The organism is Streptomyces ovatisporus, from assembly GCF_042653885.1.
Classification (GTDB): Bacteria; Actinomycetota; Actinomycetes; order Streptomycetales; family Streptomycetaceae; genus Streptomyces; species Streptomyces ovatisporus.
Map to the genome: position 1 here is coordinate 510,509 of NZ_JBHSFH010000005.1, position 57,191 is coordinate 567,699.

Genomic DNA, 57,191 nt, shown 5'->3' on the forward strand with positions numbered 1-57,191 from the left:
CCCGGGCAGGTCGTAGTGGCGGGCGAGACGACCTCGACGACTCTCTTCAACGCGCTGGTCGCCGCGTGCCGGCTGCGCGAGGACCGGCCCGTGCTGCTCATCGAGGCCGCCTCCTTCCCCACCGACCTCTACATCGCCGGCTCGGTGGCCCGGCTCCTGGGACGCCGGGTCGTCACCGCCTCCGCCGAGGACTTCGACTCCTTCCTGCGCGAGAACGGCGCACAGGTGGCGGCGGCCGTCGCCGCGCCCGTGGACTTCCGCACCGGGGAGCGGCGCGGGATCGGGCCGACCACCGCGCTGTGCCACGCCGCCGGGGCGATCGCGGTGTGGGACCTCAGCCACGCCACGGGCGTACTGCCGGTCGATCTCGACGCCCACGCCGTGGACCTCGCTGTCGGGTGCGGCTACAAGTACCTGGGGGGCGGCCCGGGAGCGCCGGCGTTCCTCTACGTCCCCTTCCGGCTCCAGCAGGCGGTGGACTTCCCGCTGTCCGGATGGCACGGGCACGCCCGGCCCTTCGCCATGGCGCCCGCCTTCGAGCCGGACAGCGGCATCGGCCGGGGCCGCACCGGCACTCCCCCGCTGCTCAGCCTGGTGGCCCTCGGCCACGCCCTCGACCCGCTGCTCGAAGTGGGCGTGCACGCCCTGTACAGCCGCAGCCAGGACCTCTCGGAGTTCTTCCTGGAGTGCCTGGAGCGCAGCCGTCCCGACGTACTGGAGCAGCTGGTCTCCCCCCGGGACCCGGACCGCCGCGGCGGACACCTCGCGCTGCGACTGCCCGACGCCGAGCGGATCGAGGAAGCGCTGGCCGCGCGCGGAGTGCTCGTCGACTCCCGGCCGCCGGACCTGATCCGCTTCGCCTTCGCTCCGTTGTACGTGACGCACGAGCAGGTGCGGCGCGCGGTCCACGAACTGGGCGACGTGGTGAAGGAGGCGCGATGACCCAGGCGCACGAGTACGTGACCTATGCCCGCATGGACGAACTCCACGAGTTGCAGCAACCGCGCAGCAACGCCCGGGGCGAGCTGAACTTTCTCCTGATCAGCCAAGTCCAGGAGCTGCTGTTCCGTGCCGTGTCCGACGACCTGGACCAGGCACGTCAGGCGCTCCACAAGGACGACCCCGCCGGCGCCCGAACGGCGCTGCGGCGCGCCACCCGCACCCAGCGGGTGCTCGTGACCTGCTGGGAGGTGATGAACGGCATGTCGGCCGACGAGTTCGTGGCCTTTCGGCACGTGCTCAACGACGCCTCGGGGGTGCAGTCCTTCGCCTACCGCGCCCTGGAGTTCGCCATGGGCAACCGGCCGCCCGGCCACGTGCAGTCGGCGTACGCGGACAGCTATCCGTCGCTGCGCGTCGAGCTGTCCAAGCCCTCGCTCTACGACGCCGCACTGGCGTACCTGGCCCGGCAGGGGTTCGCCGTCCCGGCCGACTGCGTGGAGAAGGTGCCCTGGCAGCAGCACGAGGCGGACCCCCTCGTCGAGGACGTCTGGCTGGAGATCTACCGCGACCCGCACACCTACCGCGAGGCGCACCGGCTGGCGGAGTCCCTGCTGGAGGTCGCGTACCAGTTCTCGCACTGGCGGGCCACGCACCTGCTCGTGGTGGAACGGATGCTCGGCGGCAAGAGCGGAACGGGAGGCAGCGACGGCGCCGCCTGGCTCCGGGAGATCAACGAGCACCGTTTCTTCCCCGAGCTGTGGACCTTCCGCACCCGGTTGTAGGGCGTGGCACTCGCAGCGTGGCCAGGCGCCGAGACCGGCACGACACCCCCGCCCGCGGCACAGGAGGCGAACACGAGTGCCGCAGGAGCACGTTGAAGGAATACGACACCACCCTGTTGGGAGCTGCGTGATGACGAAGCCGGTTGATCTCAGTCCGATCGTCCCGACGTTGTTCGGGTTCGCTGCCTTCCAGCAGCTGCGGGCCGCATCCGAACTGCAGCTGTTCGAGTATCTGACGCTCAACGGTCCTTCCAGCAGCGACGAGGTCGCCGCCGGACTGGGCCTGCCGTCGAAGAGCGCGCGCACGCTGCTGCTGGGCACCACGGCGCTCGGCCTCACCGAGCACAGCTGCGAGGGGTACACACCGAGCCCGACGCTGCGTGCCGCGATCGACGACGGCACCTGGCCGCACATCCGCAGCATCATCGACTTCCAGCAGCGGGTGTCCTACCTGCCCGCGCAGGAGTACGCCGAGTCCCTGCGCACCGGCAAGAACCTCGGCCTCAAACACCTGCCCGGCTCCGGACTCGACCTCTACACGCGCCTGGAGGAGAACCCGGAGCTGGGCAACCGCTTCTACCGCGGCATGCACGCCTGGTCGGAACTGTCCAACCCGGTGCTGCTGCACCAGGTGGACTACCGGTCGGTGACCCGTGTACTGGACGTCGGCGGCGGCGACGCGGTCAACGCGATCGCCCTGGCACGCGCCCACCCGCACCTGAAGGTGACGGTCTTCGACCTGGAAGGCGCCATCGAGGTGGCCCGCGACAACATCGATGCCGCCGGGCTCGGCGACCGGATCGAGGTCGTGGCCGGCGACATGTTCGCCGAGCCGATGCCTCACGGATACGACCTGGTGCTCTTCGCCCACCAGTTCGTCATCTGGTCGCCGGAGCAGAACGTCACGCTGCTCCAGCAGGCCTTCGAGGCGCTCTCCCCCGGTGGCCGGGTGGTCGTCTTCAACGCGTTCGCCGACGACGACGGAACCGGCCCGCTGTACACCGCGCTGGACAACGTGTACTTCACGGTGCTGCCGTTCGAGGAATCGACGATCTACCCCTGGCGTGACCACGAAGAGTGGCTCGCCACCGCCGGATTCGTGGACATCACGCGCACCTGCAACGACGGCTGGACGCCGCACGGCGTCGTCGAGGGGCGCAAACCCGATGCATGACTCCAGTCTCCTCGACCGGGAGTACTCGCCCAGTTCCCGCGCCCGGACCCCGGCCGCGTCGTTGCAGCAGTACCGGACGCGGAGCGACGCCGCGCGGGCGCAGCTGGAGGTGCGGGAGGCCGTGCCCTACGGCGCCGCCGCCGTCGAGCGCTGCCACATCTTCCCCCCTCCTCCGGCCGCCACGACGGCAGCCGGCGCCCCTGCCCTGGTCTTCGTGCACGGCGGGCACTGGCAGGAATCCGGCATCGAGGACGCCTGCTTCGCGGCCGGGCACGCCGTGGCGCACGGGTGCGCCTTCGCCGCGGTCTCCTACGGGCTCGCACCGGCCCGCACGCTCCCGGAGATGATCGCTTCGGTCCGGGCGGCCCTGACGTGGCTGGCCGATGCCGCACCGCGATACGGCATCGCCCCTGATCGCCTGCACGTGGCGGGCAGCAGCGCGGGGGCGCACCTCCTCGCGACGGCGCTCGCGCACCGTACGGCTCCACGGGTGCGCAGCGCCTGCCTGCTCAGCGGTCTCTACGACCTCGGCGAGATCCCGCGTACGTACGTCAACGACGCCCTCGGCCTCACACCCGAACTCGCCCGCGCCTGCAGCCCGCTGCACCTGCCCGCGCCGCGGTGCGACCAGGTCCTGCTCGCGGCCGGCGAGCACGAGACGGACACGTACCTGCGCCAGCACCAGCAGTACGCGGCGCATCTGGCCGCCCTCGGCGTCCCGGTGCGCACGCACACGGTGCCCGGCCGGGACCACTTCGACCTGCCGCTGGACCTGGCAGACGCGGCGACGCCGTTCGGCCGCATCAGCCTGCACCACCTGGGCCTGGCGGCATCCCACCTCGCATAAGGAGCGGTGACTCACGCGATGACACACCCAGCGACCACCACCCCACCGCCGGCCTCGACGACCGACGCCACCACCACGGCCGACGCCACCACCACGGAGACGATCGCCGAGGCCTTCACGCGCACAGCACGCGACAACGCGGCACACGAAGCGCTCTCCGACGGCGAAACGATCCTCACCTACGGCGAACTGGACGCCCGCAGCAACCGGATAGCGCGGGTGCTGCGCGAGCGGGGACTCACCCCGGGTGAGCACGTCGGGGTGCACTTCGACCGCGGCCCGGCGACCTACCAGGTCTTCCTCGGCATCCTCAAGGCCGGCCTCGTGGTGGTCCCGTTCAACCCCCGCCACCCCACCGAGCACACCGCGCGGATGTGGCACGTCGCCGCACCGTCCCTGACCGTGACGGGCGCCGGGGCGGCCGACGGTATCCCGCCCGGGTCGTGCGTCCCGCTCGACAGCCTGCTCCACGACGCGGCGGCGGCGTCCGACGCCCCTGTGCCGTGCGAGGTGGACACGCAGGCGCCGGCGTTCCTGCTGTTCTCCTCCGGCTCGACCGGCGAGCCCAAGGGCGTCGTCATCGCCCACCGGGGCATCGCACGCGTCTCCCGGCACCTGACCGGCTTCACGCCCGGCCCCGGAGACCGGTTCCTGCAACTCGCGCAGCCGACCTTCGCCGCCTCCACCACGGACATCTGGACCTGCCTGCTGCGCGGCGGCCGGCTCACCGTCGCGCCGCAGGACGTGCCCCAACTCGGCGACCTCGCACGGCTCGTGGAACGCGAGCGGATCTCGGTGCTCAACCTCTCCGTGGATCTGTTCAACCTCCTCGTCGAACACCACCCGCAGGTCGTCGCGCAGGTCCGGTCGGTGATCGTCAGCGGTGACTTCCCCTCGGCACGCCACATCGGGCAGGCGCTGGACGCACTCCAGGACGGTGATCTCTTCAACGCCTTCGGCTGCACGGAGAATTCGGCGCTGACCGCGGTGCACAAGGTCACCCAGGAGGACCTGTCCACTGCCGAGATCCCGGTCGGGCACCCCATGCCGGCCGTCGAGATGACGGTGCGCACGCAGACCCTCGAACCCTGCCCGCCCGGCGAGATCGGCGAGCTGTGCATCGCGGGCGACGGCGTCGCGCTGGGCTACCACGGTGATCCGCAGCTGACGGAGCGCAAGTTCGTCCACCACGAGGGCAGGCGCCTGCTGCGCACCGGCGACCTGGCCAAGCTGACCGGGGACGGCGAGATCGTACTGGCCGGCCGCACCGACCAGATGGTCAAGGTGCGCGGGTTCCGCGTCGAGCCGCGGCACGTCGAGATGGCCGCCGAGACCGTGCACGGCGTGGCCCAGGCCGTGGCCCAGGCCGTGCCCGGCGACGGCGCCGCCGACCGGCTCGCCCTGTGGTGCGTGCCGGCGCCCGGCCACGGCCTCGTCGAGCGTGACCTGCTGGAGGAGCTGCGCGGACGCCTGCCCGACTACATGGTCCCCTCGGCGGTGCTCGTCCTCGACGCCTTCCCGCTCAACGCCAACGGCAAGATCGACCGCAAGGAGCTGTCCGCGCGCCTCGCGGCATGCACCACCCGTCACTCCCGGGGCGGCACGAAGCAGGACACGCTGGCCACCGTCGTGGCCTCCACGCTGGCGGACGTGCGCGGGGGCGAGGAGATCGGCCTGGACGAGGGCCTGCTGGAGAGCGGACTCACCTCACTGGACCTGATGGCCCTCGGCGCCCGCCTGGAGGACGTGGCGGGAATCCCCCTGGCCCCCGGAGAGCTCGTCGAGGCCGGCACCGTGCGCGGCGTCGCCGACCTGATACGCACCAAGCGGGGGCGGGACTGAGATGACCCCTCCCAGCCAGCAACCACCCCTCGGCAACGAGCGTTTCCCGGCGTCCCCCGCCCAGTCCGGCATCTGGTTCGCGAGTGCGGCCGGGGCAGACCCCACGGCCTACAACCAGCCCCTGCTGGTGCGCCTGCGAAAGCCGCTGGACCACGCACTGCTACGCGAGGCACTGCGAGCGGTTCACCGGGCACACTCCGCGCTGCGCACCACCTTCGAGATGGAGGCCGGCGGCGACCTGGTCCAGATCGTGCACGGGGATCTCGACCCGCTCGTCGAGGTACGGGACCACTCCGGCCCGGAGGACCCCGAGGAGTGGGTGGCCCGGCAGGCGGCCCAGGTCGCGGCCACCGCCTTCGACCTGCACGCCGGGCCCCTCGTGCAGGTGAGGCACCTGCGCCTCGCCGCCCGGGGCCGCAGTGTGCTCGTGTTCAACGTCCACCACACCGTCTTCGACGGCATGTCCTTCCAGCCCTACCTCAGGCAGCTCGAAGCGGCCTACACGGCGCTCGCGCAGGGCCGCGAACCGGCCGTGCACGCTCCGCGCCAGGCCGTGGAGTCCTACACCCGCTGGGCCAAGCAGTGGACCAACGAGGGGGTACCGGACTACTGGCGCACCAAGCTCGCCGACGCCCCGTCCCCGGCGCTCATCGGCCTGCCGGGCGAGGGCCCGGCCCGGCACGTCACCCGGCAACTCGTCCTCGACGAGCGGCTGTCGGCCCAGGTGAGCGACCTGTGCCGCGCCCGGTCCCTCACCACCAGCATGTTCTTCGTCGCCCTCGCCTTCATCCTGCTGCACAGGCAGACCCGGCAGGACGACGCCCTCCTGGGCATCCCGGTCACCGTCCGGGACAGCGGCGACGCCGAGGTACTCGGGCACCTCACCAACACCGCCGTACTCCGGCACCACCTGGCCGCCGACGCCACCGTGCGGGACGTGCTGAGGGCGGTGAAGGGGGAAGTCCTCGACACCCTGCGGCACCGGCACACCCCGCTGGAGGCGGTGGTGAGCGAACTGCGCGCTTCCGGCGCCGAACTCGGCGGCGCCGGCGACCTGTTCAACACCATGATCACCGTAATGCCGTCCGGGTCACGCCGGCTCGGCCTTCGCGAATGGGGTGCGGAGACCTGGGAGCACGTGCCGGGAGGAGCCAAGTACGACCTGACGATCACGGTGGACGAGACGCCTCCCCACTACACACTGATCATCGGGCACACGACGACCGCCGACGACGGCGAGAGCTTCACCTCCTACCTCACGCAGCGCCTCCGCACGCTGGTCGAGGCCGCCCTGCACAGTCCCGACACGCCGGTGCGGGAGCTGAGCTGGACCAGCGACGAGGAAGAGGCGGCCATCGCGGGATTCTGCGCCCGGCGGGCCGACGCACCGCGGCTGGACACCGAGTTGACGGCTGATCTGTTCACCGCGGGCGCCGCGGCGGCACCCGCTGCTCCGGCGGTCGTGGCGGACGGCGCGAGGATGGACTACGCCGAGCTGGCACGGCGAGCCGACGCGGTGGCGGCGGGCCTTGCCGACCGGGGCATCCGCGACGGCGCGCCTGTCGCGGTGCTGATGCCCCCCGGCCCCGAACTCGTCGTCACGGTCATCGGCGTCCTCAGGGCCGGCGGCAGCTACGTCGTCCTGGATGCCGACCAGCCGGCGGAGCGGCTCGGCTTCGCCCTGCACGACTGCGGCGCGGGCATCCTGGTGCGCTCGGGCGGTATCGACGTGTCGGGCGTGGAGCTGCCGGAGAACCTGGAGGTCCTGGACGTGTCCGGCCTCGGCCGCCCGGGGGCGGCGCCCGAGCGGGGCCGCAAGTCCCCCGCGGACACGGCGTATATCGTCTACACCTCCGGCTCCACGGGCCGTCCCAAGGGCGTCACGCTGCCCGAGACCACGCTGGCCAACCTGGTCCACAACCAGGAGATCCTCTCCGGCGGCCGACGGATGACCACCCTGCAGTACATGCCGCCGGCCTTCGACGTGTTCACCCTGGAGGTCTTCGGGACGCTGTGCACCGGCGGCACACTCGTCATCCCTCCGGTCGGTGCCCGCACCGACTTCGAGGGACTGGCCGCGCTGATGGCCGAGCAGCGCGTCGAGCGGGCCTACCTCCCCTACGTCGCGCTCCGCGAACTCGCCGCCGCCCTGCGCGCATTCGCGGTCGACCTCCCTCACCTGCGGGAGGTGTACGTCACCGGCGAGCGGCTGGTGGTGACCGAGGATCTGCGCGAGATGTTCCGCCGCAACCCCGGGGCGCGCCTGATCAACGCCTACGGCCCGTCCGAGGCACACCTGTGCAGCCAGGAGCGGCTTCCCGCGAACCCCGACGCCTGGCCCGCTCTCCCCTCGATCGGCTGGGTGGTCGCCGGTGTCGACGCGTACGTGCTCAGCGACGCCGAAGCCGCGCAGCGCGCTCCGTTCGGTGTCGAGGGGGAGCTGTGCGTGGCCGGGCCGGTCGTCTCGCCCGGGTACATCGGCCTGCCGGAGAAGACGAGCCGGGCCATGGTGCCCGACCCGTTCGTTCCGGGGCAGCTGATGTACCGCACCGGCGACCTGGTCGTGCTGGCGGCGGACGGGCGTCTGCACTACCGCGGCCGGGAGGACGACCAGGTCAAGATCCGCGGGTACCGGGTCGAGCCGGGCGAGGTCGAGGCAGCGCTGGAGCGGGAGTTGGAGGTGGACGCGGCGGCCGTGCTCGTCGTCCCGGCGGGCGCGGACCGCGTCCTGCACGCGTTCGCGCAGAGCGACGCGCCGCTGCCTCCCGACTGGCGCGGGCGGCTCGCCGCCGTACTGCCGGAGTACATGATCCCCCGGCAGATCACCCGCGTCGCGTCCTTCCCCCTGACACCGAACGGCAAGACCGACCGCCGGGCGCTGGAGGCGATGCTGCCCGCCTGCCCCCAGCCGGACGACGGAGACCGCGAGGGCGTACCGGAGGCCGAGTGGACCGACGCCGAGCAGACGATGGCCGATCTGTGGACGCAGGTCCTCGGGCGGCGGCCGACCGCACCGGATGCGGACTTCTTCGAGCAGGGCGGGCACTCCCTGCTGGCCGCCCGGCTGCACCGACTGGCCAAGGAGCGCCTCGGCACCGGCGTCGGACTGGCCACGCTGCTGAGCACACCGACGGTACGCGGCATGGCGGCGAGCCTCGGCGGTGACGCGGACACCAGCCTGCCGGACCTGCGCCGCGAAGCCCGTCTGCCGCACCTCGCCGTGGCAGACCGGCGCCCGCCGGCGGAAGGGCGGGTGCTGCTCACCGGCGCGACCGGCTTCCTCGGCAGCCACCTCCTGGACGAGCTGCTGCGCTCCGGGCACCGCGTCTCCTGCCTGGTCCGCGCCGACAACGCGGAGGAGGGACGCAGCCGCCTGCGCGCGACGTTCGGCAAATTCGCGCTCGACGCCTCCCGTATCGACGAGGTCGAGATCTGCCCCGGTGACCTCGCCCGGCCGTACTTCGGACTCGGGGAGGAGCAGTACGAGGCTTGGGCGCACGGGGTGAGCGAGGTCTACCACGCGGCGGCGCACATCAACTTCGTCCTCCCGTACCACACCGTGAAGCACACCAACGTCGACGGCCTGCGGCGGCTGCTGGAGTTCTGCGGCGTCAACCGCACACCGCTGCGCGTCGTCTCGACCCTCGGCGTCATCCCGCCGGACTCCACGACCGGCCTGGTCGAGGAGGATTCGGTGCCGGGCGATCCCGCCTCGCTGGGCATCGGCTACTCGCAGAGCAAGTGGGTCGCCGAGCACCTGGCGCGGCAGGCGCGGGACTTCGGCCTGCCGGTGACGGTGCATCGCGTGGGCCGCGTGGCCGGGCACAGCCGCACCGGAGCCTGCCGGCACGACGACTTCTTCTGGCTGCAGATGAAGGGGTTCGCGGCGCTCGGCCGCTACCCGCAGGACATCGCCGGGACGCCGGCCGTCGATCTGCTCCCCGTGGACTACGTGGCGAAGGCGATCGTCCGGCTCTCCGAGGACAAACCGGAGAACGAGGACTGGCATCTCTTCCACGCCCGCGGCCTCACCTGGGACGAGATCATCCAGGCGATCCGCGCGGAGGGCTACCCCGTCGGCCCGGTCCCGCCGGCCGACTGGATGACCGCCCTGGAACGGCAGGTCGAGGCCGGCGACCAGGGATGGGGGCTGGGGCCTCTGGTCCCCCTGATGCGGGAGGGCGCGATGCGCCTGGGCGACCTCTCGTTCGCCAACGCCAAGTCCGCGTCCGCCCTCGCCGACGTGGGATGCCCCATACCGCCGGCGGACACCGGCTGGATCCATCAGATGTTCGCGTACTTCCGCGGCCTCGGCGCGGTTCCGCCGCCGGGCGCTGCATCTTCTAAGGAGCACAATGCCTGAGCTCGCCGAACGCTCAGTAGTGATCATCGGTGCCGGACCGGTCGGCTGCGCGCTGGCCACACTGCTGCGGCGCCAAGGCCTGGAGGTCGACATCTTCGAACGGGAGGAGGCCGCCGAATCCGGATCGGGCAACTCCTTCAACCTCACGCTCACCTCCCGGGGGCTCGACCGTCTGCCCCGGCCCGTCAAACGCCGCCTGTACCTGCAAGGTTCGGTGCTCGTCAAACGGATCATTCACCACAGCGACGGTGCGATCTCCACGCAGCCGTACGGCACCGCGGACACCCACCACCTGCTGTCCATCCCACGAGGCGTCCTGCAAGTCATCCTGCGCGACCACGCGCTGCGGGCGGGCTCCCGCATCCACTACGGACACAAGTGCGTCGACGTGGACACCGCGCGTCCGGCCGCGCTGCTGCAGCGGCGCGACGGAACCACCGCCTGGGTCCGGGCCGACCTGCTGGTCGGTTGCGACGGGGCGAACAGCGCGGTGCGGGAGGCGATCTCCCGCGCGCATCCCGAGGACATGTGGGTCACCCGGGACACCATCGACCACGGATACGCCGAGATCACCATGGAGTACCGGGACGCCGATCCGGCCGGCATGCATCTGTGGCCGCGAGGCGACCACTTCCTCCAGGCCCAGCCGAACCGCGACCAGACCTTCACCACCAGCCTGTTCAAACCCCTGGCACACGACACTCCGCGGCGGCAGTTCGCGGGCCTGTCCACACCCGGCGCCATCCGCGACTACTGCGCCACCGAGTTCCCCGACGTCTTCGACCGGATGCCGGAGGTCGGCCAGGAGCTGATGTCGCGCACGCCCGGCAGGCTCCGCATCGTCAGCTGCGCCCCGCACCACCACCAGCGCGCGGTGCTCATCGGGGACGCGGCACACGCCGTCGTCCCGTTCCTCGGACAGGGCATCAACTGCAGCTTCGAGGACGCCGCCACGCTCTCGGGGCTGCTGGAGAGCACCGGGTTCGGGGCCGGCGACGTCGATGCCGTGGTGGAGAACGTCGTCGAGAAATACAGCGGCATGCGGGTCGCGGCCGGGCATGCGCTGGCGGAGCTGTCGCTGAACAATCTCCAGGAACTCTCGGCGCATGTCACCAGCCCGTCGTTCCTCGAACGCCGGGCGCTGGAGCGGCGGTTGCACGAGCTCTACCCGGAGGTGTACACCCCGCTCTACCAGTTGGTGGCCTTCACCAGGATTCCCTACGACGTCGCGCAGCAGAGGCACCGCAAACTCAGTTCGGCGCTCGACTCGTTCTGCCTCGGCCGGGACCTGCGCAGGGACCAGGACACCATCATCGCCGAATTCGTCGACAAGTACGGCGACGAACTCCTGCGTGACCGGGAGCGCACGGGGTGAACTCCGCATCGGCGCGCGGCCGGTGACCGCGCGACCCGCCGTGCCGCCGAGCACCCTCTCCGCGGCCATCCGGCAGTCCGACGGTGCCGATCACTGACACGCCACCGGTGCGGCAAGAGCACCCCCGATACCGATCCCCCGTGAAGGGAGCGAGCGAGCATGCAGATCGCCGTCACCACACCGACCGGCAATGTGGGTTCACGAGTCACCCGGCTGCTGATCCAGGCAGGCGTCCGGCCGACGCTGCTGCTCCGGGATCCCTCCAGGCTCGGCCCCGAAATCCTGGAGAAGTCACGCGCCGTGCAGTGCGATCAGCGCGACACCGACGCAGTCACCGAGGCCACTCAGGGCGTCGACGCACTGTTCTGGGTCGATCCGCCCACCTCCGACCCGGACCCCGTCGCCTCCCATGCCGCCATGGGCGCCAACGTCGCACAGGCCGTCGAGCACAACGGCATCCGCCGGACGGTCTTCCAGAGCAGTGTGGGCGCCGAGAAACGCCACGGCGTCGGTGAGATCGACGGGCTCGCCCGGACCGAGGAGCAGCTCGACCGGCTCAGGGCCTCGGTCCTCCACCTGCGGTGCGGCTACTTCTTCTCGAACCTGCTGCTCAGCCTCGACCAGCTCAGACAGGGTCTGCTGCCCACCACCTTCCCGCTGGACAGCCCGATTCCGTGGGTCGACCCGCGCGACATCGGAGACGTCGCGGCGGCCCGGCTCCTCCATGACGGTTGGTCAGGCCGGCAGGTACAGGCGGTCCATGGGCCGTACGACCTCACGTTCGCGGAGGCAGCACGGATCATCTCGGAGGCGACCGGGAAGCAGGTCGAGGCCGTTGCGATCAGTGACGCCGAACTCCGGCAGGCGCTCGCGGACCAGGAGTTCACCACCGAGCAGACCGAGGCGATGGTCGGCATGCCCGCCGGCCTCCGGAAGGACTTCGCCCCCGAGAACGAGCGGTCCGCCGTGACCACGACCCCGACCGGCCTCGGTGCCTGGGCGCACAGCGTGCTGCGCCCGCTGCTCTCGTAAGACCGCCCGCCTGCCCGTTCCCGGAGAACGCCGGTGCCCCGCGGAGGCGCGTCGTCCCACGGGCACCACCAGAACCGCATGTCGCTCAACGATCAGACACCCGACCGAGTCCGGGCGTCACCCGCTCTCAGCGCGACGCCCTTCACTCGATCCCTGCGGTGGCGACACGGCAGGGAGGTCCAGGAGGTACCGCATGATGCTCGACGTCCGGCCGGCACAGCACTCCGCACCGACGTCCACCCTGACCGAGCAGGCCCGCGCCGACGGCATCGAATTCCTGCTGGCCCTGTTCGTCGATCTCACCGGCAAACCGTGCGCCAAGCTGGTCCCGATCTCCTCGTGCGAGGAATTCGAGCGCAACGGCGTCGGGTTCGCCGGCTACGCGGTGGGCGCGCTCGGGCAGCAGCCGCACGATCCGGACGTGGTCGTCCTGCCCGACGCGGCCTCCTACACACCGATGCCGTTCGTACGCCAGGGATTGGCTCTTGTGCACTGCGACCCGCATGTGGAGGGGCGGCCCTGGCCCTACGCCCCGCGGATCGTGCTGCGCACCCTGCTGGCGGAGGCCGCCGCACGCTCGCTGGAACTGCGGGCCGGCGCGGAGGTCGAATACTTCCTGGTCACCCGGGAGGACGGCGAGCGGCTGCGTGTCGCCGACGTCCGCGACGACGCCGCACGCCCCTGCTACGACGCCCGCGGCCTGACCCGGATGTACGACCACCTCACCGAGGTCTCGGCGGCGATGAACACCCTGGGCTGGGGCAACTACGCCAACGACCACGAGGACGCCAACGGGCAGTTCGAGCAGAACTTCGCCTTCGCCGACGCCCTGACCACAGCCGACCGGGTCATCACGGCCCGGTACCTGATCTCGACGCTTGCCGAGGCCCGTGGCATGACCGCGACCTTCATGCCCAAGCCCTTCGCCGACCGCACCGGCTCCGGGATGCACCTGCACCTGTCGCTGTGGGACGACGACCGTCCGCTCTTCCCCGCGGGCGGCGACGGCTCCGATGTCCGCGGCCTGGGGCTGTCCGACGTGGCCTACCGCTTCGTGGCCGGAGTGCTCACCCACGCCCCCGGGCTGCAAGCCGTGCTGGCACCCACCGTCAACTCCTACAAACGCACGCACGCGACGTCCACACGGTCCGGGGCCACCTGGTCACCGCGTCGGGCGACCTACGGCGGGAACGACCGCACCCACTACGTACGCGTGCCCGACAGCGACCGGATCGAGCTGCGCGGCGCGGACGGGGCGGCCAACCCGTACCTGGCACTGGCGGCGGCGCTCGCCGCGGGTCTCGACGGCCTCGACCGCGAACGCGACCCCGGCACGCCGGGCGTCCCCGGGGCGCCGCCCCGAACCGACTGCCCCGAGCTGCCGCCGACGCTGCTCCACGCAGTGGACGCGATGTGCGCGGACCCGGTCGTCACCGGTGCGCTGGACGTCGCGGGCGCCGGGGTGAGCGAGTATTTCGCCGGACTCAAGCGCGAGGAGTTCTTCGACTGGCACACCGGGGTCGGCGACTGGGAGATCGACCGCTACCTCACAGCCTTCTGACACGCGCCGCCCCGGGTGCCTCCGGGGGCGCAGCGGGGGCGGCCGGCCGCCCGCCGACTGCTCGGCGAGGGGGTACGGCACCTGTCCGGGCCGCTGCTCCCCCAGCCGAACGGCCTCCGCACTACACAGGGTTCCGGGGACGCCGGGACACCAGCGAGTTCCAACTGCTCACCGAACACGAGGAGTTCACCATGGCCACCACCACCGTCCCGCGCGTCGGCCATCTCATCGGCGGCGAGCTGACCGTGCCCGGAACCACGCGGCCCGTGCACGACCCCGGACAGCTCGACGAGGTCGTCGCCGAGGTCGCCGTCGGCACCTACGACGACGTGGACCACGCCGTACGCCGCGCCCACGAGGCGTTCCTGACCTGGCGGCACGTCCCGGCGGCCGAGCGTGTGCGGCGGTTGCTGACCGCGGCCGACGCCCTCGCGGCATCGGCCGACGAACTCGCCCCGCAACTCGTCCGCGAGCACGGCGGCCTCGCGTCGGAGGCGCAGAGCGACTTCACGCTCGGAGCCGGCTTCGTGCAGCACACCGCCTCGCTGACCGAGGAGTTCCTCAGGCCCCTCCAGTTCGACGACGAGGAGGGCTTCATCAGCGTCGAGAAGGTCCCGCGCGGTGTGGCGGCGGCGATCGTGCCGTGGAACCTGCCCGTCGTGCTGGCCATGATGAAGCTGGCGCCGGCGCTGGCGACGGGCAACACCCTGGTGCTCAAGCCCTCACCGTCCGCCCCGGCGGCGCTCGCCCTCGCGCTGAGCCGCATGGCCGCGCACCTGCCGCCGGGAGTCCTCGGCGTGGTGCAGGGTGGAGCCGACGTCGGGGCCGCCCTGTGCTCCCACCCCCTGGTCCGCAAGGTCGGCTTCACCGGCGGCACGGAGACCGGGCGGAAGGTCCTCGGCGCGACCGGCGGGGCCGTCAAGAACGTCACCCTCGAACTCGGCGGCAACGACCCGGCGATCGTGCTCGACGACGTCGATATCGATGCCGCACTCGACCGGATGCTCAAAGGCGTCTACACGCGGGGCGGCCAGATCTGCTTCGCGGTCAAGCGCATCTACGTGCCGCGCCGGACATACCGCCGCTTCGCCGACGCCTTCTGCGAGCGGGTCGACGAGTACGCGGTCGGCCACGGACTCGACCCCGGCGCCGACTTCGGGCCGCTCAACAACGAGGCGCAGTACAAGAAGGTCCTCGGACTGCTGGAGCAGACCCGCGACTCCGCGGCGCACCTGGTCCAGCTCGGCCGCAAGCTCGACCCGGGCGGCTGGGACAACGGCTACTACGTCCTGCCGCACGTCGTGCGCGACGCCGAGCACACCGCCCCGGTCTCCCGTGAGGAGCAGTTCGGCCCCGTCGTGCCGCTCATCGCCTACGACGACGAACGGCAGGCGCTGGAGTGGGCCAACGACAGTGAGTACGGCCTGGGTTCGTCGGTGTGGACCAGCGACCCCGACCGCGGGCTCGCCCTCGCCCGCCGCATCGAGGCCGGCTGCACGTTCGTCAACACCCACTCGTCGGAATCCCTCGACCTGCGCATGCCCTTCGGCGGCATCAAACAGAGCGGGATCGGGCGCGAGTTCGGAATCAGCGGTCTTTCGGCCTACGTCGAAGACCACAGCATCCGCCGCCTGAAGTGACCGGGAGCGGCATCCCCTGGCCGCGTCGGACGTCCTGTGACGAACCGTCGGCGTCGCTAGGAGGGCCAGTCCACAAGGCCCCAGAAGAGTGCGGAGAAGAAGGGGAGGCAGAAGAACGCGGCGACGGCCAGCACGACACGGCGCTCGGCGTACCGCTGCCGCCACGGCAACACCCAGCTGAGAAGCAGAAGTACGGCGGAGACCGCCAGGCCGCAGAGGAAGATGACGAACGAGGGCCCGAAGGTGGCGTCGAAGCGACTCTGATCGGCTTCGCTGCACGAGTCGCAGGCCATCGGGGAGAGCATCACGAACACGAGCGCGAAAAAGCCCGCCGGAAGGGTCAGCACCGTAGCGACCAGCGGGGCGATCCACGCCCGCGGTGCACGGGCATGGGGATCGGTCTCAGCCTCTCTCATGCCACCTATGCAACTGCGGTGCGGGCGCCCGCACATCCGCACCCGTACTCAGGGGCCCTACTCAACCGCCTCGCTCCGGCCGCCGGCTCGTCGATGCAGGGGCGTCGGTCCGGATCCCATTCCGCCCTCAGCCGTACTTCGCTGCTGTACAGCCCTCCGGCCGGCCATCTCACGAGGCGGATCCGGTCACGTGGTGATGGGGAACTCCCGGGCCCCACGCCGTGCCTGAGCACGCATCTCGGTGAGAAGGGGGTGGAAGGCGTTGTGCCGGTTCTGATCGAGATTCAGGGGAAGGTCCAGGCGGCCGATCAGGTCTGCCTCGACGGTCCACGGCTCCGGATGCTCCCACCAGCACACCCGCGCGTGCTCGGCCATCCACTCGCTCAAAGCTGCCTCGCCGGCCTTGGTGAACGTCATGCGCTTGCCGCTGCCGACGCGGCGGAGCTCCAGGCAGCAGGCACCCCAGGGTGAGCCGCAGCGTGGAGCCGTACGCGTTGCCCCGGAAGTGATACCGCACGCGCTTCCGCAGGTTCTGCGTGCTCGTCCTGGTCGCCATGTGCCCGGCGCGATACCCACGTAGGGAGCCGGCTTGAACGCAGGCTCGGGTGTGGCGGCTCGTCGAAGTGCCAGCCGTATACACCTGCCACGCCAGGGACCGGCCCGGGACGAGCCAAACCGTCACGCCGCCAGGCTTACCTATCAATACTGAATCGCTTCATAGCGATAGTCGATTGCCGAATCCTTTTCGTGAAGTCCGCACTCCGAGCTACTCGGTCGATCCCTTGACTGCTATTTCCCCTCAATGATCCCCGATACTCCCGGTCCAGAAGTCGGGCCATATCTTCTAGCAGACCATCAGAGAGGTGCCCGATCTTGATGTTCAGCAGGTCTCGATGTGAGGGCCGGCGTAGACGTGTGAGGGTAAATGACGCCATATAAGCCAGGTGATAGCGCCAATTCTCTGTTGTATCCCCAAGCAGCTCTTGCACCTCAGTATATGACGCCAGAAACTCGCCAATCCTGACGTGAACATCCACGACCAGCGAATAGAGGTCCAAGTCATAATCCGTGGAGAAGATCTTGTAGTAATGATCATCCTCCAGGAGTTGTGAATCTGAGAACCTCAGAGCAGTATGCGGCTCACCAGTGACGAAAGCAGTGAACTCCCGCGCTAGTCGCGACACACTCACCACCTGGTCCAGCGTATAGCCTAGGTTCCTGTAATAATTCGCGCGCCGCTCATAGCAATATCCATCTCGCTTAAGCGCCTCCTCCACATCCTTTTGAATCTTTTCTGTAGCCCGCAGAGCACCGGGCGGAAGTTCCGTCTGACTGTTCGTAGCCCTGATAACGCCGTCGCGCGATCGACCGGTTTGAGGCGGAACCATAATTCTTACAAGAATCGAGCGATGATCCTGCTGATGAATTCCGACATTCTGGAAGTAGTTGTAAATCTCATGGCTCGTTTGCAGCCCATTTACGATCTGGGGATCCCGCATAACGATCTTCTTGCCAGCGATCCTCACCTCTTCCGCAACGATGGTTACCCCGTTGTTGAACCACCAGAAGTCTTCCTTGTATGAGGACCTGAGCGTATCTTCGATTGCCGCATTGACGGCTGTCCGACCGGCGTGATCTCGCACATTCGACTCGAACAACTCCAGCCGAAGGGCATCATTAGGCGAGGTGATGAATTTATAGTATTCATCAAGGCGCGCTAGACAGACATACCCCTCCCCCAAGGATGTACTGATGGGGGTTTCCATGAAAACCAACTCGGAAACAACCACTGCCCCACGCCCGGACAGCTCTCGGAGTTCTGCCGCACCGAGATATTGGACATCACAGTCTGTTTGCGAAGCTATCTTCGCGAGCTCCCGAGAGAGCCTGTTCCCCTTGGCGCGCACATTTGGATGCGGGGGCTCTGCCGCACGAGTCGCATAGATGACGCGGATGAAGACCTTCGGAAAGGAAGAGGCCAACGCCTCAAGAACATTGAGAAAGCGACCAGTCCGATCCAACAATTTCGCATTTGTTGAAGCGGCAAGCTCTCCTTCGTCTCTATCCATGCTGAGCAACAACGGGAGATTGTAGTGCAGCTTCTCGAATGCTGTCTCCTGGTAACCAGGCGAGGTCTTCGCTTGAAGGACCACAAGCTCGATCTTGCCAGCGCGAACTGTCGTGTGACGACCTATATCCGCTGACACATATCGGTCATCTACCAGAACCCAGATTCCATCTACGCCACAATCGTGAGCGCCGTCGACAATCCCGTCGCGAAGCTCATCGATGTCGAGGTCGAGATCTTGCAATGCCGTATTCGCCGCGAAGTAGTTGAAAAATTCGTCCACCCTCTGATTCGGCGCGATCTTCGTACGCTGGTCTTCCAGAATCCGGTCCAACAGACGCTGATCGTTGTTCTTCGTCGCCATCGTGGCCCCCCACGTAGTCGCGCCGCTACATAGCGTAGATATTGACGCTCACGGTGGCTCTTGACAAGACCATATTAAGGACAATTGCCTGCACAGCAGGCGGAGTTGGCTATCAGCCTGCTCTGATCGTGGAGTGGCCGACCTACCGCACCACCGGGCCTCCCACGCCATAGCGGTGTGAGTCACAGACATCCGTGCCCCGTTCCGATCATGGAACGGGACCTCCCGCCTGCAGATACACCTCTACTCGTCCTCGACCAGACGAAAGCGGAGCATACTGGTATATAACAGGCATAAGAAGGTGTGCGCCGTGTCTGACACAAAGCGCTTCCCAGCACCAACCACTGCCGGCCAACCCACCAGGGCAGAGAGTTCGCCGCAGGCTCCCCTGTCCTCGGAGCCGGAGCAGGCGGCTCACGCGCGGCAGCCAGAGCAAGGGGCCCTCATCCCCGAATCTCCGGCGCTCTCGAAGATGTCGTACTCCGCCCCGTTGAGCTACGTCGGCATCACCCGAAGGATCTCGGCCCGGATCAAACGCGTGGGCGCGGCTGGCCCGTTCGCGGCCTGGCTTGCATGGGCTCTCGGGGCGATCGTCATCCTGCTCGGCTGGGCCCTCGTAACGGTGTGGTATGCGATCACCCTGCTGCTCTTCAACGTGTTCTTGTTCCCGTACCGGCTCATCCGACGCAGCCACCGGAAGCAGGAACAGCTACAGCAGGCCGAACTCGCGACCATGCAAGCCATGATGATCAACCAGCAGCGGACTCTGAACGAGCGCAAGCCGCCACAGTGACCGCATGGTCAGCCGCTACGGGCGTGGATCAGCAGGCCGCTTCCGCAAGCGTCACGGGCGCGGGCGTCCCAGTGGCCGTCTGAGCACTGCATTGATGTCAGCCGCTGATGCCAGAGGCCCCTCGGATCGATCCGAGGGGCCTCTGACCTGGGAGCCGCCTGTCGGATTCGAACCGACGACCTTCTGTTTACAAGACAGATGCTCTAACCAGCTGAGCTAAGGCGGCGGGCGTGCGCGTGCAGTCTACCCACTCCGTGGTGGGGGCTCGCGATGCGGTTTCGTTGTGTCCGAGTGCTGACAAGACACACGCCCGCAGGTTAGCGTCACCGCACGTTCACAGCGGTGAAACGTACTCCCTTTACGACGGATCGTCCGGCACGTACCTGCCGGTGAAGGAGCACTCATGGCTACGGTCACGTACGACGCGGCAACGCGTATCTACCCCGGTGGCGACAAGCCCGCGGTCGACAAGCTCAACATCGACATCGCGGACGGCGAGTTCCTCGTACTCGTCGGCCCCTCCGGCTGCGGCAAGTCCACCTCCCTGCGGATGCTCGCGGGTCTCGAGGACGTCAACGAGGGCGCGATACGCATCGGCGACCGCGACGTCACGCACCTGCCGCCCAAGGACCGGGACATCGCCATGGTGTTCCAGAACTACGCGCTCTACCCGCACATGACGGTCGCCGACAACATGGGCTTCGCGCTCAAGATTGCCGGCGTCAACAAGTCCGAGATCCGCAAGAAGGTCGAGGACGCGGCGAAGATCCTCGACCTCACCGACTACCTCCACCGCAAGCCCAAGGCTCTCTCCGGTGGTCAGCGTCAGCGTGTGGCGATGGGCCGCGCGATCGTGCGTGAGCCGCAGGTCTTCCTCATGGACGAGCCGCTGTCGAACCTCGACGCGAAGCTCCGCGTCCAGACGCGTACGCAGATCGCGGGCCTGCAGCGCCGCCTCGGCATCACCACCGTGTACGTCACGCACGACCAGGTCGAGGCCATGACCATGGGTGACCGGGTGGCCGTGCTCAAGGACGGTCTGCTCCAGCAGGTCGACACCCCGCGGAACATGTACGACCGCCCGGAGAACCTCTTCGTCGCCGGCTTCATCGGCTCCCCCGCGATGAACCTCGTCGAGGTGCCGATCGCCGACGGTGGCGTGAAGTTCGGCAACAGCGTCGTGCCCGTCGAGCGCGAGGCGCTGTCCGCGGCCGTCGACAAGGGCGACCAGACCGTCACGGTCGGTGTCCGCCCGGAGCACTTCGACCTCGTCAACGGCGAGGGCTCCGACAAGGCCCTGACGAAGGACGAGCCGGCCGGTGTGGCCGTCACGGTCAACGTCGTCGAGGAGCTCGGAGCCGACGGTTACGTCTACGGCACGGCGAAGGTCGGCGGCGAGGAGCGCGACCTGGTGGTCCGCGTCTCCGGCCGCAAGGTGCCGGAGAAGGGCTCGGTCGTGCACGTGGTGCCGCGCGGTGGCGAGACGCACGTCTTCTCCACCTCCACCGGCGAGCGCCTCAGCGACTGAACGCCGAACCCCAACCCGAGCGCGAGCCCGAGCCCGAACCCGAACTGACCGCTCAGCGACGGATACGGCGACGAGTTCGCGTCCGTGCTCACCCGTGAGAACAGCGTTCACGGCCAGTGCGTGAGCTCCGGCTTCCAGGGGCCGTACGTCCGGATCAACTCCCGGACGTACGGCCCCTGTTCGGTCTCCCCTGTTCGGTGCCGGACGCCGCACCTTCGAACACCCTGGTGTGCCGTCGCCCGACGGAGTTACCGAATGTCGCCAAATCACCACTCTTCGCTACGATCGCGTCCGTGAACCACGCAGCTCGCCGTATCGGCCGATCACTCGCTCTCGTTCTCCCGGTTGTCCTGGTCCTCTCCGGGACGCTCGCGGTGGCCAGCGTGCCCTGGGCGACCTCTTCCTCCGGGAGTCAGGTGCTCACCGCGTCCTCGCACAAGGCGTCCACGAAGGCCGCGCCCCGTTCGCCGGAGGACGCTCTCCGCGAGCGCCTCGTCGCGGAGTTGCAGGAGAAGGACCCGGGTGTCGCACTGACCAGCCTCCAGCGCGAGATGGCACGCAGGCCGTCCCTCGCGAGGCACTGCACGTCTCTCGCACGGGCGCTGGGACGTGCCGCCGTACAGAAGTACGGCAGCGTGCAGCGCGCGCACCGCTACTCACGCCCCGTCTGCGACACCTCGTTCGCCGCCGGCACGCTCCGGACGCCCTGAATCGCGCACCGGCACGCCTCAGCCGAACCGGCACGCCTCTCGGGACCCGGGCGACCATCGCAACCGGTGTGACCCCCGTACCGGCGCAAACGACGTGACCTGCAACCGCCGCCCCGCACAGCGCCGTTCGCCACGCGGCGATCCCGTCCCCGGCCGGGTCCGACCGCGTGGGGCGCGCGGCCGCATAAGGTGCGCTCCATGACGCAGCGCCCCACACAAGCCGTGATCCTTGCCGGAGGCCAGGGCTCCCGGCTCCGGCCGTACACGGACGACCGCCCCAAGCCGATGGTCGAGATCCCCGGCACCGGAGTGCCGATCATCGGCCATCAGATCGCCTGGCTGGCCGCCGAGGGTGTCACCGACGTGGTCGTCTCCTGCGGGCACTTGGCCGAAGTGCTGCGCGACTGGCTGTCGGCGGCCACGCTCCCCGCCCCGCAGGTGCAGGCGGACGGACCGGCGGACGCCGAGGGCCGAAGTCCCGTACGCGTAGAGGTCGTTGTCGAGCACGAGCCCCTTGGCCGCGGAGGCGGACTGAAGTACGCCGCCGCGTCGCTCCCCCGTCCCGGCGAACCGTGGTACGCCACCAACGGGGACATCTGGACGCGCTTCCCACTGCGCGAGATGGCAGCCTTCCACGCCGAACGGGACGCCGTCGCCACCCTCGCCCTCGCCCGTCCCCGCATTCCGTGGGGAGCGGTGGAGACCGACAGGTTCGGCCACGTGCTCGACTTCATCGAGGCTCCGCCCTCCCCCTACCTCGTCAACGCGGGCGTGTACGTCTTCTCCGCGGCGTTCGCCGGCATGCTGCCCGACCGCGGGGACCACGAACGCACGACGTTCCCCGGCCTGGCCCGTCAGCGGCTGCTCGCGGGCTTCCCGTTGCCGCAGGGCGCGTACTGGCGGGCGATCGACACCGTCAAGGATCTGACGGAAGCGGCGCGGGAGTTGGCGGACGGCGCGCAGCAGGAGTAGGTCCGACCGCCCGGCCCGTGAACCGCAGCGCTGATCAGCCCAGGAGGCCGCCCAGGCCGCCTCCGCTGCCGCCGGACGAACCGCCGCCCGTCCCGCCGCCGGAGCTCGAACCGCCCCCTCCGCCACCGGAGTTCGAGCCTCCGCTGCCGGCGCTGCCGCTGCTGCCCGAGGTCCCTGTGGTACCGCCCCGTGTGGCCTGCGCCCCCGGGTTCGACTGCTGCGGGGGCCGGGCGCCGGGCAGCGTCTGCTGTGGCGCCTGCACGGTCTCGCGCTGACTCGGCGCCGACGGGCCGCCCCCGTGCCCGTCCCCCGGCGACGCGGAGGCCGACGGCCCCCCGGAGCGGCGGCTGCCGGGGCCCTGGGTGCCCTGTCCGTGCGTGGGCAGGCCGCTGTCGGTACGGGCGCCGGGCTCCTTGGGGAGCGGCGAACCCGGAACCTGGTTGATCGGCGGCTCGCCCGGTTCCTGCACCCGCGCCGTCTGGGCGGAGCGGACCGCGCCGCCCAGCAGTGACCCGGTGAGCAGCGCGACGCCCGTCACCACGGAGGCGATCACGGTGCCGCGGCGCAGCACCCGGCGGCGCAGATCCCACAGGTCCGCACGCGGTCCCAGCTTCCGCCAGGCGTCGGAGGCGAGCCGTCCGTCGACGGAGTACACGGGGGCGCCTGCGATGACGAGCGGGCTCCATGCGGCCAGATAGATGATGTCCGGGGCCTCGTATGCGGGTCCGCTGCTCCAGCTGACGGTCATGAGCAGCGCCGCGGACAGCAGCGCGCCGACGGACGCGGCGACGCGTTGCCACAGTCCGCACACCGTCAGCACGCCGACGATGATCTGGACGAACGCGACCGTCAGGCCCGAGCCCACAGGGTGTGCGACGGCGAAGTCGTGCAGCGGGGACGCGATGGCCCAGGGTTCGAGGGTGTTCAGCCAGGTCACCATCGAGCCGCGTTCGCCGCCGTCGAAGTAGACCGGGTCGCACAGCTTTCCCATGCCGGCATAGACCGAGATGAAGCCGAGGAAGATCCTCATCGGGAGCAGCACCACCCCGAGGTTCATGCGGCGGCCGGGGTAGTACGCCTGACGGCGCGTTCCGAGGCGCGTGGTGGTTCCGAGCCCGTCGCGCTCGTCCTCCGCGCCGTCCGCGTAGCCGTCGCGGAACCCCGCGGGCTCGAAGCGGTCCTGCTCGTCGTGCTCGTCGTCGTAGGGACCGGTCTCGGGGGCGTCGAACGCTCCCTGTGCGGGGCGTACCCCTTCCAGCAGCCGGTGCGGCTGCGTCGCCTCGGGCGGCCTGGCGCCGCGTTGCCCCACCACAGTCGGGGAGCCGCCCGTGCTGTCCGTCCCGGCGCCGGAGCCGCGGGTACGGTCGGGGCCGCCGTCGTACCCTCCGCGACCGTCGTAGGCGTCGTAGGGGTCGTAACGGTCGTAGTGGTCGTCGGCGTGACGGTCGTGGCGCGGCGGGACGGTGCCCTCCACGATGCGCGGCAGCACCTGCGTCGTGGCCGCCGCAGGCTCGGCGGTCCCCGCACTGGTGCCGTGCGCCCCCGGCCGCAGCCCGGTCTCACCCGGGGTGGAGCCGAGGAGCGCGTCGGAGCCGTCCGTACGCCCCCAGTCGACCGGGCCTCTGCGGCGGGGAGGCAGATCTGCGCCGGCCTCGGCCGGAGAGGCGCCCGCATCCGGTACGACCGGATGCCGCCCCGTGCCGGCCGACGGTGTGAGCTGCACACGGAAGCTGGCGTGGGTGACGACGACCTCTGCCGGATCGGAGGGGACCTTGACCGTGCTCAGCACGGGGTCGTCGTCGTAGAAACCGCTCGGGCTCTTCCGCTGGGTGTCCCCAGGGCGCCCACCCGAGGGGCCGGGCGTGCGGGGTGTTCTGGTGTCCACACTCATCTAACCGAGTGACGGACGCTTAAGACACTGCCTTGACCGCCCCAATCTGTCCGAGGCCCGTCAAATCAGGTGAACTGCCCGCAACCGCCCCAACTACCCGGCGCCGTCCCGGAGTCCGGCCGCGTCACGTGTGTCGTGTCACGACGTCGCGCCCCCTGCGCCGCGGACTGCCCGCTGCCCTTCCCCGCGAGGGGCTCAGCCCCTCCGCCGTGCCGTCTCGTAGAGGACGACTCCCGCCGCGACCCCCGCGTTCAGCGACTCGGCAGCGCCCGGCATCGGAATGCGCACGCGCACGTCGCAGGTCTCGCCGACGAGCCGCGAGAGCCCCTTCCCCTCGCTGCCCACGACCACGACGACCGGACCGTCCAGTGCGTCACAGTCCTGCAGGTCGACGTCGCCGTCCCCGTCCAGGCCGACGACCATCAGCCCTGCCTTCTGGTACGACTCCAGCGCACGCGTCAGGTTCGACGCCCGCGCGACCGGCGTGTGGGCGGCGGTGCCCGCCGAGGTCTTCCACGCACCGGCCGTCATGCCGGCGGCCCGCCGCTCCGGTACGACGACACCGTGGCCGCCGAAGGCGCAGACCGAGCGGACGATCGCGCCGAGGTTCCTCGGGTCGGTGATCCCGTCCAGCGCCACGATCAACGGGTCCTCCCCCTCGTCCATGGCCGAGGCGGTGAGGTCGTCCGGATGCGCGTAGTCGTACTCGGGGATCTGCAGCACGAGGCCCTGGTGGTGCAGGCCCTTCGTCATCCTGTCGAGCTCCGGCCTGGGCGCCTCGAGCAGGTTGACCGTGCGGGTCTCACCGGCGAGGCGCACGGCCTCGCGTACGCGGTCGTCGTTGTCGATGAACTGCTGCACGTACAGCGTCGTCGCCGGCACGTTCTCGCGCAGCGCCTCGACGACCGAGTTGCGGCCGACGACCAGTTCCGAGCTGCTCCTGCCGCCGCCCTTGCGCTGGGGACGTCCCTGCGCTCGCCGCGCCTTGGCCTGCGCGACCCGCTGCTTGGCGTGGCCCTTGCGCATCTCGGCGGGCGGCGTCGGCCCCTTGCCTTCGAGGGAGCGGCGGCGCTTGCCGCCGCTGCCGACCTGGGCGCCCTTCTTGTTGGACGTGCGCCGGCTGGGGCGCTGGCTGTTCCCGGCCATCGGGGCACCTGCTTCTCTGCTCGGTCAGCGGCCGCGGTCTCCTCGGCGGTCGCTGCTGAATGTGTCCGACCCCGCGCCCGTACACGGCGATGGGTCTCGTCCCGGCATTATCGCGGAGGGAGGGGCGTCCCGAAGAAGTGGATCACTGTCGGCTCGCACACACGCCCGACGCGCGTCGGGGCACCGGCGCCGGGTCCGCGCCTGTGCCCCGCTCCGCGAGCCGCGCGGCGGGGTCAGCTGCCGCTGTCCAGCTCCCAGCGCGGCCCGGAGGGAGTGTCCTCGATGACGAGCCCCGCCTGCTTCAGCTCGTCCCGGATCGCGTCGGCCGTCGCGTAGTCCTTGCGGGCCCGCGCGGCCTGCCGCTGGTCGAGTACGAGGCGGACCAACGAGTCGACGACGTCGCGCAGTTCACCGCTCCGCCCGGCGTCGGCCTGCGTGGACTGCCACCGGGTGTCGAGCGGGTCGAGACCGAGGATGCCGAGCATCGCCCGCACGTCTGCGAAGGCTTTCGCCGTGGCGTCCTTGTCGCCCTCGCCCAGCGCGGCGTTGCCGTGCCGGACCGTCGTGTGGACGACCGCGAGCGCCTGCGGCACCGCGAAGTCGTCGTCCATGGCCTCGGCGAAGGCCGCGGGGACCTCCGCTGCGGGACGTACGTCCCCGACGGCCTCGCCCGCACGCTGGAGGAAGCCCTCGATCCGGCCGAACGCGGACTCGGCCTCGCGCAGCGACTCCTCGCTGTACTCGATCGTCGAGCGGTAGTGGGGAGTGCCGAGGTAGTAGCGCAGCACGATCGGACGCCAGTGCTTGACCATCTCGCTGACGAGCACCGAGTTGCCGAGCGACTTGCTCATCTTCTCGCCGCTCATGGTGACCCAGGCGTTGTGCGCCCAGTAGCGGGCGAACTCGTCACCGAACGCCTTGGACTGGGCGATCTCGTTCTCGTGATGCGGGAAGACGAGGTCGACGCCGCCGCCGTGCAGGTCGAACGCGGAGCCGAGGTACTTGTGCGCCATCGCCGAGCATTCCAGATGCCAGCCCGGACGGCCCGGGCCCCACGGCGTCGGCCAGCTCGGCTCGCCGGGCTTGGCCGCCTTCCACATCGCGAAGTCACGCGGGTCCCGCTTGCCCGTCTCGCCCTCGCCCTCGGGCTGGAGCAGATTGTCCAACTCCTGGTTGGAGAGGCGGAGATAGCCCTCGTAGGAGTGCACGTCGAAGTAGACGTTGCCGTCGGCGGCGTAGGCGTGACCGTCGTCGATGAGCTTCTGCATCATCCCGGTCATCTCGGTGATGTGGCCCGTGGCGCGCGGCTCGTACGTGGGCGGTAGGCAGCCGAGTCCGTCGTACGCGGCGGAGAACGCCCGCTCGTTCTCGTAACCGATCGACCACCAGGGGCGGTTCTGCTCGGCCGCCTTCACGATGATCTTGTCGTCGATGTCGGTCACGTTACGGACGAACGTCACCTCGTAGCCCCGGTGGACGAACCAGCGGCGCATGATGTCGAAGTTCAGCCCCGACCTGATGTGCCCGATGTGCGGTGCCGCCTGCACGGTGGCGCCACACAGATAGATCGAGACGCGCCCTGGTTCGAGCGGGACGAACTCTCGGATCTGCCGGGCGCCGGTGTCGTACAGACGAATACTCACGCGACCAGGGTAGTAGGCCCGTGAGACCGCGCGCCGCGCCCACCGTCAACACACGGCAGACAGTGACATACGTCAGCACGGCGGCTGCGTCAGAGACGGCCCGCGATCCTGCGCGGGCTGACGCGTACGACGACCCGTGCGGCGTCCTTCTCCCAGCCGGGGTTGAACTCGGCGTAGTTCTTCCCCACGTACTTCTGCGCGAGCTCGTCGATCAGCTCCCGGCCGCCTTCGGTCGTCATCGTCGCGGTGCCCCGGATCTCCGCGTACGTGTACGGCGCGTCCGCGGGCTGCACCAGGACGGTCACGCGCGGGTCCCGCTGGAGGTTCCGCGTCTTGCGGCGGTCGACCGTGGTGGAGATCAGCAGTTCGTCTCCGTCGCGCTTCACCCATACCGGCGACACCTGCGGTGAGCCGTCGGGCTGGATGGTGGCGATGCTGACGAAGACGGGGGTGTCGAGGACCTGCTTGAGCTCGTCGGAGAGCTGCGCTGCCATGACGGTCGCCCTTCTCTGGTGAACGATCTGACGGTCGACGGCCCCGCGGCCGCCCGCCCGAAGTCTCAGCACCCTCAACTCGCCCGCACGCTGCGGCATTCCGGCACTGCGCGGCGCCTCACCCGTACGAGGGAGCCTCCGCACGGAGCGGAACCGGACCGGGGACCGGGGACCGGGGGCCGGGGACCGGGGGCCGGGGGCCGGGGGCCGGGGAGCCGGCGGGAACGGGCTACCGAGGCGGCAGGACCAGCGCCGTCGCGATCGCCGCCAGCCCCTCGCCCCGTCCCGTCAGGCCCAGCCCGTCCGTCGTGGTGCCGGAGACGGAGACCGGAGCACCGACGGCGTTCGAGAGCGCGCGCTGCGCCTCTGCGCGCCGCTTGCCGATCTTGGGCCGTACGCCGATCACCTGGATGGCGACGTTGCCGACGCTGAAGCCCTCGGCCCGCACGAGCCGCGCCGCCTCCGTGAGCAACGTGACCCCTGAGGCACCGGACCACTCGGGGCGGCCGGTGCCGAAGTGGGCGCCGAGGTCGCCGATGCCGGCGGCGGAGAAGAGCGCGTCGCAGGCGGCGTGTGCGGCGACGTCGCCGTCGGAGTGCCCGTCCAGGCCGAAGCGCTCGCCCTCCCAGAGCAGGCCCGCGCACCACAGTTCGCGTCCCTCCTTGAACGCGTGCACGTCGGTGCCGATGCCGACCAGCGGGAGGAGCTGAGGCCCCGGCGCCTGCTCCGCCCGCTGCTGCTGGAAGCCGTCAGAAGCCATCGGTGGCGCGCCTCCTCGCGATCACGGCCTCGGCCAGCACCAGGTCGAGTGGCCGCGTCACCTTGAATGCCTCTTCGTGCCCCGGCACGACCACCACTTCGATCCCCAGCCGTTCCACCATGCCGGCGTCGTCCGTGACACCGTCGCCCTCCCGGGCCACCTGCTCGTGCGCCGCGGCGAGCACCTTCAGCGCGAAGCCCTGCGGGGTCTGCACGGCCCGGAGCCGCGACCGCTCCGGGGTGCCCGTCACGGGTTCCGGGCCACCGTCCGTACGGGGCTCGACCTCCTTGACGGTGTCCGGCACCGGGAGCGCCGGCACCACAGCGGGTGCCCCTTCCCGTACGGCCGCCGCCACCGCGTCGACGGTGTCGACCGGCACGAGTGGGCGGGCCGCGTCGTGCACCAGCACTGCGTCGACGTCGTCGGGCAGGGCGGCGAGACCGAGACGTACGGAGTCCTGCCGGGTCTCGCCGCCCGGAACGACCAGCACGTCCGTGGCGGGAAGCTCTCCGCCCGGAGCGAGCGAGGTGTGCTCGTCGAGCAGGTGCCGCACCTCGTCGGCGCCGTCCGGCGGCGCCACCACGACGATCAGCGAGACGGCCCGTGCCCGGTCCATCGCGCGTACGGCGTGCACGAGCATCGGTGTGCCGCTCAGTGTGCGCAGCGCCTTGGGCGCTCCGGGGCCGAGACGGAGTCCGCGGCCGGCGGCGGGAATGATCGCCGCCGTGCGGTGCCCGCGCTGCGAGGGCACCGCGCCGGGCTCGGCGGAGCGGTCGGGCGCGGGGCCGCCGTCCGGCACGGCCGGTGGCGGCGCTGCGGAACGGGACGGCGACTCGCCTGCGGATTGAATTGACATCGGTTGCACGTTCAGGTTTGTGTCCTCAGCCGGGGTGGGTATGGCCAGGGATACCCCCGGCCGTAGGTTGGGGGCGTGCCGGGCGCGAAGCCTTGACCGGCCCTTCCGTGATCTCCGGTCGAGGCAGTTGCCCGGGCCCGGCACGCATCGGAGCAGCTGTGAAAGGCCGTGTCGTACGCGGCGGGCGGGGAGAACGTTACTGAACGAAGCCGGGAATCGCCGGATGCCCGGGCATGCCTGCTCGGCCGCAGACATGCCGCAGCGCCCGGCGACTGATCCACGTCACTCGGGCACTGCGGCACAGCCTTGCTCTCGTGTTGCGGTGCTGGCTTGGTCTACTGCCTCGGGCTGCTCTACGCCTGCCGTCCTGCTGTCCGGTCGCTGCCGCACCCTTTGCGCGCCACGGGTCCGGCACCTCACGCGGTCAGGAAGCTCAGGAGGCGAGGACCTCGTCGAGCAGAGCTTCGGCCTTGTCTTCGTTGGTGTTCTCCGCGAGGGCGAGTTCGCTCACCAGGATCTGGCGGGCCTTGGCAAGCATCCTCTTCTCTCCTGCGGAGAGCCCGCGCTCACGCTCACGGCGCCACAGGTCGCGGACGACCTCCGCCACCTTGATCACGTCGCCGGACGCGAGCTTCTCGAGATTCGCCTTGTAGCGCCGGGACCAGTTGGTGGGCTCTTCGGCATACGGCGCGCGGAGCACCTCGAAGACCTTGTCCAGCCCGTCCGAACCGACAACATCTCGTACGCCCACGAACTCCGCATTGTCCGCCGGCACACGAACGGTCAGGTCGCCCTGCGCAACCTTCAGAACCAAGTAGGTCTTGTCCACGCCTTTGATCTGGCGAGTTTCGATAGCCTCGATCAGCGCGGCCCCGTGATGGGGATAGACCACGGTGTCGCCAACCTTGAACGTCATGTGTCAGGTACCCCTTCCGTGACTATCCAGAGTAACACGGAATCGGGCTCTTCTGAATGGCGTTTTCGCAGGTCAGACCGCATCTCGGGGCTTGACAAGCGGACCGGTTACGTGCTTCGGGCACCGTCGTCGGACAGGTATTCGCAGGTCGGGGCACTTCTGTGCGCGCAGCGAAACACCACCGACACGAGCGAAGAAGGTGCGCCGGAAAGCGTCCACCGCCCGTTTTGTCCGGCTGTAAGTCGTCGCTCGTTCGGCCCTCCGAGACGCTTCAAGGACTTTCTCAATAATTGATCAGCAGTTCCGCTGATCAATTCACAAGCCGTTCGCATTCTTTCCCCGGAAACGGCCGCGGAGAGATACGCCGCGAGCTCCCGCCGGGCAGATGAACGCGCCTGCGGGACCCCGCCCAGGAGGGTCGGGTGCGGGCCCGTACGAGCGGCTCGGTAACCTGAGCGCGCCTAAGGTCGGCGTCCTGGAACCCCACGTCGACACGGCGTACCCGCCTCCGGGCGGGGAACCTGCCCGTCCGCGACCGGCTCGCATTCCGGCCGCCACGACCCGCCCAGGAGTTGCCGCCGCCGTGAGCAGCAGCATTCGACGCGGCACCCTCGCCGCCACCGCCCTCGCGTTCGCCGTAGCCGCACTGTCCGCCTGCGGCGCCGGGAAAGACGCTCAGACGCTGGAGGTCAAGCCGGACAACGCCGCGACCACTGTCGGCGACGTCAAGATCCAGAACGTCAACGTCGTCACCTCCGAGGACGGCGCCGGTCCGTCCGCCGTGACCGGCCGCATCTTCAACGGCGGCACCAAGGACGAGACCCTGACGTCGATCACCGTCAAGGGCGCCGGCGCCCGCGTGGAGCTCAGCCCCGCGAAGGGCGAGAAGAAGCTGACCGTGCCCGCCGGAGGGTCGCTGGCCCTCGGCGGCAAGGACAACGCCTCGGCCGAGCTCCCCCCGAGCGCGGCCTCCGCCGTCAAGAACGGCAACGCGCAGCCGGTCTCCTTCGAGCTGAGCCGTACGGGCAAGGTGACCCTGCGGGCGACCGTGGTCCCGCCGCACGGGGACTACGAGAAGTTCGGGCCGAGCGCGACGCCGTCGCCGGGCGAGACCTCCGGGTCTCCGTCCGCCTCGCCGTCGGAGTCCGAGGAGGAGCCGGAGTCCGGGTCGGATGAGTCCGACGAGGGCGAGGCATCGACGTCGGAGACGCCTTCCGGTGAGGACGAGCAGGAGGCGTCCTCCGCGTCGGGGAGCCAGGGCGCGGGGCACTGACGCCCGGGAACACCGCAGCAACGCGAGAGGCCCCGCCCGTACGGCCGTACGGGCGGGGCCTCTCGGCACCGGGCGGGCGCCGGAGCGCACAGCGGGTGCGCGGGCGCTCCAGGGTCGTCCAGGGTGCGTCGTTTGGATCTTCGTGGGTCGGCGAGCGGCGTCCGGTGCGTCCAGATGCCAGGCGGAGGATCGCCCTCGTACTGGGCGTACTCGGGCGACTCCGACAACGCAGCAGATGGGCGGGCCGGGCGTCGCGAGCCCGCGAAGATCCAAACGACGTGCCCTAGGGTTCGAACTTGTAGCCGAGACCCCGGACGGTGACCAGGTAGCGGGGTGCGCCCGGATCGGGTTCGATCTTCGCCCGCAGGCGCTTGACGTGGACGTCGAGCGTCTTGGTGTCGCCGACGTAGTCGGCGCCCCAGACCCTGTCGATCAGCTGCATGCGCGTCAGGACCCGGCCGGCGTTGCGGAGCAGCATCTCCAGCAGGTCGAACTCCTTGAGCGGCAGGTCGACCTTGCCGCCGGAGACGGTGACGACGTGCCGGTCGACGTCCATGCGCACGGGACCGGCCTCCAGGGCGGCGGGAGCGACCTCCTCCGGTTCGCCCTGGCGGCGCAGTACGGCCCGTACGCGCGCGACGAGTTCGCGGGAGGAGAAGGGCTTGGTGACGTAGTCGTCTGCTCCAATCTCCAGCCCGACGACCTTGTCGATCTCGCTGTCCTTGGCGGTCACCATGATGACCGGGACGTTGGAGCGGCCGCGCAGCTGGCGGCAGACCTCCGTCCCCGGCAGGCCGGGCAGCATCAGGTCGAGCAGGACCAGGTCGGCGCCGTTGCGCTCGAACTCGTCCAGCCCGTCGGGCCCCGTGGACGCGACGGCGACCTCGAAGCCTTCCTTGCGGAGCATGTAGGAAAGTGCGTCGCTGAACGATTCCTCGTCCTCGACGACGAGCACTCGGGTCACGGGAGGACCTCCGGGGCGGGTTCGGGGGCGCGAAGCGTCTCGCGCGCCGAAGAGGTTGCTGGGGGTGTGGACGTGGACGGAGGCGTGCGGGGGCCGGACGCGGAAGCCGGGGAAGCATGGGAAGCCGGGGAAGCATGGGAAGCCGCGGAAGTGGGCTCCCCCGGAGGCCCAGGCCCGTCCCGTCCTTCCCGGTTCGCGGGGGTGTCCGGGTCGGGGTCGTCGAACTCGGCGGGTTCCTCGAACTCGGCGGGCTTGCGCAGCGCGCCCGAGAGGCGGTCGCGGTCCCGTTTCTCCTCCTCCGCCCGTTCCCGCGCGCTGCCGGCTTCCGGCAGTCGCAGAGTGAAGGTGGAGCCTTGTCCTTCGGCGCTCCACACGGTGACCTCCCCGCCGTGCGAGGCGGCCACATGCTTGACGATGGCGAGGCCGAGGCCGGTACCGCCGGTGGCGCGGGAACGTGCCGGGTCCACCCGGTAGAACCGCTCGAAGACCCGGTCCTTGTCCCGCTCGGAGATGCCGATTCCCTGGTCGCTGACGGATATCTCTATGAGGTCCCCGCCCTGCGCGGCCACCCGGCGGCCTGCGATGCCCACCCGGGTGCGTGGGGGCGAGTAGTTCACGGCGTTCTCGACGAGGTTGCCGAGGGCAGCCGCGAGCTGGCTGCGGTTGCCCCATACGTAGAGATCGTTCGCCGAGCCGGAACCGGCGCCCGAGGAGGCGAGGGTGATCTGCTTGCTGTCGGCCGACTGGCGGCACCGGTCGATGGCCTCGGCGACCAGTTCGTGCACGCCTACCGGCTCGGAGTCCTCTAGCGGATCGTCGTTCTGTACGCGCGAGAGGTCGATCAGTTCCTGTACGAGGCTGGTCAGACGCGTCGACTCGTACTGCATGCGGCCGGCGAAGCGCTCCACGGCCTCCGGGTCGTCCGCCGCGTCCATCACGGCTTCGGACAGGAGCGAGAGCGCGCCGACGGGGGTCTTCAGTTCGTGGCTCACGTTCGCGACGAAGTCGCGGCGTACGGCCTCGATACGGCGGGCCTCCGTCATGTCCTCCACGAGGAGGAGCACCAGCCGCGAGCCGAGCGGGGCGACCCGGGCGGAGACCGCGAGTGCGTCGCCCCTGCCCGTGCCGCGTCTGGGGAGGTCGAGTTCGACTTGTCGTATCTCGCCGTCCCGGCGGGTGTCCCGGGCCATCTGAAGCATCGGTTCGACGGCGAGTTTGCCGCCCCGCACCAGTCCCAGCGCGTACGCGGCGGAGCTGGCCTTGACGACGGAGTCGGCCTCGTCGAGCACGACTGCGGAGGAACGCAGTACGGACAGGACGGTGTCGACGCCGGGCGGGAGTACGGCTTCGGTGTGCAGCGAAGAACGGGTGGGACGGGCCTGCTCGCGTTCGCTCCAGCGGAACGCCAGCATGGCGATCACGCCGGTGCACACCCCGGCGATCGCAGCCGCTGCGGCGACCGCCGCATTCACGTTCATGTCTCCAGGCTATGCATGCCTGGAAGCGGTGCCCCAGCGGAACCCCGGCCAGCTCGAACACTCGTCCCCCAGAGTTCACCTTGAAGCCGTGGCCGGTTCACTTGGGAGGTCGGCGGCAGACGCATTTCGGACGGAGCGTGGGAGCGTGGAGGGCCACAGGCCCTCCGTCGAGAGACCCATGCAATGGAAGGACAGTCATGCGGGACGCCTACCACGAGGAGCTGGACTCGATCAGCGAAAGCCTGGTCGAGATGGCCCGGCTCGTCGGCTCCGCGATCGGCCGCGCCACCACGGCGATGCTGGACGCGGACCTGAAGCTGGCCGAGAGCGTCATCGCGGCGGACGAGAAGGTCGACGACCTGCAGCGTGACCTGGAGACCAAGGCCATCCAGCTGCTGGCGCGGCAGCAACCCGTCGCCACGGACCTGCGGATCGTCGTCACCTCGCTGCGGATGAGCGCCGACCTGGAACGTTCGGGCGACCTGGCGCAGCACGTCGCCAAGGTGGCCCGGCTTCGCTTCCCCGATTCGCCCGTACCGCGTGACCTGCAGGCGACGCTGCTGGAGATGGGGCAGCTCGCGCAGCGGCTGATGGCGAAGGCGGCCGAGGTGATCATCACCAAGGACGTCGATCTGGCGCTGCAGCTGGAGCAGGACGACGACGCGATGGACGACCTGCACCGCACGCTCTTCCAGCACCTCATGGACGACCGCTGGAAGCACGGCATCGAGACCGCCGTGGACGTCACGCTGCTCGGCCGTTACTACGAGCGCTTCGCGGACCACGCGGTCTCCGTCGCACGCCGCGTCGTCTACCTCGTCACGGGCGACTACGCCGACGAGATCGACCCCGTGACGGCCGCCGCCGCGGACGGGACCGCTCCGGTCGAGGGCGCCTGAGGGCGCGCCGGCTCGTACGGCGGCGGCGCAGCCCCCCGGAGGGGGCAGCCCGTACGGCCGTGGCTCGCTCCGTGCCACGACGCGCCCTTGATGCGCCCATGTGTCCCGCTTGATGCTGGACAGGGACCGGGGGAGGAAGAGGAGGGAAGTCATGGCCGACCGAAAGGAAGCGCCGCCCGCCGTCGCACAGGGGCCGAAGCGTCCGTCCCTGCACGTACTGGGGGCGTGCGGGTGCGGCGCGGGATGCGGTTGCGGATGCCAGTCCGGCGGGCCCTGCCGGTGCGGGGGCGGCTGCGGCTGATCGCCGCGGCTGCCGGGAGCCGGGCAGCCGGCGCTGAGGGTGCGCTGCACCCCTCGCGGATGCCGCCTCGGGGGGGGCGCCACCGAGGCGGTACAGGCCGCCGGGGGCCCTGTCCAGTTCGACGGGACAGGGCCCCCGGCCACTCCGGCAGAAATGCGGTGGCGCCGCCCGAGCCTTGCTGCGACGCTCTGCCCGTGCTGATCAGAGAAGCGACCCCCGACGACTGGAACGCAATCCGGCCGTTCTTCCATGAGATCGTCGCGGCCGGCGACACCTTCACGTACGCCCCGGACATGGACAGCGACACCGGGCGTGAGGTCTGGATGCTGCCCTCGCCGAACCGCACCGTGGTCGCCGTCGACGGCACCGGCACAGTCGTCGGAACCGCGAAGATGAACAGCAACCAGGGGGGTAACGGAGCGCACATCGCGAGTGCCAGCTACATGGTCGACCCCGCTCACGCCGGACGCGGAATCGGTCGCGCCCTGTGCGAACACAGCCTGGAGTGGGCGAGGTCCGAGGGCTACCGGGCCATGCAGTTCAACGCGGTCGTGGAGACCAACACGGCAGCGGTCCGGCTCTACCGCGACCTGGGCTTCGAGGTACTGGGCACCGTCCCCGAGGGCTTCCGCCACCCGGCGCACGGCTACGTCGGACTGCACATCATGTACCGCCGGTTCTGAGCGCTGTTCCCGACGACGGGGCCGGTGCCGGACCCGTCGGCACGACAGCGCCGCCAGGCCAGTCCGCAACTCCTGCGCGGGAGCGGTGCGGTCGCCGTCGGCGGCAGCGGGATTCGAAGGCGGTCCGTCATCGCCCGGGAAGGCTTCGCTCGCATGGCTGACGAGGAGTACGGCGACCCGAGACTGGCCGCGATCTATGACGCGCTCTACCCCGACCGCAGCGATCTCGATGCGTACTCCGGTGTGGTGCGGGAGTTCGACGCGCGCCGGGTGCTGGACATCGGCTGCGGAACGGGAGTGTTCGCGCTCCTCCTGGCCGGTCGCGGGATCGAAGTCGTCGGGGTCGATCCGGCCGGGGCTTCCCTCGATGTCGCGAGAGCCAAGCCCGGCAGCGAACGGGTGCGCTGGATCTGCGGTGATGCCACAGCACTTCCGCCGCTGCAGGTCGATCTCGCGACCATGACGGCGAACGTCGCCCCCGCCATCGCCGACCCGCACGCCTGGCGAGAAACCTTGCGGGGCGCATACGACGCGCTGCGGCCGGGCGGACACCTCGTGTTCGAGACCCGGAATCCGGCGAAACGCGCCTGGGAGGCGTGGAATCGCGAGGCGTCGCACCGCATCACGGAGATTCCGGGTGCCGGACCGGTCGAGACCTGGGTCGACCTGATCGAAGTCAGCGGGCCGCTGGTGACGATCCGATGGACCTATGTGTTCGCCGCCGACGACGTGCTGACCTCGACTTCGATGCTGCGCTTCCCTGAGCGTGAGGAGGTCGAGGCGGAGCTTGGGGCGCAGGGGTATGCCGTGAACGACGTGCGCGATGCGCCGGACCGGCCGGGCAGGGAGTTCGTGTTCGTCGCGCTCCGCCCGGGGCCCTGACCCCGGTCGCTATTCGGCCAAGCCGGCGAGCACCGCTTGCTCGACCGGAGTCGGATCGGCCCCGGAGAGATCCAGCTCGCCGGTCGGCTCGAGCGGCGGCTGCGCCATGAAACGGGGAACCGTGCCGCGATGCGGTTGAGCCGCATGCACGAGGAAGGGGTGGCACAGGAACACGTCGCCGGGCGAACCGGTGGCGAGCGCCTCCGAACGGCCCTCCGACGCCGGTACCGCGTCGCCGCAGAGTTCGAACCACTCGCGCCCCTCCTCTCCGGCGTCGGCCAGGAGCGGCGGAACATCGAGGTGGGAACCGACACGGATACGGGTGGGGGCGTCGTCGGGGCCGATGTCGGAGAACAGGAACAGCATCAGCAGCGCCCGCCCCCGCGAGCGCAGGTTCACCCGGCCTTCTCCCGCATCCCCGGCGAAACTCGCCTCGAGGTGCCAGCCGTCGTCTCCGGGCTCCTCCTCGCTCGGGAAGCGGACCGGCCACGTCCCCAGCGACCCCCGTGGCCGCCACCGCCCTTTGCCGACGAGCTGGTCGAATGCCTCGTGCAACACCGGCCGGTTCGCTGCCGCACGGGCCGATTCCGTGGTCAGCTGGTCCAGCCGTACCACTGGCGCGGACCACGTTGCGGGGTCGTCGCGCTCACAGCCGGCCGCCGTACGGACCGCCCCCCAGAGCTCGGAGCGACACCGCTCCACGAGCTCCGCCGGAACGGCCCCCCTCAGCGTCACGAAGCCATCGCGAACGAACTGCGCAACCTGATCCTCACTCAGCATGAGGCCACGGTGATGCGGCTCCTTCGCTCACGCAAGCGAATATGAGGTCGGTGGATCGACGGAGGCGGGGGCTCCCCCTGGCCGTCGAAGTGGCAATAAGCCAAGCCCCCTGCCCGCGCAAATACCGCAGGCAGGGGGCTACTTCGTGCCGTGGTGCTACTTCTTGCCCTGGTTCTTCACTGCCTCGATCGCGGCCTTCGCCGCGTCCGGGTCCAGGTAGGTCCCGCCGCGCTTCACCGGGTGGAAGTCGGCGTCCAGTTCGTAGCTGAGCGGGATGCCCGTGGGGATGTTGAGCCCCGCGATGTCCTCGTCGGAGACGCCGTCGAGGTGCTTGACGAGGGCGCGCAGGGAGTTGCCGTGCGCGGCGACGAGGACGGTACGGCCCGCCAGCAGGTCCGGGATGATGCCGTCGAACCAGTACGGCAGCATCCGCCCGACGACGTCCTTGAGGCATTCGGTGCGGGGCCGCAGCTCACTGGGCACGCCCGCGTAGCGCGGGTCGTCGCTCTGGGAGTACTCGGAGCCGTCCGGCAGCTCCGGCGGCGGGGTGTCGTACGAGCGGCGCCAGAGCATGAACTGCTCCTCGCCGAACTCCTCGCGCACCTGCGCCTTGTCCTTCCCCTGGAGCGCCCCGTAGTGCCGCTCGTTGAGCCGCCAGGAGCGGCGGACCGGGATCCACAGGCGGTCGGCGGACTCCAGCGCCAGCTGGGCGGTACGGATGGCCCGCTTCTGCACGGAGGTGTGCAGCACGTCGGGAAGGAGACCGGCGTCCTTGATCAGCTCGCCGCCGCGTACCGCCTCCTTCTCGCCCTTCTCGGTGAGGTTCACGTCCACCCAGCCGGTGAACAGGTTCTTCGCGTTCCAATCGCTCTCTCCGTGCCGGAGGAGGATCAGCTTGTACGGTGCGTCGGCCATGCGGTGAACCCTACTGGGTGTGCCCGGAGGCGATATCCGGCCACCCCTCTGTGGCGCCCGCGCACATGGGTCGGCGGCGGATTCCTCCCTACGGTCACGCCATGACCCCCGAGAACCCCGCAGCTGACAAGCGTCCGGCGCCCCCTGGGCCCCCGTCCTCGTCCCTGAAGCGCATCGTCGCCGCCAGTCTCGTCGGCACGACGATCGAGTGGTACGACTTCTTCCTGTACGGCTCGGCAGCCGCGCTGGTCTTCAACAAGCTCTTCTTCCCCGAGTCCGACCCGCTCGTCGGCACGCTGCTCGCCTTCCTCACCTATGCCGTCGGCTTCGCGGCCCGTCCGATCGGAGCGCTCGTCTTCGGGCACTACGGCGACAAGATCGGCCGCAAGAAGCTGCTCGTGCTGAGCCTGATGCTGATGGGCGGGGCGACCTTCGCGATCGGACTGCTGCCGACGCACAGCACGATCGGCTCCTCGGCGGCGATCCTGCTGACGACGCTGCGCATGGTCCAAGGGTTCGCGCTGGGCGGTGAGTGGGGCGGCGCGGTGCTGCTGGTCTCCGAGCACGGGGACGCCAAGCGACGCGGTTTCTGGGCGTCGTGGCCGCAGACGGGTGCGCCCGCCGGGCAGTTGCTGGCGACAGCCGTACTGGCGGTTCTGACCGCGGTGCTGTCGGATGCGGCGTTCTTGAGCTGGGGCTGGCGAGTGCCGTTCCTGCTGTCGGGTGTGCTGGTCGGCATCGGTCTGTGGATCCGGCTGGCGGTGGACGAGTCGCCGGTCTTCAAGGAGGCCCGTGCCCGCGCGGAGGCCCGCAAGGCGGAGGCCGCGAAGGTCACCGGGGACCGCCAGGTGGAGAAGATGCCGCTGGTGGCGGTGCTGCGCTACCACTGGAAGGACGTGCTGATCGCCATGGGTGCGCGCATGGCCGAGAACATCAGCTTCTACGTCATCACCGCGTTCATCCTCGTCTACGCCACCAATGAGCTGAAGCTCTCCCAGCAGACGGCGCTCAACGCGGTGCTGATCGCGTCCGCCGTGCACTTCGCCGTCATCCCCGCCTGGGGTGCGCTGTCCGACCGTGTGGGACGCCGCCCGGTGTACCTGCTGGGAGCGGTCGGGACGGGCCTGTGGATCTTCCCGTTCTTCGAGCTGCTGAACACCAAGAGCTTCGGTGCCATCGTGCTCGCCGTGATGGTCGGCCTCGTACTGCACGGTGCGATGTACGCCCCGCAGGCGGCCTTCTTCTCCGAGCTGTTCGCCACGAGGCTGCGCTACTCCGGTGCCTCCATCGGCGCGCAGTTCTCGTCGGTGGCGGCCGGAGCGCCGGCTCCGATGATCGCTACCGCGCTGCTCGCGGACTACGGCACCTCGACGCCGATCTCGCTGTACGTCATCGGGGCGGCGCTGCTGACGGTCGTCGCGATCCTCTGTGCGAAGGAGACCAGGTCGCGGGACCTGACCCGGATCGGGGAGGACGACGCCCTCGACGCTCCGGCGCAGCACGTCCCGTCACCCGCCGACCGCCCCCGAAAGGCGGTGAAGCCGTAGCGCGAGCTGGGTCTCCAGCGCGCGCTCCGGAGACTGCCAGTCGTCGCCCAGCAGCCTGGCCACCCTCTCCAGGCGCTGGGCGACGGTGTTGACGTGCACGTGCAGCATGTCCTTGGCGCGGGCGGGGCTCATGCCGCATGCGAAGTACGCCTCCATGGTGGCGACCAGGTCGGTGCCGCGCCGGGCGTCGTAGTCCAGGACCGGCCCGAGCGTACGGCGTACGAAACTCCCCACGTCGCGGCTGTCGGTGAGCAGCATGCCGATGAACCCGAAGTCCTCGGCCGCCGCGCCGTGTCCGGCCCTGCCGAGCAGCCGCAGGGCGTCCACGCAGCGCCGCGCCTCGGGGTAGGCCGCCGCGACGGCGCCGGGCTGCGCGGCCGGGGCGGGCACAGGTGCCGAGGCGCCGACCGTGACGGGGGCGCCGGCTGCGACGCCGAGCTGCGCGGCGATGTCCTGGGCGAGCCGGGAGGGGGTGGCAGGCGCCGCGCCGCCCTCCCGTACGCCCTCCGCGTCCGCCAGGGGGAGCAGCAGCACCGTGCCGCCGTCACGGGCAGCGGCCAACCCGCGCCGCGTGGCTGCCAGATGGGACGCGGCCGCCCACAGCCGCTGCCGTCCGAGGCTCTCCTCCGGGTCCGCTCCGGCATGTCCGTCGAGGCGGGCGCTGAGCAGTACGTGCGGGGCGTCGAGGTCGGCGTGGAGCCGGGCGGCCCGGTCGCGCAGCAGCCGCGGATCGTGCCGGGCCGCGTCGAGCAGTTCGTCGAGCAGCTCACCGCGTACGCGCTGTTCGGCCTCTCCGGCCGAGCGCCGTGCGAGCAGCAGCAGGGACGTCACCATGGCGGCACGTTCGAAGGTGCGCTGGTCGACGGGGTTCAGCTCGGGGTGCCCCTGAAGGACGAGGGCGCCCAGGAGTTCGCCGCCCGCGGAGACGGCGGTGACCCAGTCGTCGCCGTCCCGCACGGCGTAGCCGTCGTTGCGGGAGCGTTCGACTGCGGGCTGCGCCGAGGCCACGACGGGTTCGGCGAACTCGACGCGGCCTGCGAGCACTTCGGCGACCGCGTCGGCCACGTCCGTCACGTCGCCGCCGCGCAGGACGAGTTCGGTGAGCCTGTCGTGGATGTCGCTCGCCCGCTCGATGGTCTCGTTGGCCTTCTCCAGCTCGGCGAGCGCGTCCCGCGTCTCCCCGAGGAGGCGTGCGTTGTCGATGGCGACGGCCGCGTAGGCGGCGAACGAGCCCAGCAGGGCGATCTGTTCGCGTTCGAAGACGCGGGCCCGGCGGTCGGCGGCGTAGAGGACGCCGATCACCTCGCGCCCGCCGAGGAGGAGCGGCACACCGAGGATGGCCACCAGGCCCTCCTCGCCGACCGCGCTGTCGATGGGGCTGGTGTGCCGGAAGCGTTCGTCCGCCGGGTAGTCGTCCGTGACGTAGGGACGTGCCGTCTGCGCGACGAGTCCGCCCAGGCCCTCCCCCATGCCCAGCCGCAGCTGCTGGAAGCGGGCCGAGACGGAACCTTCGGTGACGCGCATGTAGGTGTCGCCGCGCTCGTTGTCCGTGAGGGTCATGTACGCGACTTCGGTGCCCAGCAGTGAACGGGCGCGCTGGACGATGGCGCGCAGCACGTCGTCCAGGTCGCGCAGTCCCGCGAGGTCGTGGACGGTCTCGATGAGCGCGGTCAGCTCCGCCTCACGCCGCCGCCGGCCCTCCAGCTCCGCGCGGATGCGCAGCGCCAGCAGCTTGCCGCTCTCGAGGGCGGCGAGCTCCTCGGGCGTCGCTCCCGCGGCTCGGGCTCGGGCGAGCGGCTCGTCGTACGCCTCTGCGGGGGCGCGGCGCGAGAGGAGTTCCAGGTAGGCGGCATCGGGGCGGGCTCGGGACATGTGCACAGGCTTACCCGTGGGACGTACGCGACGCCAGGGGCGAGGGCCGGTCGTGGTGACAGTGATCGTCGGCGGACGGACTCGCAGGCGGCCTCAGTGCGCGGTCCAGGCACCGTCGAGCGGCAGAGAGGCACCGGTGATGAAGGACGCCTCCGGTGTGCAGAGGTAGGCGACGGACTCGGCGACCTCCTCGGGTTCGAGGAGCCGCTTCAGCGCGGAGTCGGCGAGCAGTATCTCCGTGACCACCCGGTCGGCCGAGATGCCGTGGGCCGCCGCCTGGTCGGCGATCTGCTGCTCGACCAGCGGCGTACGGACGTAGGCGGGGCTGACGCAGTTCGAGGTGACCCCGTGCTCGGCGCCCTCGAGAGCGGTGACCTTGGAGAGGCCCTCCAGCCCGTGCTTCGCCGAGACGTACGCCGACTTGTACGCGGAGGCGCGCAGCCCGTGCACCGAGGAGATGTTCACGACGCGGCCCCAGCCCTGCTCGTACATGTGCGGCAGCGCGCCGCGGATGAGCCGGAAGGGCGCCTCCAGCATGAGGGTGATCAGGCGGTGGAAGCCGTCGGGCGGGAACTCCTCGATGGGGCGGACCAGTTGGACGCCGGCGCCGTTGACGAGGATGTCGGCGCCCGCGGCGGCGCGTTCGGCGGCGTCCAGTCCTTCCGGGTCGGTGAGGTCGAGGGGGTAGGGCTGGGTGGCGGCCCCGGGCTGGGTCTCCTGGAGGGCGTCGAGCCCTGCCGCGTCCCGGTCGACCGCCCGTACCTTCGCTCCGGCGGCTGCCAGCCGCAGCGCGCATGCGCGGCCGATGCCGCTCGCGGCACCGGTCACCAGGGCGGTGCGCCCTGTGAGGTCGAGGGCGACGGAGTGGGGGCCAGGGGTGAACTGCTCGGTCATGCCGCAAAGCTAGGCGGGCTCACAGGGCGGCCCAATGTGGTCCGGCCACACTCGCGGAGCCGGACAGCTGGACGTACGACACGTTCGGCCGCGCGCTGCCGGGCCCCTACCGTCGTCGCATCCCCCACGGGATTTCCCCACGCAGTCCCCCCACGAAGGAGCGCCTATGAGAGCCACACGCCGCAGAGCCGCTCTGCTGTCAACCGTCGTGACCACGCTCGCGCTGACGTTACTGGGCAGCGCGACCGCGTCCGCCGAACCGCCGGGGGCGGGTACGGACGCGGGTACGGGTGCGCGGGCGGCCGGTCTGGAGAAGGTCGAGGACTTCGGCTCCAACCCCGGGGCCCTCGGCATGTACCGCTACGCGCCCGAGGGACTCCCCGAGGGCAGCCCCGTCGTTGTGACGCTGCACGGCTGCAACCAGGACGCGCCGATGTACTTCGAGGGAGCCGGCTGGCAGAAGTTCGCGGACGCCGGCAAGTTCTCCGTGGTCGCGGCAGAGCAGAGTCAGACCAACAACGGCCTGAAGTGCTTCAACTGGTTCGAGCCCGGTGACGTCGGACGGGACAAGGGCGAAGCGCTGTCGATCAAACAGATGGTGGACAAGACCGTCGCCGACCTGAAGGCGGACCCGAAGAAGGTCTTCATCACGGGGCTGTCGGCCGGCGGCGGCATGACGTCGTCGATGCTCGCGGCCTACCCGGACGTCTTCGCGGGCGGTGCCGTGATAGCCGGGCTGCCGCACGGCTGCGCGAACAGTGCGGCGGAAGCCTGGGGTTGCATGAGCCCAGGGGTCAGCAAGTCGGCGGCCGAGTGGGGCGACATCGCCAGGGAGGCCGCCCCCGGCCACTCGGGCGCCAGGCCCAAGGTCTCGGTCTGGCACGGGACGGCGGACACGAAGGTGGTCCCGGCGAACGCGGCCGAGTCGGTGAAGCAGTGGACGAACGTGCTGGGCGCCGATCAGGACGCCGACGGCACCGAGGCACTGCCGGGCGGCACGACCCGGTCCGACTACAAGGACGGGAACGGTGACGTCGTCGTGCGCAGCTATCTCGTCGACGGCATGGCACACGGCACGCCGGTGAAGCCCGGCGAAGGGTGCGGCAAGGCCGGTGCGAACTTCCTGGACAGCATCTGTTCCAGCAGCCACATCACGGCGGAGTGGGGTCTCGGCGGATGACCGGTCCGTGACGCCCTCCGCGGAATGAGCGGATGGCGTCACGCGGCCGGGAGCTGCTGAAGACGTTCACCCGCGCTCCCCCGGAGGTGCAGGCGGTGCGCATGTCGCGCACCAGGGCCGCTCGGCACCTCCGGGGGATGCCGCTGTCCCGGGCGTTCCGGTGCCTCCGTCGAGTGGTCTCCGCCCGGCCGCAGTCGACCGGCGACGCGTGGTGCCGCGAGAGATGGCGGCGAGCTTCCGGAACCGGTTCAGCCGGTGGCGCGGCGGTCGGCCCCGCCGCCTGTCAGGTGCGTGAACGCGTCGAGGTTGCGGGTCGGTTCGCCGCGCGAGGTACGCCACTCGTACTCGCGCCGGATGGCCGTGGCGAACCCCATCTCCAGCAGCGTGTTGAAGGAGCCGTCGGCGTTCTCCAGCACCGCGCCCAGCAGCCGGTCCACCTCGTCCGGGGTGACGGCGGCGAGCGGGAGCCGTCCGGCCAGATAGACGTCACCCAGCCTGTCCAGGGCGTAACTCACCCCGTACATGCGGGTGTTGCGCTCCAGCAGCCAGCGGTGGACCGCCGCGTGGTTCTCGTCGGGGCAGCGGACGACGAAGGCGTTGACGGAGAGGGAGTGCCTGCCGACGGCGAGCGAGCAGGTGGTCGAGAGCTTGCGCGTCCCGGGGAGCGTGACGACGTACGTGCCCTCGGACGGGTTCTCCCACTCCAGTTCCGCCTCACGCAGCGCCTGCTCGACGGCGTCCCTCGCGGTCCGGGAGCTTGCGGCACTCTTCGCGTCAGCCATGGGCAGATCGTAGGCGACGGCGCTGGTCGTGCAGTGCGGCGGCGTAGACGTCCAGGGTGCCGGCCGCGGCGGCGTCCCAGCCGAATCCGGCGGCGTGCCGTGCCGCGGCCTCGCCCATGCTGCCGGTCAGTCCGCCCGCGCCCGGCGCCCCGTTCCCGGCACCTCCGGCAGCGCCCGCCGCCCTGCCTGGCTCCGTGCCTGGCTCCGTGTCCGTGACGAAGTGCCGCAGTGCCTTCGCGTACGCCCCCGGATCGTGTCCCTCGACGAGGAACCCGCTGACCCCGTCCCGTACGGCCACCGGCAGTCCGCCCACCGAGGCGGCCACCACCGGCGTGCCGCACGCCTGCGCCTCGATCGCGACCAGCCCGAACGACTCGCTGTAGGACGGCATGACCAGCACGTTCGCCGCCCGGTACCAGTCCGCCAACTCCTCCTGCCCCACCGGAGGGTGGAAGCGCACCACGTCCGAGATGCCGAGCTTCGCCGCGAGCTTGTGCAGCCGTTCGGGCTTGGCGAGTCCGCTGCCGCTGGGCCCGCCCACGACGGGGACCACCAGCCTGCCGCGCAGCGCGGGGTCCTCGTCCACGAGGAGGGCGACGGCGCGCAGCAGGATGTCGGGCGCCTTGAGGGGTTGTATCCGTCCGGCGAAGAGCGGGATCAGCGCGTCCTGCGGGAGACCGAGCCGGGCGCGGGCGGCGGCACGTCCGTCGGCGGGCCGGAAGCACTCGAGGTTCACGCCCGGGTGGACCACCGCCGTACGGGCGGGGTCGGCTTCGTAGTGGCGGACGAGTTCGCCCGCCTCCTCGGCGGTGTTGGCGATGAGCCTGTCCGCCGCCCGTACGATCTGCGTCTCGCCGATCACGCGGGCGGCCGGTTCGGGGGTGTCGCCCTGCGCGAGCGCGGCGTTCTTCACCTTGGCCATGGTGTGCATGGCGTTCACCAGCGGGACGCCCCACCGCTGGGCGGCGAGCCAGCCGACGTGGCCCGAGAGCCAGTAGTGGGAGTGGACGAGGTCGTAGTACCCGGGGCGGTGTCCGGCCCACGCCTGCATCACGCCGTGGGTGAACGCGCAGAGCTGCGCGGGCAGTTCTTCCTTGGCCAGGCCCTCGTACGGTCCGGCGTCGATGTGGCGCACGAGCACGCCCGGGGCCAGTTCCACGGTGGGGGGCAGCGTCGCCGTGGTGGCGCGCGTGAAGATCTCCACCTGTGTGCCGTGGGCGGCCAGCTGTTTCGCGAGTTCGACTATGTAGACGTTCATCCCGCCCGCGTCGCCCGTGCCGGGCTGGTGCAGCGGTGAGGTGTGGACGCTGAGCATGGCCACCCTGCGGGGCCGGCGGAAGGGCCCGTGGAACCGGAGCCGCGGCCGTTGCTGCTGCGGCAGCCAGGTCCGCCGCTGGCCCAGCCGGGCTATGTACTGGCTCACGGGCGATTGCCTCCTCGTACGGCCGGTGGTTCCTGCGCGATCGGGGCCCCGGGTGGCAAACACCGGAGGCCCCGGCTCCCATTCCTGTTTTGCCGAATCGTGACAACGCCGCTCGTCCGGCTCCCCGCCCGCCGGGCCCGCTGCCCGGAGCCGCCCGCCCCTCCCGCGTGCCACCGCGCCCCCGTACGCTCGTGCAATGGCCGCCCGTCCCCCTGACCGTCCCGTCGGGACCGTGACGCGCGGCACCACCAACCCCAACAGGCTGCGCCGCATGGACCGCTGGCTCGCCGCCGTGCACGGTCCCGTGCTGCGCCGCTCCCCGCGTCCGCCGCTGGCCGTCGACCTCGGTTACGGTGCCGCCCCCTGGACCGCCGTCGAACTGCTCACGCGGCTGCGGACCGTGCACGCCGGTGCCCGTGTCGTCGGTGTCGAGATCGCTCCGGAGCGGGTCGCTGCCGCGCGGCCCTACGAGCGGGACGGGCTGACGTTCGTGCGCGGCGGTTTCGAGGTGCCGCTCCCCGACGGGGCACGACCGGTGCTGATCCGGGCAGCGAACGTGCTGCGCCAGTACGGGGAGGAAGAGGTCCCCGCGGTGTGGGCCCGCCTCTGCGCGCGCCTCGAACCGGACGGGCTCCTGATCGACGGCACGTGTGACGAGATCGGACGGCGGCATGTGTGGGTCGCGCTCGGCCCGGAGGGACCGCGTTCGGTGACCTTCGCCGCCCGGCTGAGCTCGCTGGCCGCACCGTCCGAACTGGCGGAGCGGCTGCCGAAGGCGCTGATCCACCGGAACGTGCCCGGCGAGCCGGTCCACTCCTTCCTGCGGGACTTCGACCGCGCCTGGGCGGCGGCAGCGCCGTACGGCGCCTTCAGCGCCCGGCAGCGCTGGATACGGGCTGCGCGGGCCCTGGCCGGCGACTGGCCGGTGACAGGCTCACCCCATCGCTGGCGCCAGGGCGAACTCACCGTGGGCTGGGAGGCGCTCGCCCCGCGCGGGAGCTGACCCCGACGACGGCGGGACGGAGGCCGGCGGTGCGTCGGGACGGAAGGCTTGCGGTGCGCTTCGACAGCCATCGGCCCGCCGGACGGCGTCCCGAACTGTCCGGCGGGCTGACGAGCCGACGAACCGTCGAACCCTGCGGCCGAGCAGTGAGCGGGGCGGCTGTCAGGCGGCGCTCATCAGTTCGCCGCGGCCGAAGAGCAGGGCGTAACCCGGCGGAAGGGCCGCGAGTATCCGGTCCGTCAGCTGGTCACCGCACACCTCTGCCAGGACGCACAGCACCGAACTGACGTCCCACCGGGCAGTGGCCGGTGTCGAACCCTCGATGCGTCCGGAGACGGACTCCACGAACTGCGAGCCGGTCAGCTCCCTCGTCGCCGGCATCTGGTACGTCAACGCCTCGGCTGCCGGCGCGGGCAGGCGCTGCGCCAGCTCTGCCCGTACGTCGGGGGCCAGGTGGCCGCCCAGCTCGGAGAGCACGATCCGGACTTTGCGCCGGGCCTCGGCGTCCGATTCGTAACGACCGTGCTCGCCGACCCTGCTTACGAGTTCGCTCCACCGCATATGTGTGTGTTCCTCCCATTCGGCAACCGGACATCGCCGGCCCCGGGGCCGAGTGGCCCGGGGACCGGCGAGGAAACGCTCTCGTGACGGACTTCACGTGCGGCAGGGCGGTCGCGGGCCGTTCCACGTCCGCCCGCCGCCACGGGACCGACCGGTGGTGGTACCGCTGTGGCTACGTGGTGAGCTGCGCGGCCGAGTCGCCGCCGCTGATCTGGATCTTGCGGGGCTTCGCCTGTTCGGCGACGGGGATGCGCAGGGTCAGGACGCCGGCGTCGTAGGCGGCGTCGATGCGCTCGATGTCCAGTGTGTCGCCGAGGAAGAGCTGGCGGCTGAACTTGCCTGCCGGCCGCTCGGCGGCGATCAGCTCCGCGTCCTTGGGCGCGGGTGAGCGGCGCTCCGCGTGGACGGTGAGCACGTTCCGCTCCACGTCCAGATCGATGCTCTCCGGCGCGACACCCGGCAGATCGAAGTGGATCACGAACTCGTCACCCGACCGGTATGCCTCCATCGGCATCCCTGCCGGACGGTTCTGGGTTCCGAAGACCTGCTGGGTGAGGCGGTCGAACTCCCGGAACGGATCGGTACGCATGAGCATCACAAGTCACTCCCTCCATGGCTTCTGCTTCCGAGCGATGCCCTGTGCTTTCTTATATACCTCAACCCAAGGAAAGTTGACAACCACAGACTCAACTCAGGTGATTGTGCAGCTCACAGCCCCGTCGGCAGCAACGGACGGAGGCAGGGTCCTTCCCGCAGCCGCCCTCCGGAGCCCGTCACAGGAGGGGCCGGACGGGCCGGCGCCACAGCGCGCCGAACGCGAGACGGGCCGCCTCCGCCGCCTGGCGCTGGTCCGCGTGCAGCACTCCGAGGGCGTAAGCGGTCGCGGGCGCGATGCGCGGCGTGCGTGCCGCGGCGGCAGCCGCTTCCGCGGCCTCGACGGCCTCGCGGTGCTCCTCCAGCGCGGCGCTCGCCGAGACGAGCCGCGCCTGCACCGCCGCGCGGTCCGGCTCCTGCACCGCCGCGGGGTCCGGCTGCTCCACGGCGTCATCCGGCTCACCGGCGTCCGCCGTGCCCCGTGTTCCCGTCCGGGTCTCCTCCGCCCGGTTCACGCCCGTGAGCAGGACCTCCTCCGCGTACCGGTGCAGACGCAGCAGCAGGCGCACCTCGTGCCACGCCGCGTCCTGCCGCAGCCGAGACGTCCTGGCGGTGACCGGCCGAGGCCCGTGGTCGACGGGATACGGCGCCTCCGGCAGCGGCAGCGGCAGTTCGGACACGGCGTGCACGAGCCGGGCCCGCGCCTGGTCCGCGGGCGGCACGAGCGCCGCGTCGGCCGTGGTCCGCGCCGTGCCCGGCGCGAGCGGCACCTCGGAGGCCAGTACGGCTACGGCGTCCGCGACGGCGTGGAAGCGGTTCGAGACGAGCGCCTGGAGAGCCGCCGAGTGGGCGCGGTTGCGGGCGAGAGTGAGCTGCCTCTCCAGCAGAGCACCCGCCCGGGCCGTCCCCACGTGCAGCGTCGAGCCCGTCCCCGCCGAGCTCTGGCCGCCGGTACGGTGCCGGCCCGTACCCGCGCCGCTCCGGGAACCGGCGGCCCCCTCGCGGGACGCGCTGCCCGCGGCACTGCCCGCGCCTGTACCTGCGCCCGCACCCGCGGCTCCGGCCAGGGCTTCCCCTCCGCCTCCGCCTTCACCTTCGCCCTCGCCCTCGCCGCTGAGCCGGTGCAGCGCCGCGTGCAGCCGTTCGAGCCTGGCCGCGTGCTCGTACTCCCGGGACAACGTGGCCGACAGCCAGCGCAGTTCACCGCAGAGCCGGTCCGCCCAGACCGCGTCGAGCAAGGGACGGTACGTGCGCAGCGTCCCGCCGAGGCGGCGGGACGCCTGACGCAGCCTGCGCACCGCCTCGGCGGCCGTTCCCGCCGTCTCGGCGCTGCCGACGCTCTCCCCGTGCCGGCGCAGGCTGCGCAGGAACTCCGAGGCCCACGCGTTCAGATAGCCGGTGAGCGCCTCCGCCGCGTCGATCTCCGTCACGTCGGCCGGACGGGAGAGGAGCAGCGGCAGTACGTTCCCGGGAGCGTCCTCGGGGACGCCCCCGGAAGGGCGGGGACCCGCCGGCTGCGGAAGGGCCGCGGTCGCACGGCCCGTCGCCGCGGGCCTGTGCGGGTGGGCTGCGCCGACGGTGCGCGGTGGGACGGGTGTCTGGTGCGTGGCGGGTGTCTGAGGCATCGGTGGCTCACTCGTCGCAGGCATCGGCAGTCACAGGCAGTCGACAGCGGCGGGCCGGCGTCGCAGGACGGTCCTGCCGTGCCCCGGCCCTCGGCCCTGTCCGGTCATGGGGCTTTCTCCTCCGTGGGGTGCTCCGCCGCGAGCGGCCGTCGCGCACCCGCCCGCGCCCGTACGGGACGGGCGTAAGGCCGGACGCGGCGGTGCGTCATGCCGCGGGGCCACGTCGGCGTCTCCGGCTCTCGATCAGCGACTCCTGGATGTTGCTCAGCGGCTGTCCGTCCGCGTCGTGTGCGTGGCGCGTCCACTCGCCGTCCGGGCCGAGGTGCCAGGAGGCGGTGCCGTCCGCCGTCCCCCTCTCCAGCAGCCCGCAGAGAGTGGCGCGGTGGGCCGGGTCGGGGACGCGCACCAGGGCCTCGATGCGCCGGTCCAGGTTGCGGTGCATCATGTCGGCGCTGCCCAGCCACACCTCCGGGTCCCCGCCGTTCGCGAAGGCGAACACGCGGGAGTGTTCGAGGAACCGGCCGAGGACGCTGCGGACCCTGACGTTCTCGCTCAGCCCCTGCACACCCGGACGCAGCGCGCAGATCCCCCGCACCCACAGGTCGACGGGCACCCCCGCCTGCGAAGCGCGGTAGAGGGCGTCGACGACCGCCTCGTCGACGATGGAGTTGACCTTGAAGCGCACGTGGGCGGGGCGGCCCGCCCGGTGGTGGGCGATCTCCCGGTGGACGCGGGTGACGAGGCCGTCCCGCAGCGAGCTCGGCGCGACCAGCAGCCGCCGCCAGCTCTCACGGCGCGAGTAGCCGGACAGCCTGTTGAACAGGTCGGAGAGGTCCGCGCCCACTTGCGGGTCGGCGGTCAGCAGGCCCAGATCCTCGTACGTGCGCGCCGTCTTGGGGTGGTAGTTGCCGGTGCCGACGTGGGCGTACCGGCGCAGCGTGTCGCCCTCCTGCCGTACCACCAGCGAGAACTTGCCGTGCGTCTTCAGCCCGACGAGGCCGTGCACGACGTGGCATCCCGCCTCCTCCAGCTTGCGCGCCCACTTGATGTTGGCCTGCTCGTCGAAGCGTGCCTTGATCTCGACGAGGACCAGGACCTGCTTGCCCGACTCGGCGGCGTCTATGAGGGCGTCGACGATCGGTGAGTCGCCCGAGGTGCGGTACAGCGTCTGCTTGATCGCAAGGACGTCCGGGTCGGTCGCGGCCTGCTCCAGGAACGCCTGCACGGAGGTGGAGAAGGAGTCGTAGGGGTGGTGGAGCAGCACGTCCCGTTCGCGCAGCGCGGCGAAGATGTCGGGCGGCTGTGCGGACTCCACCTGGGCGAGGTCGCGGTGCGTGCCCGCCACGAACCTGGGGTACTTCAGGTCCGGCCGGTCCATCGCCGTGACGACCTTGGAGAGTCCTGTCAGGTCCAGCGGGCCCGGCAGCGGGTAGACCTCCGCCTCGGAGACGTTCAGCTCGCGTACCAGCAGCTCCAGCACATAGGGATCGATCGACTCCTCGACCTCGAGGCGCACCGGCGGGCCGAAGCGGCGGCGCAGCAGCTCCTTCTCCAGCGCCTGGAGGAGGTTCTCGACGTCGTCCTCCTCGACCTCCAGGTCCTCGTTCCGCGTCACGCGGAACATGTGGTGCCCCAGCACCTCCATGCCGGGGAAGAGTTCCTCGAGGTGCGCGGCGATGACGTCCTCCAGGGGCACCCAGCGGTGCGGGGACGCCTCGAGGAAGCGCGAGAGCAGCGGCGGAACCTTCACACGTGCGAAGTGCTGGTGCTGGGTGACCGGGTTCCGTACGACGACGGCGAGGTTGAGCGAGAGCCCCGAGATGTACGGGAAGGGGTGCGCCGGATCGACTGCGAGCGGGGTCAGCACGGGGTAGATCTGCTGCCGGAAGAGCGTGCAGAGCCGGCTCTGCTCGTCCTCGGTCAGCTGGTGCCACCGGAGGAGGTGCAGCCCCTCTTCCGCCATGGCGGGGGCGATGTCCTGCTGGTAGCAGCGGGCGTGCCGGGCCATGAGCTCCCGCGAACGGGTCCAGATCCCCTCCAGCACCTCGCGCGGCTGGAGTCCGGACGCGGAGCGGGTGGCGACGCCGGTCGCCAGGCGCCGCTTCAGGCCCGCGACGCGGACCATGAAGAACTCGTCGAGGTTGCCGGCGAAGATCGCCAGGAAGTTCGCCCGTTCCAGCAGCGGAGGCCCGGGGTCCTCGGCCAGCTCCAGGACGCGTTCGTTGAAGGCGAGCCAGCTGCGCTCGCGCTCCAGGAAACGGTCCGGCGGGAGGTCGTCCGGCTGGTCGTCGGGCGCGGCGGACGGCGGAACGACGTCCGGGTCGGCGTCGAGGTCCGGGTCCAGAGCGGGGACGGTGCCGCCCGCGTCCGGACCCGGCGGGCGTACGGCCGGTGAGGGGTGGGGGACGGGTGATGCGGCACGTGACACGGGCTCGCTCATGACTCCATTGTTCCCCCTGCCGGCGACTCCGGTACGGGTGGCGAGGTCACGAGCAGACTGCTGCATCCGGCGATGCTCGCAAGCGCGTCTGAATCGATGGTTACGCGCACATGGCGCTCAGGCGAGCGGCACACCACCGGGACGCGGCCTTGCCCGCGGGCCCCGCCACCGGGAGGGCGGCGGGACCGCGCCGGCTCAGCTCTCGGTGCGGTACATCAGGTCGGTCTCGTACGTGCTGAACCCGAGCCGCTCGTAGACGCTGACGGCGGCCAGGTTGTCCGCGTCGACGTAGAGCATCGCCGTGGGCAGTCCCCTGTCCCGTTCCAGGTGCCGCAGGCCGATCGCTGTGAGCGTCTTGCCGAGACCGCTGCCCTGCGCGCCGGGGGCGACGCCCAGTACGTAGATCTCACCGAGCTGCCGCGCACTGTGCACCTTCGTCCAGTGGAATCCGACGAGTTCGCCTTCCTGCTCGGCGAGGAAGAAGCCCGCCGGGTCGAACCAGGGCTCCGCCTTGCGGTCGTCCAGGTCGCGCTGAGTGAGACTGCCCTGCTCGGGGTGGTGCGCGAAGGCGGCGGCGTTCAGCGCGAGCCATGCCGCGTCGTCCTCACCGGGGCGGAACGTCCGGACGGTCACGCCTTCGGGCAGGACGGGCTCGGCCAGGGCGGGAGTCGAGGCACCGGTCAACGGGCGCCGCATCTGGCGCAGTTCGCGGAAGAGGGTGAGCCCCAGGGCCTGTGCGAGGTGCCGGGCCGCGGGGTGCCCGCCGTGGGCCCACACCCGCAGCCGCTTGCCGGACTCGTCGAGCAGGGCCTGGCCGAGCCGCCGCCCGTGGCCGCGGCCCCGGTGCGCGGGGTGGACGGCCAGTTCACCCGTGGGCGGCTCCACGGGGTCGGTGACCTCCAGCTGCGCGTAGCCCACGAGCAGGCCGTCGGCGCGCAGCAGCAGATGCCGCACCCCCGGCCGGGGCCCGCCGCGCAGCTGAAGCCATCCCTGTTCGGACAGGGGTGCCTGTCCGTCGGTACGGGCCGCCTCGTCGAGCAGCGACTGCGCCTCCCGTACGACTTCGGCCGACGCCTCGTCCACAACCACCACGTCGCTCATGGCACATGACCTTACGAGACCGGCGCGGCGCTCCACCCCCCGGCCACCGGGGTGCGGCGGCCGGAGGGCGGCACGGAAGCCCGTGAGCCGAAGCGGGGGAACCTGCGCGGCCCGGCGGGACGGACTACGCGGCAGCGCTGTAAGGGCTGCGTGCACGGGCGTCCCGCAGCGCGTGGCCCCACCATTCCAGCTGCCGCAGCATGCCCTTCGCCGCCGCGTTGCTCCCTTCCTCGTCACGCGGACGGCCGTCCTCGGCGAAGCGCTCCCAGGCCATGTGGAAGCTGAGGGTCGCCCGGACGGTGACCGCGTGCAGTTCCGGGAAGACCTGCCGCAGCTGCTCCACCGCTCGCTGACCCCCCGCCATGCCGCCGTAGGAGACGAAGCCGACCGGCTTCGCGTGCCATTCGCGGTTGAACCAGTCGATGACGTTCTTCAGCGACGCGGGAAAGCTGTGGTTGTACTCGGGGGTGACGATCACGAAGGCGTCGGCGGCGGCGAGCCGGCCCGCCAGGTTGCCCCGCACGCGCTCCACCTCGGCAGGCAGCTCGGCACCGAAGTCGGGAAAGGCGACGGGCAGTTCGTGTTCGGCCTCGGCCAGGTCGATGAGATCGACTTCGTAGCTGCCGTACTTCTCCGCCTCGCCGGCGAACCAGCCGGAGACGGTCGGCCCGAACCGGTTCGCGCGAACGCTGCCGACGATGACTGCGAGGCGCAGCGGCTTGGTGTTCTCCATGGGACTCTCCTCGGACGCAGTGGAAGCACGGTGATGCACGGACGTGCTGTCGCCGGGTGGCTGCACCAAGGATCAAATTTGAAGTTAAGTTGAAGTCAAACCAGGGCCTACGGACCGGCGCGCCGGTCCTGCCGGTCGCTCTGCGAGGGTGCCTCTTCCCGCTCCTCGGGCTCGGGCGGCGGTTCCGGCGTCCCCGGCAGACTCATCACCGCCTCGGTCCCGCCGCCCTCGCCCTCGGCGGCCCGGAGGGTCACGTCGCCGCCGGACTGCTCGACCGTACGGGCCACGATGGACAGGCCGAGACCCGAGCCGGGCAGCGCCCGGGCGGACGGCGAACGCCAGAAGCGGTCGAAGACGTACGGCAGCTCGTCCTCGCTGACCCCCGGTCCCCGGTCGCGTACGCGCAGCGTGCCCCCGGCCAGTTCCACGTCGACGGTTCCCTCTTCGGGGCTGAACTTGCCCGCGTTGTCCAGCAGGTTGACCACGGCTCGCTCCAGGGCCGCCGGCTCCCCCTGCACGTACCACGGCTCCACCCGCCGCGCCGTGATCGTGATGCCCTTGCTGCGCAGCCGCAGCCGCACCCGCTCGACTGCGCGGTAGGTGATCTCGTGCAGTGCGACGGGCTCGAACCGGCTGCCGCCGGGCGCGGCTTCCCGGGAGAGCTCCTGCAAGTCCCCGACGAGGGAGGCCAGTTCGCTCATCTGTGCCCTGACCGACTCCAGGAGCGCCCGGCGGTCCTCGGCCGGCAGCGAGCGTCCCGTCTCGTCGCTGCGTACGAGCAGTTCGATGTTCGTACGCAGCGACGTCAGGGGTGTGCGCAGTTCGTGCCCCGCGTCGGCGATCAGCTGCTGCTGCAGTTCGCGGGAGGAGGCGAGCGCCTCCGTCATGGAGTTGAAGGACCGCGACAGCCGGGCGATCTCGTCGTCCCCCTCGGCGGGGATGCGCACCCCGAGGTCCTCCGTACGTGCGATGTGCTCGACGGCGCCGGTGAGGCGGTCGACGGGGCGGAGCCCCGCGCGTGCGAGTGCGACACCGGCGCCCGCCGCGGCCAGTACGCCCGCTCCTCCCACCGCCGCGAGAATCAGTGCGAGATTGCGCAGCGACCGGTCCGTCTCGGTCAGCGGCCGGGCGACGGAGACCGCCACGTCGGTGCCCTCGACCTGGCTGGTCAGTACGCGGTAGTCGGTGCCGGAGCCGTCCAGACTGCGCGAGGTGTGCACCGCCTCGGCGCGGGTGTGCTTGGCGACGTCGACATCGCCGGGCGCGACCTCCACCTTGCTGCCGACGATGACGCAGCTCTTGCCGTCCTGGTCGACGACCTGGACGGTCGCGTCGAACGGGTTCGGCGCCCGCTCGTCGGCGGGCGAACACTGCCCGGTCCTGACCTGCCCGACGATGAAGCTGGGGTCGACGCGGCTGTTGTTGCGCAGGGACTCGTCCAGCGAACCGATCAGCTGACCCCGTACGAGGAACCAGCAGGCCGTCGCGCAGGCGGCCACGGCCAGCGCCACCGTGACGGCGGCCAGCAGCGCCAGGCGTGAGCGCAGCTGCGGGCGGGAGAGCCTGGGGCGCAGGGCCGCGGCGTCCGGCAGCCTCACGCCCCGTCGTCCTTGAGGACGTAGCCGACGCCGCGCACGGTGTGCACCAGCCGTGGCTCGCCCCCGGCCTCGGTCTTGCGGCGCAGGTACATCACGTACACGTCCAGGGAGTTGGACGACGGCTCGAAGTCGAAGCCCCAGACGGCCTTGAGGATCTGCTCGCGGGTCAGCACCTGGCGGGGATGCGAGAGGAACATCTCCAGCAGGGTGTACTCGGTGCGGGTCAGCTCCACGTGCCGCCCGCCGCGTGTCACGTCCCGCGTGCCCAGATCCATCCGCAGGTCGGCGAAGGCGAGGGAGCCCGAGCCGGTGAGGGTCTCGCCCTCGGCTCCGTTCCCGTGCTCCTGGGCGTACGAGTTGCGCCGCAGCAGCGCCCGGATGCGGGCGAGCAGTTCGTCCAGTTCGAACGGCTTGACCAGGTAGTCGTCGGCTCCTGCGTCGAGGCCGGTGACCCGGTCCCCGACGGTGTCGCGGGCGGTGAGCATCAGCACCGGGACGCGGCGGCCGGAGGCACGCAGCCGCCGGGCGACCGTCAGTCCGTCCATGCGGGGCATGAGCACGTCGAGGAGGATCAGGTCCGGTTCGTACGCCGCGGTCTTCTCCAGGGCGTCCAGACCGTCGACGGCCAGCGCCGTCTCGTACCCCTCGAAGGTGAGGCTGCGGCGCAGCGCGTCCCGCACGGCGGGCTCGTCGTCGACGATCAGCACCTTCCAAGCCACCATGGGGTCAAGCTTCCCATCGGTGGCGGCGTCCGCCGTAACGGTCGCGGCCGCGGTGGGCCGGCCGCGATCCGCGCCGGGATCGGCACCGGCGTCCGCGGGGGCGTACGCAGCGAAGTAGTACGGGGTGTCGGTTCCGTCGTTCACGTTCAGCTGCCTCCGGCGCCCGAGCGCAGATCGTCGAGCACTTCCTCGACGGCGTCCACGGGCACGGCGAAGCCCAGCCCCACGCTGCCGCCGCCCTCAGCCGACGTCCCGGACGCCGGGCCCGAACCGGAGGCGTACGTCGCGGAGTTGAAGCCGACGATCCGGCCGTCCAGGGTGGCGAGCGCTCCGCCGGAGTTGCCGGGGTTCAAGGGGGCGTCCGTCTGGATGGCCTTGTACGTGGTGGTGTCCGCACCGGGGTCGCCGTGGTCCTGCCCGCCGCCGGACTCGAAGGGCCACTCGCCGCCGCCGTGCCCCTCCCCGGCCTCGCCGCCCGCGCTGCCCCCGCCTCCGTTCCGTACGGTCACGTCGCGGTCCTTCGCGGAGACGATGCCGCTCGTGACCGTGGACGACAGCCCGGCGGGCGAGCCGATCGCCACGACCTGATCGCCCACACCGACCTTGCCGGAGTCGCCGAGCACCGCCGGCTCGAACCCGCTCCCGCCGCGGGCGTCGACCAGCGCCATGTCACGGTCCGCTGCCCTGCCGACGACGTCGGCGGTCGCCGTGCCGCCGTCGTGGAAGGTGATCCGCACGCTGTCCGCACCGGCGACGACATGGTTGTTGGTCAGGATCTCGCCGTCCTCGGAGATCACCACGCCGGAGCCCGTGGACCGGCCGCCGC

The 57,191-nt window shown here is 70.8% G+C and carries 47 protein-coding genes, 1 tRNA gene and 1 pseudogene (2 of these 49 running past the window's edge); 21 read left to right on the forward strand and 28 right to left on the reverse strand.

Translation table 11 applies throughout. The features are described 5' to 3' along the window. The 10 genes from ACFPA8_RS10650 to ACFPA8_RS10695 all read left to right on the forward strand — a co-directional run. A protein-coding gene (locus tag ACFPA8_RS10650) for an aminotransferase class V-fold PLP-dependent enzyme (protein WP_386445872.1) crosses the window boundary here: on the forward strand, positions 1-942 show its 3' portion. The gene continues 306 nt to the left of window position 1, outside the view; the window shows 942 of its 1,248 coding nt (coding positions 307-1,248); its start codon lies off the left edge, out of view; the stop codon is at positions 940-942. Beyond that, positions 939-1,724, forward strand: coding sequence for a tryptophan 2,3-dioxygenase (locus tag ACFPA8_RS10655; RefSeq protein ID WP_386445875.1), 786 nt, complete (start codon positions 939-941; stop codon positions 1,722-1,724). The genes ACFPA8_RS10650 and ACFPA8_RS10655 overlap by 4 nt, the downstream gene beginning before the upstream one ends. A gap of 130 nt (positions 1,725-1,854) precedes the next feature. After that, complete coding sequence (locus ACFPA8_RS10660) at positions 1,855-2,898, forward strand: methyltransferase (RefSeq protein ID WP_386445878.1); 1,044 nt, start codon at positions 1,855-1,857, stop codon at positions 2,896-2,898. Further along, positions 2,891-3,745 carry an alpha/beta hydrolase gene (locus tag ACFPA8_RS10665; protein WP_386445881.1) on the forward strand — a complete coding sequence of 285 codons (855 nt, stop codon included), beginning with the start codon at positions 2,891-2,893 and terminating at the stop codon, positions 3,743-3,745. Before ACFPA8_RS10660 ends, ACFPA8_RS10665 begins: the two co-directional genes overlap by 8 nt. A gap of 18 nt (positions 3,746-3,763) precedes the next feature. Beyond that, the gene (locus tag ACFPA8_RS10670; protein WP_386445884.1) at positions 3,764-5,587 is read left to right on the forward strand and encodes a non-ribosomal peptide synthetase; all 1,824 of its coding nucleotides are present in this window, start codon (positions 3,764-3,766) and stop codon (positions 5,585-5,587) included. 1 nt (position 5,588) lies between these two features. Then, on the forward strand, positions 5,589-9,950 hold the full coding sequence (locus ACFPA8_RS10675; protein ID WP_386445887.1) for a non-ribosomal peptide synthetase: 4,362 nt from the start codon (positions 5,589-5,591) through the stop codon (positions 9,948-9,950). Beyond that, positions 9,943-11,325 carry an FAD-dependent oxidoreductase gene (locus ACFPA8_RS10680; protein ID WP_386445889.1) on the forward strand — a complete coding sequence of 461 codons (1,383 nt, stop codon included), beginning with the start codon at positions 9,943-9,945 and terminating at the stop codon, positions 11,323-11,325. The genes ACFPA8_RS10675 and ACFPA8_RS10680 overlap by 8 nt, the downstream gene beginning before the upstream one ends. A gap of 159 nt (positions 11,326-11,484) precedes the next feature. Then, entirely contained in the window at positions 11,485-12,357 is an 873-nt protein-coding gene (locus ACFPA8_RS10685) for an NmrA family NAD(P)-binding protein (protein WP_386445892.1), read from the forward strand. A 193-nt stretch (positions 12,358-12,550) separates the two neighbouring features. Then, a complete protein-coding gene (gene glnT, locus ACFPA8_RS10690) occupies positions 12,551-13,918 on the forward strand; it encodes a type III glutamate--ammonia ligase (RefSeq protein ID WP_386445895.1) in 1,368 nt (455 codons plus the stop codon). A gap of 191 nt (positions 13,919-14,109) precedes the next feature. Beyond that, a complete protein-coding gene (locus ACFPA8_RS10695; RefSeq protein ID WP_386445898.1) occupies positions 14,110-15,558 on the forward strand; it encodes an aldehyde dehydrogenase family protein in 1,449 nt (482 codons plus the stop codon). 56 nt (positions 15,559-15,614) lie between these two features. Here the strand turns inward: ACFPA8_RS10695 and ACFPA8_RS10700 are convergent, their stop codons facing one another. From ACFPA8_RS10700 to ACFPA8_RS10710, 3 genes and pseudogenes are all read right to left on the reverse strand, one after another. Then, positions 15,615-15,974: a hypothetical protein gene (locus ACFPA8_RS10700; protein ID WP_386445900.1), complete on the reverse strand. Its 360-nt coding sequence runs from the start codon at positions 15,972-15,974 to the stop codon at positions 15,615-15,617. Between the two features lie 186 nt (positions 15,975-16,160). Beyond that, a pseudogene (locus tag ACFPA8_RS10705) lies at positions 16,161-16,530 on the reverse strand (GIY-YIG nuclease family protein). 136 nt (positions 16,531-16,666) lie between these two features. Beyond that, complete coding sequence (locus tag ACFPA8_RS10710) at positions 16,667-18,406, reverse strand: AIPR family protein (protein ID WP_386445903.1); 1,740 nt, start codon at positions 18,404-18,406, stop codon at positions 16,667-16,669. A gap of 310 nt (positions 18,407-18,716) precedes the next feature. Here ACFPA8_RS10710 and ACFPA8_RS10715 point away from each other — a divergent pair, with 310 nt between their 5' ends. Beyond that, positions 18,717-19,199, forward strand: coding sequence for a hypothetical protein (locus ACFPA8_RS10715; RefSeq protein WP_386445906.1), 483 nt, complete (start codon positions 18,717-18,719; stop codon positions 19,197-19,199). Positions 19,200-19,351: 152 nt separating this feature from the next. Here ACFPA8_RS10715 and ACFPA8_RS10720 read toward each other — a convergent pair. Beyond that, a tRNA-Thr gene (locus ACFPA8_RS10720) sits at positions 19,352-19,425 on the reverse strand. A gap of 177 nt (positions 19,426-19,602) precedes the next feature. Between ACFPA8_RS10720 and ACFPA8_RS10725 the strand changes: the two genes are divergently transcribed. The 3 genes from ACFPA8_RS10725 (at position 19,603) to ACFPA8_RS10735 (ending at position 22,409) form a co-directional block, all read left to right on the forward strand. Then, complete coding sequence (locus tag ACFPA8_RS10725; RefSeq protein WP_386445909.1) at positions 19,603-20,727, forward strand: ABC transporter ATP-binding protein; 1,125 nt, start codon at positions 19,603-19,605, stop codon at positions 20,725-20,727. Between the two features lie 293 nt (positions 20,728-21,020). Then, on the forward strand, positions 21,021-21,437 hold the full coding sequence (locus ACFPA8_RS10730; protein WP_386445911.1) for a hypothetical protein: 417 nt from the start codon (positions 21,021-21,023) through the stop codon (positions 21,435-21,437). 198 nt (positions 21,438-21,635) lie between these two features. After that, positions 21,636-22,409 carry a nucleotidyltransferase family protein gene (locus ACFPA8_RS10735; RefSeq protein ID WP_386445914.1) on the forward strand — a complete coding sequence of 258 codons (774 nt, stop codon included), beginning with the start codon at positions 21,636-21,638 and terminating at the stop codon, positions 22,407-22,409. 34 nt (positions 22,410-22,443) lie between these two features. On the opposite strand, the gene ACFPA8_RS10740 is transcribed toward ACFPA8_RS10735, so the two are convergent. From ACFPA8_RS10740 to ACFPA8_RS10770, 7 genes are all read right to left on the reverse strand, one after another. Continuing rightward, positions 22,444-24,300 carry a DoxX family protein gene (locus ACFPA8_RS10740; RefSeq protein ID WP_386445917.1) on the reverse strand — a complete coding sequence of 619 codons (1,857 nt, stop codon included), beginning with the start codon at positions 24,298-24,300 and terminating at the stop codon, positions 22,444-22,446. Between the two features lie 195 nt (positions 24,301-24,495). Then, entirely contained in the window at positions 24,496-25,446 is a 951-nt protein-coding gene (rlmB, locus tag ACFPA8_RS10745) for a 23S rRNA (guanosine(2251)-2'-O)-methyltransferase RlmB (protein ID WP_386445920.1), read from the reverse strand. A gap of 233 nt (positions 25,447-25,679) precedes the next feature. Then, positions 25,680-27,089 carry a cysteine--tRNA ligase gene (gene cysS / locus ACFPA8_RS10750; protein ID WP_386445923.1) on the reverse strand — a complete coding sequence of 470 codons (1,410 nt, stop codon included), beginning with the start codon at positions 27,087-27,089 and terminating at the stop codon, positions 25,680-25,682. An 89-nt stretch (positions 27,090-27,178) separates the two neighbouring features. Then, positions 27,179-27,583, reverse strand: coding sequence for a PPOX class F420-dependent oxidoreductase (locus tag ACFPA8_RS10755; protein WP_386445926.1), 405 nt, complete (start codon positions 27,581-27,583; stop codon positions 27,179-27,181). Between the two features lie 229 nt (positions 27,584-27,812). Then, positions 27,813-28,343 (reverse strand): 2-C-methyl-D-erythritol 2,4-cyclodiphosphate synthase, encoded by a 531-nt coding sequence (ispF, locus tag ACFPA8_RS10760; RefSeq protein WP_386445929.1) that lies wholly within the window; start codon positions 28,341-28,343, stop codon positions 27,813-27,815. Further along, on the reverse strand, positions 28,333-29,199 hold the full coding sequence (ispD, locus tag ACFPA8_RS10765; protein WP_386445932.1) for a 2-C-methyl-D-erythritol 4-phosphate cytidylyltransferase: 867 nt from the start codon (positions 29,197-29,199) through the stop codon (positions 28,333-28,335). Before ispD ends, ispF begins: the two co-directional genes overlap by 11 nt. Before the next feature lie 433 nt (positions 29,200-29,632). Further along, positions 29,633-30,115: a CarD family transcriptional regulator gene (locus ACFPA8_RS10770; protein WP_045861969.1), complete on the reverse strand. Its 483-nt coding sequence runs from the start codon at positions 30,113-30,115 to the stop codon at positions 29,633-29,635. Between the two features lie 583 nt (positions 30,116-30,698). On the opposite strand from ACFPA8_RS10770, the gene ACFPA8_RS10775 reads away from it, so the two are divergent. After that, positions 30,699-31,388, forward strand: a complete 690-nt coding sequence (locus tag ACFPA8_RS10775) for a copper chaperone PCu(A)C domain-containing protein (RefSeq protein ID WP_386445935.1) — start codon at positions 30,699-30,701, stop codon at positions 31,386-31,388. Between the two features lie 283 nt (positions 31,389-31,671). Here the strand turns inward: ACFPA8_RS10775 and phoP are convergent, their stop codons facing one another. Next, positions 31,672-32,343, reverse strand: a complete 672-nt coding sequence (gene phoP / locus ACFPA8_RS10780; RefSeq protein WP_465270235.1) for a two-component system response regulator PhoP — start codon at positions 32,341-32,343, stop codon at positions 31,672-31,674. A 5-nt stretch (positions 32,344-32,348) separates the two neighbouring features. Further along, the gene (locus ACFPA8_RS10785; RefSeq protein WP_386445941.1) at positions 32,349-33,830 is read right to left on the reverse strand and encodes a sensor histidine kinase; all 1,482 of its coding nucleotides are present in this window, start codon (positions 33,828-33,830) and stop codon (positions 32,349-32,351) included. A gap of 197 nt (positions 33,831-34,027) precedes the next feature. On the opposite strand from ACFPA8_RS10785, the gene phoU reads away from it, so the two are divergent. The 3 genes from phoU to ACFPA8_RS10800 all read left to right on the forward strand — a co-directional run bounded on the left by phoU (position 34,028) and on the right by ACFPA8_RS10800 (position 36,595). Beyond that, positions 34,028-34,729 (forward strand): phosphate signaling complex protein PhoU, encoded by a 702-nt coding sequence (phoU, locus tag ACFPA8_RS10790; RefSeq protein ID WP_386445944.1) that lies wholly within the window; start codon positions 34,028-34,030, stop codon positions 34,727-34,729. Positions 34,730-35,224: 495 nt separating this feature from the next. Further along, entirely contained in the window at positions 35,225-35,713 is a 489-nt protein-coding gene (locus ACFPA8_RS10795) for a GNAT family N-acetyltransferase (RefSeq protein ID WP_386445947.1), read from the forward strand. 153 nt (positions 35,714-35,866) lie between these two features. Next, positions 35,867-36,595 (forward strand): class I SAM-dependent methyltransferase, encoded by a 729-nt coding sequence (locus tag ACFPA8_RS10800; RefSeq protein ID WP_386445950.1) that lies wholly within the window; start codon positions 35,867-35,869, stop codon positions 36,593-36,595. 9 nt (positions 36,596-36,604) lie between these two features. Here ACFPA8_RS10800 and ACFPA8_RS10805 read toward each other — a convergent pair whose 3' ends face one another. Together ACFPA8_RS10805 and ACFPA8_RS10810 are read right to left on the reverse strand one after the other, a co-directional pair. After that, positions 36,605-37,375, reverse strand: coding sequence for a phytanoyl-CoA dioxygenase family protein (locus tag ACFPA8_RS10805; protein ID WP_386445953.1), 771 nt, complete (start codon positions 37,373-37,375; stop codon positions 36,605-36,607). Between the two features lie 156 nt (positions 37,376-37,531). Then, entirely contained in the window at positions 37,532-38,290 is a 759-nt protein-coding gene (locus ACFPA8_RS10810) for a phosphoglyceromutase (protein ID WP_386445955.1), read from the reverse strand. Positions 38,291-38,391: 101 nt separating this feature from the next. Here ACFPA8_RS10810 and ACFPA8_RS10815 point away from each other — a divergent pair, with 101 nt between their 5' ends. Then, entirely contained in the window at positions 38,392-39,837 is a 1,446-nt protein-coding gene (locus ACFPA8_RS10815) for an MFS transporter (protein ID WP_386445958.1), read from the forward strand. On the opposite strand, the gene ACFPA8_RS10820 is transcribed toward ACFPA8_RS10815, so the two are convergent. Both ACFPA8_RS10820 and ACFPA8_RS10825 read right to left on the reverse strand, forming a co-directional pair. After that, positions 39,799-41,709, reverse strand: a complete 1,911-nt coding sequence (locus ACFPA8_RS10820) for a helix-turn-helix domain-containing protein (RefSeq protein ID WP_386445961.1) — start codon at positions 41,707-41,709, stop codon at positions 39,799-39,801. The genes ACFPA8_RS10815 and ACFPA8_RS10820 overlap by 39 nt on opposite strands. Positions 41,710-41,802: 93 nt before the next feature. Further along, positions 41,803-42,603, reverse strand: a complete 801-nt coding sequence (locus ACFPA8_RS10825) for a 3-hydroxybutyrate dehydrogenase (RefSeq protein WP_386445963.1) — start codon at positions 42,601-42,603, stop codon at positions 41,803-41,805. 166 nt (positions 42,604-42,769) lie between these two features. Here ACFPA8_RS10825 and ACFPA8_RS10830 point away from each other — a divergent pair, with 166 nt between their 5' ends. Then, positions 42,770-43,783, forward strand: a complete 1,014-nt coding sequence (locus ACFPA8_RS10830; RefSeq protein ID WP_386445966.1) for an extracellular catalytic domain type 1 short-chain-length polyhydroxyalkanoate depolymerase — start codon at positions 42,770-42,772, stop codon at positions 43,781-43,783. A 248-nt stretch (positions 43,784-44,031) separates the two neighbouring features. Here the strand turns inward: ACFPA8_RS10830 and ACFPA8_RS10835 are convergent, their stop codons facing one another. Continuing rightward, positions 44,032-44,565 carry a type III secretion system chaperone family protein gene (locus tag ACFPA8_RS10835; protein WP_386445968.1) on the reverse strand — a complete coding sequence of 178 codons (534 nt, stop codon included), beginning with the start codon at positions 44,563-44,565 and terminating at the stop codon, positions 44,032-44,034. Continuing rightward, positions 44,558-45,988, reverse strand: coding sequence for a D-inositol-3-phosphate glycosyltransferase (gene mshA / locus ACFPA8_RS10840; protein WP_386445970.1), 1,431 nt, complete (start codon positions 45,986-45,988; stop codon positions 44,558-44,560). The genes ACFPA8_RS10835 and mshA overlap by 8 nt, the downstream gene beginning before the upstream one ends. Positions 45,989-46,184: 196 nt before the next feature. On the opposite strand from mshA, the gene ACFPA8_RS10845 reads away from it, so the two are divergent. Beyond that, positions 46,185-46,991: a methyltransferase domain-containing protein gene (locus ACFPA8_RS10845; protein ID WP_386445972.1), complete on the forward strand. Its 807-nt coding sequence runs from the start codon at positions 46,185-46,187 to the stop codon at positions 46,989-46,991. 162 nt (positions 46,992-47,153) lie between these two features. Here the strand turns inward: ACFPA8_RS10845 and ACFPA8_RS10850 are convergent, their stop codons facing one another. From ACFPA8_RS10850 to ACFPA8_RS10890, 9 genes are all read right to left on the reverse strand, one after another. Continuing rightward, positions 47,154-47,552 carry a DUF2267 domain-containing protein gene (locus tag ACFPA8_RS10850; RefSeq protein ID WP_386445975.1) on the reverse strand — a complete coding sequence of 133 codons (399 nt, stop codon included), beginning with the start codon at positions 47,550-47,552 and terminating at the stop codon, positions 47,154-47,156. 172 nt (positions 47,553-47,724) lie between these two features. After that, on the reverse strand, positions 47,725-48,147 hold the full coding sequence (locus tag ACFPA8_RS10855; protein WP_386445977.1) for an Hsp20/alpha crystallin family protein: 423 nt from the start codon (positions 48,145-48,147) through the stop codon (positions 47,725-47,727). 178 nt (positions 48,148-48,325) lie between these two features. Further along, positions 48,326-49,771, reverse strand: a complete 1,446-nt coding sequence (locus ACFPA8_RS10860) for a CHAD domain-containing protein (RefSeq protein ID WP_386445980.1) — start codon at positions 49,769-49,771, stop codon at positions 48,326-48,328. Positions 49,772-49,976: 205 nt separating this feature from the next. Further along, complete coding sequence (locus ACFPA8_RS10865) at positions 49,977-52,211, reverse strand: RNA degradosome polyphosphate kinase (protein ID WP_386445982.1); 2,235 nt, start codon at positions 52,209-52,211, stop codon at positions 49,977-49,979. A 195-nt stretch (positions 52,212-52,406) separates the two neighbouring features. Further along, a complete protein-coding gene (gene mshD / locus ACFPA8_RS10870) occupies positions 52,407-53,312 on the reverse strand; it encodes a mycothiol synthase (RefSeq protein ID WP_386445985.1) in 906 nt (301 codons plus the stop codon). Between the two features lie 124 nt (positions 53,313-53,436). Next, on the reverse strand, positions 53,437-54,045 hold the full coding sequence (locus tag ACFPA8_RS10875; protein ID WP_386445987.1) for an NADPH-dependent FMN reductase: 609 nt from the start codon (positions 54,043-54,045) through the stop codon (positions 53,437-53,439). Between the two features lie 107 nt (positions 54,046-54,152). Further along, entirely contained in the window at positions 54,153-55,643 is a 1,491-nt protein-coding gene (locus tag ACFPA8_RS10880) for a HAMP domain-containing sensor histidine kinase (protein WP_386445990.1), read from the reverse strand. Continuing rightward, a complete protein-coding gene (locus ACFPA8_RS10885) occupies positions 55,640-56,365 on the reverse strand; it encodes a response regulator transcription factor (RefSeq protein ID WP_386446311.1) in 726 nt (241 codons plus the stop codon). Before ACFPA8_RS10885 ends, ACFPA8_RS10880 begins: the two co-directional genes overlap by 4 nt. 146 nt (positions 56,366-56,511) lie before the next feature. Beyond that, positions 56,512-57,191: the 3' portion of a S1C family serine protease gene (locus tag ACFPA8_RS10890; protein ID WP_386445992.1), read on the reverse strand. 424 nt of this gene lie beyond the right edge of the window; the window shows 680 of its 1,104 coding nt (coding positions 425-1,104); its start codon lies off the right edge, out of view — the gene reads right to left on this strand; the stop codon is at positions 56,512-56,514.

Excerpts from the sequence above, each read along its gene's own strand:
- ACFPA8_RS10670 (WP_386445884.1), top strand. The coding sequence starts at position 3,764 with ATGACACACCCAGCGACCACCACCCCACCGCCGGCCTCGACGACCGAC.
- rlmB (WP_386445920.1), bottom strand. The coding sequence starts at position 25,446 with ATGGCCGGGAACAGCCAGCGCCCCAGCCGGCGCACGTCCAACAAGAAG.
- ACFPA8_RS10855 (WP_386445977.1), bottom strand. The coding sequence starts at position 48,147 with ATGCTCATGCGTACCGATCCGTTCCGGGAGTTCGACCGCCTCACCCAG.
- ispD (WP_386445932.1), bottom strand. The coding sequence starts at position 29,199 with ATGTCAATTCAATCCGCAGGCGAGTCGCCGTCCCGTTCCGCAGCGCCG.
- ACFPA8_RS10835 (WP_386445968.1), bottom strand. The coding sequence starts at position 44,565 with ATGGCTGACGCGAAGAGTGCCGCAAGCTCCCGGACCGCGAGGGACGCC.
- ACFPA8_RS10810 (WP_386445955.1), bottom strand. The coding sequence starts at position 38,290 with ATGGCCGACGCACCGTACAAGCTGATCCTCCTCCGGCACGGAGAGAGC.
- ACFPA8_RS10830 (WP_386445966.1), top strand. The coding sequence starts at position 42,770 with ATGAGAGCCACACGCCGCAGAGCCGCTCTGCTGTCAACCGTCGTGACC.
- ACFPA8_RS10815 (WP_386445958.1), top strand. The coding sequence starts at position 38,392 with ATGACCCCCGAGAACCCCGCAGCTGACAAGCGTCCGGCGCCCCCTGGG.
- ACFPA8_RS10725 (WP_386445909.1), top strand. The coding sequence starts at position 19,603 with ATGGCTACGGTCACGTACGACGCGGCAACGCGTATCTACCCCGGTGGC.
- ispF (WP_386445929.1), bottom strand. The coding sequence starts at position 28,343 with ATGGCTTCTGACGGCTTCCAGCAGCAGCGGGCGGAGCAGGCGCCGGGG.
- glnT (WP_386445895.1), top strand. The coding sequence starts at position 12,551 with ATGATGCTCGACGTCCGGCCGGCACAGCACTCCGCACCGACGTCCACC.
- ACFPA8_RS10680 (WP_386445889.1), top strand. The coding sequence starts at position 9,943 with ATGCCTGAGCTCGCCGAACGCTCAGTAGTGATCATCGGTGCCGGACCG.
- ACFPA8_RS10805 (WP_386445953.1), bottom strand. The coding sequence starts at position 37,375 with ATGCTGAGTGAGGATCAGGTTGCGCAGTTCGTTCGCGATGGCTTCGTG.
- ACFPA8_RS10885 (WP_386446311.1), bottom strand. The coding sequence starts at position 56,365 with ATGGTGGCTTGGAAGGTGCTGATCGTCGACGACGAGCCCGCCGTGCGG.
- ACFPA8_RS10785 (WP_386445941.1), bottom strand. The coding sequence starts at position 33,830 with ATGAACGTGAATGCGGCGGTCGCCGCAGCGGCTGCGATCGCCGGGGTG.
- ACFPA8_RS10695 (WP_386445898.1), top strand. The coding sequence starts at position 14,110 with ATGGCCACCACCACCGTCCCGCGCGTCGGCCATCTCATCGGCGGCGAG.
- ACFPA8_RS10860 (WP_386445980.1), bottom strand. The coding sequence starts at position 49,771 with ATGCCTCAGACACCCGCCACGCACCAGACACCCGTCCCACCGCGCACC.
- ACFPA8_RS10740 (WP_386445917.1), bottom strand. The coding sequence starts at position 24,300 with ATGAGTGTGGACACCAGAACACCCCGCACGCCCGGCCCCTCGGGTGGG.
- mshD (WP_386445985.1), bottom strand. The coding sequence starts at position 53,312 with ATGAGCGACGTGGTGGTTGTGGACGAGGCGTCGGCCGAAGTCGTACGG.
- ACFPA8_RS10845 (WP_386445972.1), top strand. The coding sequence starts at position 46,185 with ATGGCCGCCCGTCCCCCTGACCGTCCCGTCGGGACCGTGACGCGCGGC.
- ACFPA8_RS10700 (WP_386445900.1), bottom strand. The coding sequence starts at position 15,974 with ATGAGAGAGGCTGAGACCGATCCCCATGCCCGTGCACCGCGGGCGTGG.
- ACFPA8_RS10660 (WP_386445878.1), top strand. The coding sequence starts at position 1,855 with ATGACGAAGCCGGTTGATCTCAGTCCGATCGTCCCGACGTTGTTCGGG.
- ACFPA8_RS10665 (WP_386445881.1), top strand. The coding sequence starts at position 2,891 with ATGCATGACTCCAGTCTCCTCGACCGGGAGTACTCGCCCAGTTCCCGC.
- ACFPA8_RS10825 (WP_386445963.1), bottom strand. The coding sequence starts at position 42,603 with ATGACCGAGCAGTTCACCCCTGGCCCCCACTCCGTCGCCCTCGACCTC.
- ACFPA8_RS10800 (WP_386445950.1), top strand. The coding sequence starts at position 35,867 with ATGGCTGACGAGGAGTACGGCGACCCGAGACTGGCCGCGATCTATGAC.
- ACFPA8_RS10820 (WP_386445961.1), bottom strand. The coding sequence starts at position 41,709 with ATGTCCCGAGCCCGCCCCGATGCCGCCTACCTGGAACTCCTCTCGCGC.
- ACFPA8_RS10755 (WP_386445926.1), bottom strand. The coding sequence starts at position 27,583 with ATGGCAGCGCAGCTCTCCGACGAGCTCAAGCAGGTCCTCGACACCCCC.
- ACFPA8_RS10865 (WP_386445982.1), bottom strand. The coding sequence starts at position 52,211 with ATGAGCGAGCCCGTGTCACGTGCCGCATCACCCGTCCCCCACCCCTCA.
- ACFPA8_RS10685 (WP_386445892.1), top strand. The coding sequence starts at position 11,485 with ATGCAGATCGCCGTCACCACACCGACCGGCAATGTGGGTTCACGAGTC.
- ACFPA8_RS10875 (WP_386445987.1), bottom strand. The coding sequence starts at position 54,045 with ATGGAGAACACCAAGCCGCTGCGCCTCGCAGTCATCGTCGGCAGCGTT.
- ACFPA8_RS10850 (WP_386445975.1), bottom strand. The coding sequence starts at position 47,552 with ATGCGGTGGAGCGAACTCGTAAGCAGGGTCGGCGAGCACGGTCGTTAC.
- ACFPA8_RS10770 (WP_045861969.1), bottom strand. The coding sequence starts at position 30,115 with ATGACGTTCAAGGTTGGCGACACCGTGGTCTATCCCCATCACGGGGCC.
- ACFPA8_RS10735 (WP_386445914.1), top strand. The coding sequence starts at position 21,636 with ATGACGCAGCGCCCCACACAAGCCGTGATCCTTGCCGGAGGCCAGGGC.
- ACFPA8_RS10655 (WP_386445875.1), top strand. The coding sequence starts at position 939 with ATGACCCAGGCGCACGAGTACGTGACCTATGCCCGCATGGACGAACTC.
- ACFPA8_RS10710 (WP_386445903.1), bottom strand. The coding sequence starts at position 18,406 with ATGGCGACGAAGAACAACGATCAGCGTCTGTTGGACCGGATTCTGGAA.
- phoU (WP_386445944.1), top strand. The coding sequence starts at position 34,028 with ATGCGGGACGCCTACCACGAGGAGCTGGACTCGATCAGCGAAAGCCTG.
- ACFPA8_RS10675 (WP_386445887.1), top strand. The coding sequence starts at position 5,589 with ATGACCCCTCCCAGCCAGCAACCACCCCTCGGCAACGAGCGTTTCCCG.